We start from the raw sequence: 57,671 nt of genomic DNA, 5'->3' as shown, positions 1-57,671 counted from the left end.
AAAGCGTCTTTAAAGGAGTTATAGTTTAAGTAAAGTAGCATAAATATTAAGAGTATAACGATAGGGATGATTATTGAAAGTTTTTTCATTGCCCTTTCTTGATTTTCAAACTGCCCAGAAAACTGTATAAAGTACCCTTGAGGAAGTTTTACTTCTTTTTCAATTTTTTGTTTAAGCTCTTGAATAAATCCTCCAAGATCTCTTCCTTCAAGGTTTGACTGAACTAAAGCACACCTTAAACCGTTTTCGTGTCTTATCTTGAAAAAACCTTCTGTTATCTCTATATCAGCTGCTTCTGATAAAGTTAAAAGATAGCCATCTTTTGTTGTTATAGGGATTTGGGATAGCTTTTCAATACTGTTTATAGTGTCTTGAGGAAGTCTAAGGACGATAGGGAAAGTTATTAAACCTTGCTTTAAGTAGTTTGCTTCATAACCTGCAAAGTATCTACCAACTATAGATAACAGCTCCTCTGGTTTAATGTTGTACTTGGCCAAAACCTCCTGTTTAGGGGTTATCTTTAACTGTAGTTTTCCAGATTGGGCTTCTGTTTCTACGTCAACAGCCCCTTTCGTACTTTTTACAATCTCTTCTATTTTGTGTCCAATTTGATTTACCTTGTCAAGGTCATCTCCAAAAACTTTTATAGCAACTGTTGACTTTACACCTGATAAAAGTTCGTCTATCCTCATCTGAATAGGTTGTGTAAATCCAAAACTAACTCCTGGAACATCTTTTAACTTTTCCCTTAGTATATTTTCAAACTCTTCTCTCTTTTTGAAGTTTTTCCAATCTTTGTAAGGTTTTAGAATGATAAACGTCTCTATGTAGTTTACTTCTTCTGGCTCTCCTTTTTCAGCTCTACCTATGTTAGAAAAAGCATTTTCTACTTCTGGAAACTCTTTTGCAGTTTGTTCAACTATACTTGCAACTTTTTTTGCCTCTTCAAGGCTTACGTTTGGATTTAGAAAACTTTTTACCAAAACGGACCCTTCGTTTAAAGTTGGTGCAAACTCTGTACCTATCCGTGTAAAAAGCCACACTGAAAATAAAAAGACAACAACTACAAACGTAAGTACTACTTTACCATGTTTTAAAGCTTTGTTTAATATTTTGTGGTAAACTTCGTTTAAAACTTCCATTATTTTTGTTTCTTCTGATTTTGGTTTATTTAAAAAGTAGTAGGACAAAGCAGGCATAAAAATAAAAGCAACTATTAATGAAGAGATAAGAGCAAATATAATGGTAAGGGCAAGAGGCTTATAATACTTACCTTCAACTGACTCAAAACTGAATATAGGTATGAAAACGGCTGTTATGATTAGTATTGCAAAGACAACAGGTTTAAAAACTTCTTTAACAGAGTTTCTTATAACTTCTAACTTTGAAGCTTCCTTACCGTGGAACATATGTCTAAAAATGTTTTCTACTACTACAACTGTTGCGTCTGCGAAAAGTCCTATCCCTATTGCAAGTCCTGATAGAGACATAAGGTTTCCTGAAAGACCAACTTCTTTCATAAAAATAAAAGCCATCAAAAGAGTGATAGGAATAGACAGAACAACTAATATAGCTGACCTTACATTTCCAAGGTAGAAAATCATAGCAATAAAAACTAAAACAATCCCTTCAATTAAGGCTTTTTCTACTGTTGAAACGGCTTTTTGGGTGAGGTAAGACTGGTCATAGAGAATTTTTATGTCAACATCTTTAGGAAGTATCTTCTTTATCTCTTCAAACTGTTTGTAAAGTCTGTCAACAAGGTCTTTTGTGTTTACGTTAACTCTTTTTAAGACTATATTACCTTGGACTTCTTCACCGTTTAAAGTTAAAGCTCCCCTTCTGTTTGGAACTTCTCCTTCTTCAACGTCTGCAACGTCAGAGAGTTTAATATAAGAGCCGTTTTCAGTTTTAACAGGTATATTTTTTATATCTTCTATAGAAGTGATGTAATTTACCGCCCTTACTATCAAATCTCCTTGTGAAGTTTTTGAAAAACCTCCAGGGACTACTATACCGTATTTTTCTACTGCATCGCTTACATCGTTAAAAGAAAGTCCATAAGCAAGAAGTTTTTCAGGGTATATCTTTACTAAAAAGGCCTTCTCAGGACCCCACTGGCTTATCTCTTCAACTCCATCAACAGATTTTATAAGAGGTTTTATCTTCCATTCTTGGATAGTCCTTAAATCTGTTAAAGGTCTATCTTTCGAAGTTAAAGCGTATATAAGAACGTTTCCAAGTCCGGAGCTGTTTGGTCCCATAACAGGGTTATACTGGGAAGGTATCTGGGATTTGGCATCAGAGAGTTTCTCCATAACCAACCTTCTTGCAAAGTAGATATCTGTCCCATCTTTAAAAAATACAGATATGTAAGACAGCCCGGGTAGTGAAACACTTCTAACTGTACTTACATCTTTAATACCTGACATAACTGTTTCTATTTTCTTTGTTATAAGTGATTCTACTTCTTCTGCAGATAGTCCCGGAGCTTCTGTGTAAATGTTTACTTGAACAGGTGTAGGGTCTGGGAATGTATCTATAGGAAGAGTTTTATAAGAGTAAATTCCGAAAGAAATTACTAAAGCAAGTAAAAACAAAACAAACAGTCTATACCTTAACACTAAATCTATCATTCTCCACCACCTCCAAAAACAGAAGACCTTAGGAAAATAACCCTACTGTAAACAACCTCCTCACCTTCTTTTATTCCGGATAAAACAACCGCCTCTTTATCATCTCTACTACCTACTTGAACCTCCCTTAAAACGAATTTATTCCCTGTTTTTACAAAACAGTAATCTTTACCATTTTCTCTAAAAACAGAAGATGAAGGTACAACTAAACCTTTCATAGAAGAAACAGGAATTTCTACATCTACAAAGAGGTTTGGTTTTAATAAATCTCCTACGTTGTTAACCACTATTCTAACATCGTTTCTTTTTGTTTTAGGGTCTATATCATGGCTTATGTAAGTAAGAATTCCTTCAACTTTTTTTCCAAGGGGTGTTTTTATATAGACTTTTTGCCCTATTTTTAAGTTTTGAGCATCTTGGAAAGGAAGTTGAGCTATAACCCAAAGTCTTTCATGGGAATGTATGTACATAATTTCCTGACCTAAACTTACAGGACTTCCTTTTATAGCTTTTAAATCAGCTACAAAACCATTTACTTTACTCCTTAAAACGACAGAGTTCCCTTTAATTTCTCCATAAGAAGAAAGTATTCTTCTTAAAGCGTTTAACTCACCAACTGCTTTTTGATACTCTATCTTTGCATTGTAATACCTAACGTATGGAATAACTTCCTCTTTATAAAGCATCTCTTCTCTCTCTAAAACTTGTCTTGCAGTATCCACTTTAACTTTTGCCATTTCTATGTTTGCTTGAATATCTGCTATTTTAGGAGAGTATACAGTGAGTAAAACTTGACCTTTTTTAACAGTATCCCCTTGTTTTACATACAGATTTTCAACAATACCATCTACACTTGAAGAGACACTGTAAGAAAGTGTAGGGTTTTCGTTTACCACAGCTGGATAGGTTTTTGTTATAAAAATCTCTTTGTACTTTACAGCTGTAGTTTTTATACCAAGTTTTTCAGCTTTATCTTTACTTACAACAACTTCTTGAGAAAAGCTAAAAGAAAATAGAAAAGCAATTAATAAAAGTACATTTTTCATAATGAACCTCCTATTTCTAAGTATTTGCTATAAAGCTGATGTAAGTGTTTGTAAATCTCCAGTTTGTATTTCAAAGTCTCAAAATAAAGGGCTTTTATATTGAAAAATTCAAAAAGAGAGATTGTTTTTAACTTATAACTTTTTTCTGCTAAGTTTAACTCGTTTTTAGCAGTCTCAATACTCTCGTTAAGTTGGGAGATTAAATCAAGGTCAGATTTGTAGCTTTCTAAAATAGATGAATACTTAATTTTTAGACTGTTTACTGTGTAATCTTTTAAAGAAGTATAGCTTGCTTTTTGATTTTTTACAGACACTATCTCACCAAGGTTTCTGTAAAAGACAGGTAATGTAAAGTTAACTACTAAGCCACTTTCATACTTGTCATTAGAGTATTCTTTAGCTATTACTCCTACGCTAATCTGTGGATAAGACAATGCTTTATAATACTTTTCTAAAGCTTGTAGGGATTTTATCTTCTCATCAAAGCTTTTAATTTCTGGAAGGGATAAAAAATCTATTGTTTTAATGTCTCTAACATGATAAAAATCTCCTTCTACGTCTTTAATTTCATACCCGACCAAAGAAGACAAACTTTTAAGACTTTCAAGATAAAGTAATTTTTGCTGATTTAACTTTGAAATTGAAAGCTGGTATTCTCTTTGGGCTTTAAGAAAGTCAAGTTTAGAAGCTTCTCCTAACTTATAAACTTTTTCTGTAAAGTTAAAAAACTCTTTAGACAAGTTAGCCTCATTTTCGGCTATTTTTAAAAGCTCTTTGTTATAGAGTGCTTCATAGAATGATTGATATAATACTGATAAATACTTTCTTTTAAAAGAATCAAACTGTAAAGACTGATACAGCTTCTCACTTACAGCAGATTCTATGTTATACTTTCTCTGATTGTAAAGTTTTAGTGGTTGTGATATGTAAAACTCTGTAATTGTAGCAGAAGAGTTTCCTCCTACAAGTCTTCCAAACTGTATGTATCCGTCTGGATTAGAAAAAGATTTGGCTTTTATGATTTTTCCTTCGTAAGACTCAACTAAACTTTTGTTGCTTAAGATGTAAGGATTGTTATCAATTCTGCTTACAATTTCATCAAAAGTCTCTGCTTTGGCAAATACAAAAAATATTAGTATAAAAATAACGTAATGCATTTTAAACCTCCTGATTTATTTGAGATTGAGACTAAAATTGATTAGTTATATAGAAAAATTGGGGGTTTAAAGATTTCTTTCACAGAAGGTTTGAGAGTTAAAGTTGGAGAGTATATATTTTTTGACAATTCTTTATCAAAATCTATTTTAATCTGGTTATTTAAAACTAAAAATGGAGAGTGTAAAACTTTATGAATATCTACATTTTTATCACAGCTGTGATGCACATCTTCAAGAAGTACTACATCTATTTTTTTATCATCTAATGCCTGAAGAAAATAGTCATGAAAAGCGTTAAATACGATAGCAAACAGAAAAACAACCAAAATTTTTCTTTTATTTTTAACCATCGTCTGGAAGAGATTCATCATAACCCCATTTTTCATTTATTTCAGTTTTTTCTCTCTCTTCCCAGCACACAGCACAAAAGTAAATATCGGGGATATTAGGGTCTTCTTTCAAATCTATTTTACTACCACACTTTAAACATTCTTTTTCTTCCATCTCAATCCTCATAATAATATATTTGTAAATATATGCTTACAAAAATTTAAATTCAAGTGATATAATTTTATAAAAAAGGGAGCTGTGCTATGATTGAAGAGTTTTCCCAGATAAAAAAGGATTTTCAATTTACAGAGGAAGATGTAAGGAATATAGTAAAACTTAAACCTATATTTGAAAGGTACGTTGACGATTTTATAGAAAAATTCTACGACTTTATATTAAGATTTCCTCAAGCAAAAAATTTTTTAAAAAATGAAGAAGTTATAAAAAGACATAGAGAAAAAGTAAAAAAGTGGTTTTTAGACCTTTTCAGTGGAAATTACGATTTAGAGTACTTTTTAAAATTAAGGAAAATAGGGGAGACACATGTTAAGATAGGACTCCCTACTCATTATGTAAACGCCAGTATGAACTTTATAAGAAGATACATAATCGATGTTATTGATAAAGAGGTAGAAGATAGGAAAGAAAGGAACGCTTACGTAGCTTCTGTAGGAAAACTCCTTGATATTAACCTCGATATTTTAACTGTTTCTTACAGAGAAGAAGAACTTTCAAAGTATGCTGAAATGACAAAAATGGAAAAAAAGATATATGGGTTTGCTAAAAAGTTTTCCGATGTTATAGACCTTTTTATTTTGATAGCTTTAGTTATAGTAGCTCTGTCAGTATTTTTCCTTTTTGGATACGATTTATATAAACTTACTTTTAACATTGTTGAACTGGAAGAAGGTATTTTAGCTATTTTAGGTAGTTTACTAATCCTTTGGGCTGTTGGAGAACTTATGACAGAAGAATTAAGGCACCTTAAAGGTGGTAGATTTGCTATAACTGTGTTTGTAGGTATTGCTTTAGCTGCAATAATAAGAAAACTGTTTATAGCATCTTTAGGAAGTGATTCAGAAAAGAAAGCTATAGACCTATTGTCTTACAGTGCTGTAATACTTTCTCTTGGAGTTGTATTTTGGCTTATATCTAAACGGGAATCAAAAGAGTAAGTGTGATAAAATTTTTTTATAATTTAAATCAGGAGCCGCTACCTATGAGTTTAAAGATATACAACACTCTAACAGGAAAAAAAGAGGATTTTGCACCCATAAAGCCACCACAAGTAAAGATATACACCTGTGGCGTTACAGTTTACGATTATAACCACGTAGGACATGGAAGAAGTCTTATAGTCTTTGATATGATTAGAAGATATCTAAGATACTTAGGATACAATGTAATCTTTGTAAGAAACTTTACAGACGTTGATGATAAGATTATAAATAGAGCAAAAAACGAATGTGTTCCCTTTACAGTAATATCAGACAAATATATAAAAGAGTACTTTGACGATGCAGAAAAGTTTAGAATAGAACCTGCAGACATAGAGCCAAGAGTAACAACCCACATTCCCGATATTATTAAGTTTATTCAAGAACTTATAGACAAAGGCTATGCCTACGAAGTTGATGGGGATGTGTACTTTTCTGTTAGGAAGTTTAAAGATTACGGAAAGTTATCGAAAAGAAGTATAGATGAACTTTTGGCAGGTGCAAGAATAGAACCGGGAGAAAAGAAAAAAGACCCTCTTGATTTTGCTCTGTGGAAGTCAGCAAAGGCAGGAGAACCATACTGGGAGTCTCCATGGGGAAAAGGTAGACCAGGATGGCATACAGAATGTTGTGCAATGATATTTAAACATTTAGGAGAAACAATAGACATACACGGCGGTGGTCTTGATTTAACTTTCCCACACCACGAAAACGAGATAGCTCAAGCTGAAAGCTTAACAGGAAAACCATTTGCAAGGTACTGGATACACAACGGACTTGTCACTGTAAATGGTCAAAAAATGTCAAAGTCTTTAGGAAACTACGTTACTCTAAAAGAGATTTACTCAAAGTACGAACCGGATATATTAAGACTCCTTGTATTATCAGTACATTACAGAAGTCCCCTTGACTTTTCTTGGGATAAGATGGAAGAAACAAAAAAAGCCTATGAAAGATTAAAAAACGCTATACAGGAATATGAGATACTACAAAAACTCCCTACTGACGAAAACTTTGAAGAGGATTTATACACTGAAATCCAGAAAGCCCAGTCTGGGTTTTACTCTGCAATGAGTGATGACTTTAACACACCAGAAGCTCTGGCATCTTTATTTGGACTTGTAAGACAGATGAATATACTGAAAGATAAAGCTATAAAACAAGGAGGAATATCAAAAAAAGCCCTTCAATCATACAAAGAAGCTGCAGACACACTTCACAATATATGTAGAGATATTTTTGGACTTTTTGACAGCTTACAACCTTGTGTAAAAACTGAAGAAATAAAAGTAGAAAAACAAGAAGAAAAGTTAGATGAAGACCTAATAAACATACTTATAGAAGTAAGGGACAAAGCAAGAAAAGAAAAACAGTTTTCCATTGCAGACACAATAAGAGATAAATTAGCTGAAAAAGGGATAGTAATAGAAGACACCCCATTTGGAACAAAATGGAAAAAAGTGTAGCAGAAAAAATATTTGATAGTGTACACAGATCTTACGATAAATTTTTAAACTTTGCTACATTTAGTAAGATAAATAAATGGCAAGAAACATTAATAAATGCCACACCTAACGGCAAGTACATTCTAGATATAGGCACAGGAACAGGTGAGATAGTAAAAAAGATAAATCAAAAGATAGATAAAAATTCTTACATATACGCTCTTGATATCTCTTTTAATATGCTGAAAGTAGCAAAATCAAAAATAGGCGGTGAAAACATTCTCTTTTTAAAATCAGATGCATTAAAACTCCCCTTTAAAGAAAAATCTTTAGACAACGTTTACTTTTCTCTTGTTTTTAGACATCTTCCAGCTTTAGAGATTACAAACCAGTTAAAATATGTCCTAAAAAAAGATGGATACGTATCAATATTAGAAATTGCAAAACCAAGAAGTAAGATTTTATACAACCTTATACTTTTATTTACAGACAAGATGTTTAGACCTATAGGCAGATTAATATTTTCAAAACAAGAGTGGGATTACTTTGTAGAGTCTATTAAAAACAGTATAACAAAACAAGAGTTATTAGAGTTTTTCAAATCAAATGGATTTACTACACATTTTTACCAATCAAAATTATTAGGACTTATTCATATAGCAGTTCTTAAAAAACAGACGGAGGAGTAGATTGATAGAAAAAGCAAGTAAATACCTTTTTCAAAACTACGGAAGATTACCCTATTTTTTTGAGAAGGGAGAAGGTTGCTACCTTTACGACGATAAAGGAAAAAAATACTTAGATATGTTGTCAGGAATAGCTGTAAATGCCCTTGGCTATAACCACCCTAAACTTACAAAAGCCATCTGTGAACAAGCAAGTAAAATAATACACATATCAAACTTATTCTACATAAAACCCCAAATAGAAGTTGCAAAGATACTATCTGAAAATAGCTTTGGAGGGAAGGTATTTTTCTGCAACTCTGGAGCAGAAAGCAACGAAGCCCTTATTAAACTTGTAAGAAGATACTTCTACGATAAAAAACAAGAAAGATACGAAATAATAACCTTTGAAGGAAGCTTCCACGGAAGAACACTTGCAACAGTTACAGCAACAGCCCAGCCTAAGTATCATGAAGGTTTTTATCCACTTGTAGAAGGGTTTAAATACGCAAAATTTAACGATATAGATTCAGTTAAAAATCTTATAACAGACAAAACAGCTGCCATTTTAATAGAGTTGGTTCAAGGAGAAGGTGGTGTAAACCCAGCTAATAAGGAGTTTATAAAGGAACTTTACAAACTTTGTAAAGAAAATGATATACTCTTTACAGTCGATGAAGTTCAAACAGGAATAGGAAGAACAGGAAAACTATTCGCATATCAGCATTTTGATATACAACCTGATATTATTTCTCTGGCTAAAGGACTTGGTGGAGGAGTACCTATAGGAGCTATTATAGCAAAAGATGATATAGCTAAATCCTTTGTTCCCGGGACTCACGCATCTACATTTGGAGGAAACTACCTGTCAACAGTTGCAGCAAAAGTAGTTTTAGAAGAAGTACTATCAGAAGGATTTTTAGATAGAGTACAAAAGGTAGGAGAGTATCTAAAAGAGGCTTTAAAAATATTTGGATATCCTGTAAAAGGTTTAGGTCTTATGGTAGGTATGGACTTACCACAAAGTATATCCGCCAAAGAAGTTATGAAAAAAACCTTGGAAAAAGGTTTAATAGTGGGAACTGCAGGAGAAAACACCCTCAGATTCGTCCCACCACTAATAATAACTGAAAAAGAGGTAGATGAAGCTGTAGATATACTAAAAGAGGTTTTGAATGTCAATTGAAAAATCCCCTCACGACTGGTTTTTTAAAACAATCTTCTCTAAGGAAGAAAACACAGAAAGATTTTTAAAAGGTTTTCTACCCAACCTTTACAAGATAATAAAACCAAACTCTTTAAAACTTTTACCTACTGAAAAACAAAGCGTTAAAAGAGAAAAATTTTTCTTAGATTTATCCTTTGAGTGTAAACTAAATACAAAATCACCGAATAACAACGCTATACTTTACTTCGTTTTTGAACATAAATCTTACCCAGATAAAAGAACACCTTCACAGATAGTATACTATAAAGCGTCAATAATGGAAGAAGATGAAAAAATAATAGACTATATACACCAGTAATCCCTATAGTCTTTTATCATGGAAGTAAAGACTGGAACATTCCTAAATCTATACCAGATTTAAAACCTTATCCACCCAATACAAGATTATTAATCCATTCATTGGATTACATTTTGGTGGACTTAAATAAGATAAGCTCTAAGAGAATAGTTAAAGAATTTTACGACGATATTTGTCTATTATCAGCTATATTAACATTAAAGAATATTTTTAAGGATTTCAACGACCTGAAACCTATTCTAAGAAATTTACTTGTTGCAGAAACAAAAGATTGTATTTATATTATTATTAACTATATTGCACTTGCAAAGAAAGATCTAAAAACTGTTGAAAACATCCTTGAAGAAGTAGGAGGGAAAGAAAAAATGATGACCTTAACAGAAAAATGGAGAATAGAAGGATTACAGCAAGGAATAGAAGAAGGTATTAAAAAGCAGCTTAAAGATGATATAAAGGAAGCTATAGAAATAAAATTTGGAGAAGTTATGGAAGATATCAATACAAAAATAGAAAGTATAAAATCTGTTGAAGTACTAAAAAACATCTACAGAACTGTTATAAAAGTGTCTACTTTAGAAGAATTAAAAAATTACATAAATAACCTATAAGAGGGGGAAGTATTGGAATTAACACAAGAAAAGGTTTTAGAATTATTAAAAAGAAATAAAAAAGGTTTATTTTTCAAACAAATATCTAAAAGTTTTAATTTAGAAAAAAAAGAAGAAAAGCAACTGAAAAAGATACTAAAAAAACTACAGAAAAACAAAACTGTAGTTTACTCAAAAGGTCTCTACAAACTAAAACCTCAGCTACAAGAAGAGAAAAATTTAATAAAAGGTAAAGTAGAAGCTCACGAAAGTGGATTTGGATTTTTAATAAGAGAAGACGGAGAGCCAGACCTATTTATTCCTCCTATTGAAATGGATTATCTTTTTGACGGAGACATAGTTTTAGCAGAAGAAAAGATATATAAAGGAAAAAAAGAAGCTAAAATAGTAAAGGTCTTAGAAAGAAGAGTCAAAACAGCTGTCGGTAAACTTAAAAAAGAAAAAAATAGATACTTTGTTCACCTTTTAGATTTTGTAATACCACATAAAATCTATATAAATAAAAAAGAAGCTAAAAAGTATCCACTGGATAACTACGTAGTTGTTGAGATAACCCAGTATCCTGCCAGAAAAGTAGAAGCGAAAGGAAGAATAATTAAAGACCTTGGAAATGTTAAAAATACCCAGACAGTTGCAGAGATAGTAGCGAGAAAATACGATTTACCTTTAACCCACAGTGAAGAAGCAATAAAAGAAGCTGAAAGCTTACCTTCAACTGTCAAAATAACAAAAAATAGAAAAGATTTAACAAAACAGATATGTTTCACAATAGACCCTGAAAGTGCAAGAGACCATGACGATGCAGTAGCGATAGAAAAAGAGGGAGAAAACTACAGACTCTACGTTCACATAGCAGACGTTTCTTACTATGTAAAAGAAGGTTCTGCAATAGATAGGGAAGCATTCCAAAGAGGAAATACTTACTACCTTCCAGAAAGAGCATTACACATGCTACCTGAAAGGCTTGCATCTAACCTTTGTAGTCTTAGACCTTTTGAGAGAAAATACGCATTTACCTGTGAAATGTTAATAAACAAAAAAGGAGAAGTTATAGATTATAAAATCTATGAAAGCGTTATAGAAAGTAAAGCAAAGTTAACTTATGACCAAGCACTAGCAATAATACTTGGAGAGCCAGAACATGTAAAAGCTTTTCCAGATTTAGTAGAACCGCTAAAACATATGGAAGAACTTGCTAAAATACTCATGAAAGCAAAAGAAGAAAGAGGAAGTATAGATTTTGATATGCCTGAATCTCAAATACTATTTGACGAAAAGGGAGACCCATACGACGTAGTCCCTTACGAAAGACATTTAGCTCATAGAATAATAGAAGAGTTTATGATTATAGCAAACGAAACAGTAGCAAGACATATGGAAAAACTCAACCTTCCATTCATCTACAGAGTCCATGAAAAGCCAAAGATTGAAAAAGTAAACGCTTTTGTAGATATAATGGCAGGATTAGGTTATAAAGTAGAATATCCAAAAGGAGAAGTAGAGCCAAAATTTATACAAAAGCTTATAGAGATGGCAGTCGGTACTCCAGAAGAGTCTTTAGTGAGATTTTTAGCTTTAAGAACGATGAAACAAGCAAAATACTCCCCTTATAATATCGGACACTTTGGACTTGCTTCGGAGTGTTATACTCACTTTACCTCTCCAATAAGAAGGTATGCAGACGTTTGGGTTCATAGACTGCTTAAAAAAGCTATCAAGAAAAAATTTACAAAAAAAGATTTAGAAGAATTACCTAAAAAACTAGAGATTATAGCACAGCAATGTTCACAAGCCGAAAGAGTTGCAGATGATGCAGAGAGAGATGCCCTTGATATACTAAAACTTAGAATACTAAAAGAAAAAATTGGAGAAAAATTTGAAGGAATAATAACTGGTGTAATGCCTTTTGGTTTGTTTGTAGAGATAGAAAGATACATAATAGAAGGCCTTATACCTATATCTGACCTACCAGAAAAGATGAAATACGATGAAAAAAATCACCAAATGATTGGAGAAAAAATGAGATTTAGACTTGGAGATAAAGTAAAAGTTAAAATAGTAAAAGTAGATGAAGATAGTAAAAAAATAGACTTAAAATTTGTCAGTAAGGAGGAATAAAAGATGGCTTTAACATACTCTATAGATATTCCTCTTGGAAGTAAAATGCCGGATTTTGAGCTGAAAGACCCTTTTGGAAATTTATACAAAAGTGATGAGCTTTACGGAGAGAAAGGACTGTTAGTAGTGTTTACCTGTAATCACTGCCCATACGCTATTGCAGTATGGCCAAGACTCATAAGACTATCTCAATACGCTAAACAACTTGGAATAAATACTGTTGCAATAAATCCAAACATCCATCCAAACTATCCTGACGATGCTCCAGAAAAGATGATAGAAAAGATTAAAGAATGGGGAATACCTTTTCCCTACCTTGTAGATGAAACTCAAGAAGTTGCAAAATTATTCAAAGCTCAATGTACTCCTGATATATACCTATTTGATAAACAACATAAACTTGTATACCATGGAAGAATAGACGATAACTGGCAAGATGAAACAAAAGTAACAAGAGAGGAGTTAAAAGAAGCCATAACAAACTTAGCAGAAGGAAAACCCATAGACCCAGTTCAATATCCTTCTATGGGCTGTTCCATAAAGTGGAGAGAATGATTTTATTCGTATACGATTTTTGGAGATAGGAAAATAAGTAACTCTGTTGAAGTATCTTGTTTAAAGTTTTCTTTAAATAGATTTCCAAGAATTGGGATATTCATTAATCCAGGCACACCAGATGTTTGAGTATCTTCTGTTTTTTCTAAAATACCACCTATCACTACAACTGAACCATCTTTTGCAACAACTTTACTAGTTACAGTCTTTGTTTGTATAGGTGGATTACCAAGTAATAGGTTTTTAAAATCTGGTATATCCTGAGTTATAATTAAATCCATAATAATGTTTCCATCCGCTGTAGTTCTTGGAGTTACATTTAATTTTAAGACTGCTTTTTTAAATGACACTGATGAAACAGTTCCACCACCCGCAGCTACAGCTGTTGTATAAGGTATTTCATAACCTTGTGAAATTTCTGCTGTTTCCCCATCTATTGTTATAACTGATGGTTTTGATAAAATTTTAGATTTTCCAATACTTTGTAAAGCTGAAAGTCTAATATCCAAAAAGTTTTGAGTTCCTCCCAAAATAAAGCCTAATGAAAAACCACCAGGAATTTTTGATTGCACTGCTGGAAAATCAACTGCATAAGCACTACCAGGTCTATAGTTAGCTAAATAACTTGTAGAGTTAGTCCCAGCTATTATTTTAGTATTATTATTATCAATATTAGATGCTAATCCACCCCATTGAATACCTAAATCTTTTACATTTTTACTACTTATTTGAACAATTCTTGCTTCAATAGATATTTGATATGGTCTATCTAAAAGATAGTCAGAGAATCTATATTTTATCTTCTCTATAATATCTGGTTTATCGGTAATACATATCTTAGGTAATGATGTTATTATTGTTGCTGGTTGAGAAGTTGATTTAGTTAAACCTGCTATACCTGTCTGAGTCCCGCCTGTTGTAGATAATTGTCTTGTTTCTGTTCCCCCAATTTCCAAAGCTTCTTTAGATTTAAATATTACAGTTCCATTTTCTGATAAATAATTTTCTTTAATATTCATAATAATTTCTCCAGGCTCAAGCCCTCTAGCATAAAAACATTTTGTCTCAATTTTTTCTTTTGTTGCCTTCCCAATGACTCTCGTGATATTAAGAATGTTATCCTTTGTATCTAAAATAGTTAAGATCCCTTTTTCCTTGTCATAATTATATCTACCAAAAGGACCAATATTTTCAATAATTTTATCTTCAATTAATTTGTAATTTTCATAAGATATATTAAACTCTTTTTTTACAAATTGACCTTGCTCTTTTTGTAATTTTGCAATTTCTTCAGTTTGTTTTTTCAAAGTATCTAAATACGCTGAAACTATATTCTTTATTTTATAAACGTTATCTTTTTTATCTTTTAAATAAACTGTGTAAGTATTTCTATCTGCCTCTATTAAAGCAGATGAAGAAGCGTTCTTTTTTATCGTTAAAACAATCTCATCAAAAATATCTTTTCCTAATGTTTTTATAACTTCTGGAGGAATAGATACAAAATATTCATCAGATAACCTAATTTTATAAACATCTCCTTCTCTAACTGCAATAAGTCCATTTTCTACTAAAATTAAATTTAAAAGTTTTTCTGCATCGTAAGGTTTTTTTATAGATACGTACACTAACTTATCTTTTTGTGCTATAGCATCTTTATCCCAAATTATATTTATACTAGAAACTTGTGAAATAGCATCTACAACGGTTGATAACTTAGCATTGTTAAGTTCTATAGAGACTTTTTCTGCAAAAGATAAAGACAATGGTGTTACTGAACCTATTACTAATGCTAATAAAGAATTTTTCACTTTCTTCATGACTCTCTCCATTTTACTTTATTTCTGATTTTTCTATTAACTTTTTCGGATTTGCTTTTACTTTAATTAACTTTGTTCCTTCTGGAGTCTCTACTACAATAAATTTTTCTCCATTCTCTTTTTGAATATAACCAACAGCATTTTCCAAACCAACAAAAGGAGTTACATCTTGAATTGGTGGCAAATTCAGATTTTCAGCTTTTGCAATTAAAAAGGAAAAAGCCGTTATAGACAGAATAAACTTTAATTTCATTGATTTACCTCCTCAGGCATATAGTAAATAACATAGCTTAAATTAAAATTTAACAATTTGGAACTCTCTTTTTTAATAGATAATGATTCAACTATGATAAGTCTTTCAGATTTTGATAAATAATTTAAAAGGTTTTTAAGTTGATCTATTCCTCCACTAAAACTTGATGAAAGATAGATTTTTTTTACATTTAAAGCTTCTTTCGGAATTTGATTAGTAGACTCCTTATTTTTTTCTTTTTCTTGATTTTTTGGTATTGTCTTTAAAGTATCACTTTCTTTATCATAAAATAAATAAACATCTTCTTCTTTTTCTACTTTAAATCCATTAATTATCAAACCAGATGATAACGCGTAGTTTGTAATTATTTTTAGGATTTCTTCTATTTTAGGGTCAGAAGGTATTATTTTTGATAAAACCTCTAATTTCCCATTATTTTCATCTATTTCATTTTTTATATTCTTTATCTTTAATTTGAGAACTTTTTCTTTTTGTGGATTAGCAATAGCTTTTAGAGTATTAAGATTACTTTCTAAAGTTTCTACTTCTTGCTGCAAGTTCGAGTATTCTTCTAATTTTTGAGATATGAAGGATATAAAAATTAAATACGCTATAGCTCCAAATATTACTAATATCAAGAATATTTTTTGCCATTTTGGAGTCATTTCCCATTGTTGTTTTATATCCATACGTATGCTCCTTATTTTTGTTTAAAGCCTTTTAAGTTAAATTCAAAGCTATAATAAAAATTATTCATAGAGGATACTTTTTTTTCAGTTCCATTAAAAGTAATAGTATCATAAAAGATTTTTAGATTTTTATAATAAGTAGCTATATTTTCTGGATTTAGACTATAACCATTTACTTTTGCTTCTACAAAACTCAACTCTAAATTGTCTAACCAAACTCCATCTGGTAAATTCTTAACTATTAAATCTAATTTAGGAGTTAAAGGTTTTTTATATTGAGATAAATATTCGAAGGTTTTTACTTTCAATAGAAGTTTTTCTTTTTGCTGTTCTAACAAAGAAATAGTTTTTTCTAATTCTTTTAATTTTTCTTCATATTTCTTTAATTTACTAATTTCTAATTCTATTTTTATTTTTTTTTCTTTTAAAAGAGATATTCTACTATTTAAATAAAATAAATATGCAAATTCTGCTAATATAAAAAACATCCCCGCAATAGTTATAATTAAAAAACTATCTTTTCCAATCTCTGGTAGTTTCAGAGTAGGTACTGATATCTTTTTAAAAGAAGTTACTTTCTTCTTTTTTTTCGGGTTTAAATCAATTTTTATCATGGCATACCTCTATAAGCTAAACTTAATACGTTATTGTAAATCCCTAAGGGGAATGAGCCTTGATAATTGATACCTAAAGCTAAAACCGGGTCTAAATCTTCTAATACAAATCTTGTAGAAAATTTAAGTTGCATGTACGCCTTTATTTCGGGGTACTTTGCAAAGTATCCGGATGTGTATATTATTCTTGGTTCGTTAATTGTTAAGAAAAAGTAATTAATCTCGTTTATTAGTCTTATAACCTCTTGCTCCTTTTCATCTGGACTGAAGTTTTCATATACTTTAGGATTAAAGTCTAAAGGCTGGAGAACAACATTTTCATTAGAAAAGATCATAAATGAGTCATTTTTATCAAGATGGATAACACATATATTTTTTTCTTCTCTATTCTTTTCAATCTTCTGTTTTTGCAACAATGCTAAATTTAATAAAGAAGTACCTACAGTATCAATAACATCTACATCAACACCAGAAACTTGTGAAATTTCGATAATTCTTTCTACAGCTTCCTTTTTAGTAATAACTACTAAAATATTTAGAAATTCATTATCTGATGAAATAATATCCCAATCATAATGAGTTTCTGCTCTAAAATTTTCTATGTCTTCTTTTATATTCCATTCTATAGCATCTACCAACTCTTTCTCGTTCACTCTGGGAAGGTGTAAAGTTTTATACAAAACAGAAGACATAGGTATGCTAAAAGATGCGGATTTTATCTTCAAACCTCTTCTTTCTAACTCATCTTTTAAGATTCTACCATCTTGGCTATTGTCTCCGGTTACTTCAAACTCAAAAGGCATTATAGGGATTTCTATAATCTCATTTTCTTTTTTTAAGATCCCTACTCTTATATAATCGGTATCAACTTCTATACCACTGTAAAGTTTACTAGATTTTTTCAAATTAAAAGCTGGTAATTTTAAAGTAGGCATACTAAGTTTAATTTTAGGCAAAGTTATCATACCTTAACTTCCTCTTAATCATTAATTCACTGTTAATATTATTTCGACATAAAGTATAGAAACTTTAATTTTACAATCTATTAAAGTTTACATATTTTGTAAGAAGAAGGGGAGACTTAACTCCCCGTTGAAAATTTGCTAGATTTATTTTCCTAACTTTTGTTCTATTTCATATATTGCAATTGTTGTTTTTACTATTGAGTCAGGGTTTATAGAGATAGTGTCTATTCCTTGCTCTACTAAAAATTGTGCAAACTCTGGATAGTCAGATGGTCCTTGTCCACATATTCCTATCTTTTTACCTTTTTCTTTTGCCACTTTTATAACCTGTGCTATCATCCTTTTGACAGCTTCGTTTCTCTCATCGTATAAGTGAGCAACCAGCGATGAATCTCTATCTAATCCAAGAGTTAACTGGGTTAAGTCATTTGATCCTATAGAAAATCCATCAAAGTACTCTGCAAATTGGTCTGCAAGTATAACGTTAGATGGAAGTTCACACATTACGTAAACTTGTAATCCATTTTCTCCTTTTTTAAGACCATACTCTTCCATTACTTCTAAAACTTTCTTTGCTTCTTCAGGGGTTCTACAGAATGGAACCATAACTATAACGTTTTTAAGTCCCATTTTATTTCTTACTCTTAGTATAGCTTTACACTCTAAACCAAATGCAGGTTTGAAGAAGTCTGAGTAGTATCTTGAAGCTCCTCTGAAACCTATCATTGGGTTTTCTTCTTCTGGTTCAAAGTATTTTCCTCCCAGTAGGTTTGCATACTCGTTTGATTTAAAGTCAGAGAATCTTACTATTACAGGTTTTGGATAGAAGGCAGCTGCTATCTTTGCTATACCGTAGGATAGTTTTTTAACGTAATACTCTTCTTTGTTTTCATATCCAAATGTTAAATCTTCTATCTTTTCTGCCAACTGAGGGTCTTTTTGTTTTATTTCATCAAATTTAATAAGTGCAAGTGGGTGTATGGATATATAGTTATTTATTATAAACTCTTCCCTTGCAAGTCCAACACCAGCATTAGGTAAAAAGGTAAGGTCAAAAGCTCCTTCTGGAGATGCAACATTCATCATAATAGGAGTTTTTGTTTTTGGGAGATTTCTTAAATCAAACTCTTCTACCTCATATTCAATTTTTCCTCTATACACATATCCTCTTTCACCTTCAGCACATGATACAGTTACTTCATCACCGTTTTCTAGGACCTCAGTTGCATTACCAGTCCCTACAACTGCTGGAACACCTAACTCTCTTGCAACAATTGCTGCATGACAAGTTCTCCCACCTTTGTTAGTCACTATTGCAGCTGCTTTTTTCATTATAGGTTCCCAGTCAGGGTCTGTCATATCTGTAACTAATACTTCGCCAGGTTGAAAGTCTTTTGCATCTTCTAAATCGTGGAGTATTCTAACTTTACCAAAGGCTACTTTATCTCCAACAGCTATTCCTTCTACTATTCTTTTATTTATCCTTGATTCGTAAGGTTCTGTTATTTTATAAGTAATTATTTTAGAATGGTCTTTTTGAGAGTGGACTGTTTCTGGTCTTGCTTGGACTATAAACAGCTCGTTTAATTCTCCATCCTTTGCCCATTCTACGTCCATTGGAGTCCACTTACCATACTTATTTGAGTAATACTCTTCAATTGCCATAACCCATCTTGCAAGTTTTAAAACTTCTTCGTCAGTAAGAGAAAATTTCATCTGTTCTTCTTTTGAAACAGCTACTATCTTTGTTCTTTCATCTGGAGTTGTTCCGTAAACCATCTTGTGGGTTTTCCTACCTAACTTTTTCTCTATAATAGCTTCATAACCTTCTTTTAAAGTTGGTTTGAATACTAAAAACTCATCAGGAGTAACAGCTCCTTGAACGACCATCTCACCAAGTCCGTAAGATGCGTTTATAAGAACTACATCTTTAAATCCACTATCAGAGTCTATTGAGAAAGATACACCAGAAGAAGCAAGGTCTGACCTAACCATCTTTTGAACGCCAACTGCAAGACCTATTGCAAAGTGGTCAAACTTAAAAGCCTCTCTGTAAGAGATAGCTCTATCTGTAAATAAAGATGCAAAACAGCTTTTTATAGCAGAAAGTAAAGTCTCGTCTCCTTTTATGTTAAGGTATGTATCCTGCTGACCTGCAAAAGATGCGTTTGGTAAGTCCTCGGCTGTAGCAGAAGACCTTACAGCAACATCTACTCTAAATTGGTTGTACATCTTACTTAAATCTTCATAAGCTTTTAAAATCTCATTTTTTAGATCTTCAGGAAATGTTCCACCTTTTATAAGCTCTCTTATTGTGAGACCTCTTTTAGATAAGTCTTCAATATTATTTGGGTCTAAGCCTGTTAAAATTTCTTTAATTTTGTCTCTAAGGTTGTTGTAATCAACAAAATACCAGTAAGCCGCCGACGTAACAACAAAACCCATAGGAACTTTGATTCCGATGGAAGAAAGACCTTTGATCATCTCACCTAAAGAAGCATTCTTACCACCAACAAGTTCTATATCTTCCATACCTACTTCGTTAAGCCACATAACTAACTTTTTCATAATCAACCTCCTACTATTTTTGTAAAGTCTCCTAAGTATCTAAATAAATCGTTTATCTGTTTTAAAAGGGATAACCTATTTTGTTTTATCTTTTCATCTTCTACCATTATCATAACGTTATCAAAAAATTTATCTATATATGGCTTTAATTCTATCAGCTTTCCAAGAGCCCCTTCGTAGTCTTTACTTTCAATTAACTTTAAATATTCATCTTTTACAACTGACACTTTATCGTAAAGCTGCTTTTCATAAGGATTTTCCAGTAGTGTTTGATCTACGCATCCAGTAAAACCTTCTGGAATTATATTACCAACTCGTTTAAACACTTGGATAACACTTTCATAATCAGGTAAGTTTATTATTTTAGTTAGAGCTTTAACTTTTAGGTAGTTTCTATAAAGATTCGCATCCTTTAAAGAAAGGACAGCGTTTATAATATCTGTTCTATAACCTTTACTTTGCAGATAGCTTTCAAGTCTTCCAAGGAGAAAGTCTAAAACTTTTTCATCTTTTATAATTTTTGACAAGTCTATATCTATCTCTTTTTCAACTAACAATCTAACAATGCCTATTGCGTTTCTTCTAACTGCAAATGGGTCTGCTGAAGCTTTTGGTATTTCACCTATACTAAAGAATGATACAACTGTATCTATTTTATCTGCAAGGGCTAGGATCGTTCCAAGTGTTGTTTGTGGAAGGTCATCATCTGCTGTTTTTGGCAGGTAATGTTCGTATATAGCTTTTGCAACTTCTCGGTCTTCCCCCTGTTTTAATGCATAGTACATTCCCATTATTCCTTGTAATTCATCAAACTCTTTAACCATATTTGTAAGTAAGTCTGCTTTAGAAAGTAAAACAGCTCTCTCTATTTTAGTCTCATCTGTGTATCCTATCTCTTTAGCTATAATTTTTGCAAGATCTAAGTTTCTTATCACTTTATCGTAGAGAGATCCTAACTTTTCGTGGAATTGAATACCTTTTAACTTTTCTACGTTATCTTCAAGTTTTTGTTTTAAATCTTCTTTGTAGAAAAATAGTGCATCTTCAAGTCTTGCTTTTAAAACTTTTTCGTAGCCGTTTTTTATAACGTCCCTATCTTTCACGGCCACGTTTGAGAAGGCTAAGAATTTTGGAATTAGTTTTCCATCTTTTTTAAAGTTTAAGTATCTTTGGTGATGTTTACAAACTGTTATAATAACTTCATCTGGCAAGATAAGATACTCTGGAGAAAAATCTCCTACTATCCCTACTGGGAATTCTGTTAAACAGGTTATCTCATCTAAAAGGTCTTGGTCTTCTATGATTTGAGCGTCTAAAGACCTTGCAAAACCTTCATACTGGGTTTTTATTGCATTTTTCCTGTCTTCAAAGTTTGCTATTATAAATCCAAGTTTTGTTATCTCTTCATACTCATTGCTATGGTTTATCTGTTTTTTCTCTCCTCTTCCAACGGGAGCTGTCATAAATCTGTGAAGATGGGTATATCTGTCTGCATTCACACCTGCTACAGAAAATGGAATAACCTCATCATCTAAGAGGGAGACTACCCATCTTATTGGTCTTGGGAATCTATATCCTGAGTCGTTCCAAACCATAGATTTTAGCTGTGGAAAACTTTTAAATAAAGTAGGAATAACTTCCATTATGTGGTGTTTTAAATCTTTACCTTCTTGTAGTATTACAGCTCCTAAGTATTCCCCTTTTTCGTTTTGGATTTTTTGAAGATTTTCAAGGGGAATGTTGTTCTTTTGGGCAAAGGATAGAGCCGCTTTTGTAAATTTACCTTCTTGGTCAACTGCTACTTTGTAAGGAGGCCCGAGTATCACTTGCTGTTTTGGTGGTTGCTTTTCTCTTAGGTTTTTAATTAAAACTGCCAATCTTCTTGGAGTTGCAAAAACTTTTATGTTATCTGGAGAGTCGTACTCAAAAAACTCTTTAAAAGACTCTTCCACATACTGTTTTAAAAAGTCTTTATATGTTAGAATTACCTTTGGAGGTAATTCTTCACAGCCAATTTCAAGTAGATACGTTTTCATTACTACTCCTTGACTTTTTTATTAAAGGGTATCCAAGTTCTTCTCTGTGGGATACAAAGGCTTTTGCACACTCTTTTGCAAGGTTTCTGACCCTTGCTATGTACCTTGCCCTTTCGTTTACAGATAGAGCTCCCCTTGCATCAAGAAGGTTGAAAGTGTGGGAACATTTTAAAGCATAGTCGTAAGCTGGTATTGGAAGGTTTTTCTCTATTAGTTTATAGCCTTGGTCTTCATACATATCAAAAGTTTTATATAAAAAGTCAATATCTACAACTTCAAAGTTATGGATAGACCACTGTCTTTCTGCTTCTTTATAGATATCTCCGTAAGTAAGTCCTTCACTCCAGATTATATCGTAAACACTGTCAACTTTTTGAAGGTAGGTTGCTATCCTTTCAAGACCATAGGTTATCTCTACACTAATTTGGGGGAGGTCTAAACTGCCTGCCTGTTGAAAGTAAGTAAACTGGGTTATCTCCATTCCATCGAGCCAAACTTCCCATCCAAGCCCCCAAGCTCCAAGAGTTGGACTTTCCCAGTCATCTTCTACAAATCTAATATCGTGTTTTGTAAGGTCTATTCCAAGATGGGTTAAACTTTCTAAGTACAACTCTTGAGGGTTTTCTGGAGCTGGCTTTAAGATAACTTGAAACTGGTAGTAATGTTGTAATCTATTTGGATTTTCTCCGTATCTTCCGTCTTTAGGTCTTCTTGAAGGCTCTACATAACAAACATTCCAAGGCTCTGGTCCTAATACCCTTAAGAAAGTAGCCGGGTTCATCGTTCCAGCTCCAACTTCTATATCGTAAGGTTGCCATAAGATACATCCCTTCTCTACCCAGAACCTTTGTAATGACAGTATAATATCTTGAAATGTCATAATATTTCTCCAAGATTTTTAAAATACTTTTAAAATATTTTAACACATTTAGATTTTGTCTTTTTAAGATGTTATTATGCTTTGATAAATTTTAGATTAGCTACGGTGTAGAATTTAAGCTGATTTTGGGACAGTAAATCTAATATATTTTTCTTTGTTTCATCGTCAAACAATGTTTCTATATCGCTTTCAGTGTATGCTCTATTTTTAAATGTTTTTATGATATCTTCTTTATCTAAGTGAACTTTTTGAACCGATCCCCCTGATTTTCTTGTTGCAACGTTTACGTTTAAACCTTCAAACATTTTAGCAATCTCGTAAAGGGTTTGATTGTCTACTGGAAAAACTCTGTAAGCAGGAGGTCTATCCACCGTAGATATATCTATCCTATCTGGATTTATCTTTTTTGCAGCTTCTACTATCTTTTCTATTACTTCTTTTTTATCGTTAATATGTTTTACTACAAGAACTTCTAAAACAAGACTTCCTTTGTACTCTTTTCTAAAAGATATCATTCCTTTAATAATATCATCTATCTTTATTCCTTTTAATGGTCTGTCTATTTTCTCAAAAGTTTTTTGGTCTGCTGCATCTAAAGACAGCTTTACTATATCAAACTTTTTAAGAGCTTCTCTTACTGTAGGGTTATTTATTGTGCTACCGTTTGATAAAATTAAAGTTTTTGACGAACCTTTTATCTTATTTAACTTATCTATAAGCTCGTTTAATCTGGTGTAAAGAGTAGGCTCTCCGTTTGCTGTTGTTGTAATAACGTCAGGATAGTGATTTTTGGAAAGATAGTCGTGAACTTCTTTTACAATATCATCTGGGTCTGGCTGGTTTTCTATCTTATCAATAGGTCTTGCTTTTTCAAGTTCACAGTAGAGACAGTCAAAGTTGCAACTTTTTTTCTCGGGAGAAAGGTCTATCCCGAGAGATAAACCAAACCTTCTTGATAAAACAGGTCCAAATATGTACTTATACATAGTATCCATCTTAAAACTTTTGTTCTCCTTTTAATATATGCTAATTTTAAATTAAACGCTAAAGTATGTTGCTTCAGGGTGGTAAACTACTATAGCATCTGTGGACTGTTCTGGGACTATAAGGTGATTCTCTGTAAGTGTTATTCCGTATTCCTGTGGTTTTAGTATATCAAAGATTATATCGTTAATAGCTAAATCAGGACATGCAGGATAACCAGGAGAATACCTCGCTCCTTGATAGTTTCGTATCTGCCAGTTTACATCGTACAAGGATTCTCCTTCTGCTTTTGCTATACCAAGTTCTATTCTGATTTTTTTGTGTACTATTTCAGCTAAAGCTTCTGCCAGTTCAACTCCAAGACCGTGTATAAGATGATAGTCTTTATATTTACCTTGTTTAAAAAGTTCATTTTCATATTCTGATAGTTTTTTACCTGCAGATACCACTGTAAATGCAACTACATCGTGTCTATCATGGTGGAAGTAATCGGATAAGGACCTGTAAGGAGGTTTTGAAGACCTTGGAAAATCTATTTTTTTGTAAACTCTATCTAAAATATTCTCTAATGGTTCTCTGTTTACATCTTCCTCACTTTTCCAACCTTCTGAAGGAGGAAAGATAAGTAGAGATGACTCTCTATTGTCATTGTTTTTTAATCTTATAGGAAAATCTGACCTACAAGGATAATATCCGTATATAATTATCGGGTTAAATAAATCGTTTTCTATTAAGAGTTTTTTTAATCTTTCAAAGTTCGGCAGTATTTCCTCTTTTTTTAATTTTTCGTACTCTTCTCTCGATTTATCGCCTCTTGTGTATCCCCAAGCTCTCTTAAAAAGGGCTCCCTTATTTATCCACCTAAAAGCAAGTTCTCTTATTTCTTCATATTCAGGACTGTCTGGATGTATCCATACTTTTCTTCCCCAAAAAGGAGGAGTTGGTACTACAACATCCATAGAGGGCATTTTTATATCTTTTAAAGGAGGTATCTCTAACTTTTCTTCTATTTTTACTTGAGTTTCTTCCTCTTCTTTATAGCCTAAGTCTGTATCAAAGATACCTTTTTCTATTCTGGTCATTGCCTCTATTCCATCAAAGGCATCTCTACAGTAAAATATAGGACCATCGTAAACAGGTCTACAGTATTCATCTACAAACTTTTTGTTTAAAGCGGCTCCTCCCAGTAAAACAGGTATTTTTATTCCTCTTTTCTGCATTTCTTCAAGGTTGTTTTTCATCTCAAGGGTTGATTTTACAAGTAAACCACTCATTCCTATAGCATCTGCTTTATGCTCTTCAGCTGCTTTTAAAAACTGTTCAAGTTCTACCTTTATTCCAAGGTTTACAACGTTAAAGCCGTTATTTGTAAGTATTATATCAACAAGATTTTTTCCTACATCGTGAACGTCTCCTTTTACTGTACCAAGTACAAGTGTAGTTTTTTTCTTTTTGGTTGTTTTTGGTAAAAATTGATTTAGGTAATCTACTGCAGCTTTCATACTCTCTGCTGATTGAAGAACAAAAGGAAGTTGCATCTTTCCTTCACCAAAAAGATCTCCTACAATTTTCATAGCGTCTATTAGTATTTCATTGATAATCTTCTCTGGTGGTATCTTGTGCCGTGCTTCTTCTACGGCTTTTATAAGTTTTTCTTTCTCTCCATCTATTAGAAGTTTTTTTATTTTTTCTTCTATCGGAAGATTTTTAAAGTCTTTACTTTCTTCACTTAATATACTTTCTTTCTTTTTTGAAAAATAATGAATAAACTCAAAAAGTGGGTCTTTTCCATTTTCCCAAACATTAAATAAAAGATTTTCACATACTTTCCTATCTTCTTCTGATATTTTATGAAATGGAATAAGATGTTTTGGGTTTACTATAGCCATTGTTAATCCAGCTTCTACACAATGGTGCAGAAAAACAGAGTTAAGATACTTTCTTGCATGCATATCAAGACCAAAAGACACGTTGGATATACCAAGAACAGCTCCAACTTCTGGATGTCTTTTCCTTAATTCTCTAATAGCTTCTATTGTTTGAACTGCTGCATCCCTATACTCTTGATCTCCACTTCCAACTGTAAATGTAAGTAAGTCGAAAACTAAATCTTCTGGATCTAAACCATGGACTTTTGTTGCCCGTTCATACATTCTTTCTGCTACTTCTAACTTTCTCTCTTTTGTTTTTGCCATACCTTGTTCATCTATTGCCAAAAGGACTAAAGAAGTTCCAAATCTCTTTGCAAGTTGACAGATTTTGTCAAACTTTTCTTCAGAGTCTTCTAAGTTAGCTGAGTTTATAATTGGTTTTCCACCTATGTGTTTTAGGCCAGCTTCTATAGCTTTTGGTTGGGTAGAGTCAACCATTAAAGGTATAGGAATTTTTTCATTAAAACGCCTTATTACTTCTTTCATATCCTTTATCTCGTCTCTACCTGCATAGTTAACAGAAACATCAAGGGCATGAGAACCTGATTTTACTTGGTCTTGGGCTATTGCCAAAATTCCGTCATAATCTTCTTTCAATAGAAGCTCTCTAAATTGTTTAGAACCTGTTGCGTTTGTCCTCTCTCCAACTAAAAATGGTGGTGGATCTTGCTTTAAAGGTTGTGTCATAAACAGTGAAGCAAGGGATTTTGGTTGTTTTCCTACTGGTTTTTTTGGCTTTTTACCTTTTACTTTTTCATAAAGTGCTTTTATGTGTGAAGGAGTTGTTCCACAACATCCTCCTACTATTGCAACTCCATCAATGTCTAAAAATTTACTTTCTTTTTCTGCAAACTCTTCAGCGTTCATTGGATAGTAAGTCTGTCCTCCTCTGTTTTCTGGAAGTCCAGCGTTTGCATGTACTGATATATACCCTTTCCATACTTGAGATAATTTTCTCAGATGTTGTTCTACTTGATCTGGCCCTGTTCCACAGTTAAAACCAAGAGTAAGGATATCAAAAGGTTCCATTATGGCTGCAAGTGTTTGTGCGTCTGTACCTATAAGCATCGTTCCTGTAAGTTCTATAGTTGCAGAAACCATAATAGGAATATCTTTTCGTCTTTCTTTTGAAGCATCGTTAAGAGCGTGGAGTGCGACTTTTATCTGAAGTGGGTCTTGACAGGTTTCAACAAGAAAAACATCTACACCACCGTCAATTAACCCGTAAGCTGCAACTTTGTAACCTTCATACATAGTATCATAATCTATATGACCAAGGGAAGGAAGTTTTGTTCCAGGTCCCAAAGACCCTGCTACAAATCTTGGTTTTTCTGCTGTTGAGTATTTATCACATAACTGTTTAACAAGTAAAGCACCTGCCTTTGCCAATTCGTAAGCTTTGTCTGGGATACCGTATTCTTCAAGTACCCAAGGTAATGCTCCAAAAGTGTTTGTTTTTATAATATCAGCTCCGGCTTGTAAGTATTTCTCATGAATATTTTGTATAATTTGAGGTGCAGTTATATTCAGAATTTCATTACAGCCCACTTTTCCATCCCAAGCAGACATAGGGATAATGGTGGACTGTATCATTGTTCCCATTGCACCGTCTATAACTAAAACTCTCTCTTTTATTAAACTTCTTAAATCCATTTACACTCCTATAATCTTTATTATTACTCTTTTAGGCCTTTGTCCATCATACTCTGCATAAAATATTTCCTGCCAAGGACCAAGGTCAAGTCTTCCCTTTGTTATAGGCAAAACTACTTGAAGATGTGTAAGAAGATTTTTTAAGTGAGCATCTGCGTTGTCTTCGCCAGTTTTATGATGGTTGTAATCTGGTTTAAAGGGTGCAAGATTCTCTAACCACTTCCATATATCTTCGTGGAGTCCTTCTTCATCGTCTTGAATAATTATAGATGCAGTAAGATGCATAGCAGAAACTAAGCATAAACCCTCCTGAACTCCAGATTCTTCTACAGCTTGTGAAACATCTTTAGTTATTTTTATCAACTCTCTTCTATTTTTTGTGTTGAAAGTTAAATACTTTGTATAGGTTTTCAAATAAAACCTCCTAAAAGAAATGTATAATATATTTTAAACTTTTGCCGAAAAAATATATAAAAAATTTAGGAGTTAGAGAAATGGCTAAAAAAGTAATTGCAATTTTAATGGTGATGTTTGGGTTTAGCTTTGCCTTAGAGAAAAATATAACCATGTCTGAGTACTTAGATGAAGCTCAGAAGGCTTTAAAGATAGCATACGAATCAGGAGCCCACATTAAAGCTCAGTATGAATATGGAAAAGCACTTGGATTTTATAACATAGCAAAAGAACAAGCATCAGACTTCCAAACAGAAAATGCAATAGAAGCTGCTAAAAAATCAATTGAGTGGTCGTTAAAAGCCTTGGAAAAAACAAACACAGGAGAGACAAAATGAGAAAAGGAATTTTAATTACAGGACTGTTAACTTGTTTAGCTTTTCCTTCTTTTGCTGATGTTGAGTTAAACCTTGAAGAAATAGAAAAAAAGTTAGAGATATTAAAAGAGAAACATGCTCTTGAGTGTTCACCTACAGAAGTAGGTATAGTTGAAAGTTATATTGAGAGTTTAAAAGATGAAAAAAGGATGGAAAATGGAAAAGTAGAAACCTATTTACTTAAATCAGAAACTAAAAAGAGTATGAAAATAGAAGGTGTGAGTACTGTAAATTATCCAGTAAAGATAAAATACTTACTGTCTGTTATCGAGAAAAATATAAATAGTGATAAAGATGGGGATGGTATTCCTTGCTATAAAGAGATAGAGCTTGGTTTAAACCCTAATATACCTGATAAAGCACAAAAAGAAGTTAAAGTAGCAACAGAACCTCAAGAAATGAAACCATCAGATGTTATTACAAAAAACGAGATTAAAGAAGTCAAAGAAAAGCAAGCCTTAGAAGAGCCTGTAAGAGTTCACTTTTATCTTAACAGTGTATCTATTAAAAAAGAGTACCTTCCTTATTTAAATGTAGTAGCAAGATATCTAAAAACACATCCTGATGTTAAAGTTAAAATTGTAGGATATACAGATAACATAGGGTCTAAAGCCTACAACGATAAATTGGCTTTAAAAAGGGCAGAAACTGTTAAAAAGTATTTAGTTAAGATGGGTATAGACCCAAACAGAATATTAATAGAAGGTGTAGGAAAGGATAAATACATAGTCTCAAATAAAAATGAGATAGACAGATTTACAAACAGAAGAGCAGAGTTTTATGTTATAAACTTAGCGGAGTGATATTTGGCAAGCGGGAGAACTCATGACATAGTAAACCTTTTAGTCCTACCTCCCGCTGTTTACTTCCTTCAACCTACAGACTTCTTTGGATTTACGACAGGATACTTGGTAGGTACATTTTTTTTAACACCAGATAACGATATATACCTATCAAAACCAAATAAAAGATGGAACATTTTAAGGATAGTATGGTATCCCTACACAAAGATTTTCAAACATAGAGGTGTTTCTCATATTCCAATATACGGTACAGTTTTCAAAATTATTTATTTAACAGCTATTTTTCTGTTGATTTTTATTAGTTTTAAATATTTAATGAAATATCTTTATCCAGAAAAGCAGATTACTTTTGAGCTAAAAGACTTTAAAACTTTAATTTTAAATCAGTTTACTTTATCTTTCTTTATTGGTATAGTTTTGGCAGAGATTGTTCATATATTTACTGATATAATTTACTCTACTTTTAAAAAGCTAATACCAAAAAGAAGGAAAAGGAAAAGATGAGTTTTAGTGGAATAAGACTTTTCAAGGTTTTTGGAATAGAAGTTAACTTAGATTACAGCTGGTTCATTGCTTTTTTTCTCATAACTATAACGTTAGCCGAAGGATTTTATCCTTCATTTTACCCTGAATTGCCAAAGATAAACTACTACTTAGTTTCAATAGTATCTGCCATAACCCTTTTTATATCTGTCCTTCTTCATGAGCTTTCCCACTCATTGGTGGCAATGAGGTATGGAATACCAGTAAAGGATATATACCTTTTTATATTTGGCGGAGTAGCTTTGTTTCAAGATGAGCCTAAAACTCCTTCCCAAGAGTTTAAAATAGCTATTGCAGGACCTTTAATGAGTTTTTTCTTAGCTTCTTTGTTTTTTACAGCTGTATATTTCTATCCTAAAGATGACCTATTTAATGGATTTTTAAACTACGTGTTTATGGTTAACTTCTTTTTAGGAGCTTTTAACCTTATTCCTGCATTTCCATTAGACGGTGGAAGGATATTCAGGTCTATCTTGTGGAGTAAGTACGGTATATTAAAAGCTACAGAAATAGCATCAAAGTTAGGAAACATTTTTGGAATAATTCTTATTTTACTTGGAATTTTTAGCCTGTTTACAGGAAGTATAGTAAACGGTATCTGGCTTTCATTTTTAGGATTTTTTATAAAGAGAGCTTCTAAAGAAGCTTTACTATCAACAAAGTTAAACTACATACTGTCAAGGTTTAGAGTAGAAAACGTAATGAACGTTATGAACCCTGTACCAGCTGATTTACCATTACTAGAGTTTATAACTTACGAAAGACCAATTACAAGACTTTATCCAGTTTTGTTAAAAGACGGAAGAATACTTTTTTTAGATACAAGAGATTTAAGTAAAATACCTTACTACAAACAAGAAGAGCTAATTTTAAATGATGTTGTAAAACCGATAGATATTTATGTCTTACCAGATGAAAAACTATCAAGAGCTTACAGTTATATGAGAAAGAATAACCTTGAAGAAATCCCTGTTAAGTACAATAATACCTTTTTAGGAATATTAAGAAGGTCAGATATAGAAGATATTATATCAAGGTACTTGAGGGAGATAAATGAAAGTACTAATCATAGAAGATGATAAAGAGCTTTCCCACCTTATAGCAAAAAGACTTAAAGAAGAAGGTTTTGCCGTTCAGCAGGCATTTGATGCAGAAGAAGGAATGAGTTATGCTACCTATGAAGAGTACGACGTTATCGTTTTAGATATAATGCTTCCTAAAATGTCAGGCTACGAAGTAATACGACAATTAAGAGAAAAGAAGGTTAAAACTCCTATCTTAGTTTTAAGTGCAAAAGGAGAAATAGAAGACAAAGTGAAAGGACTACAACTTGGAGCTGATGATTACCTTACAAAACCCTTTAGCTTTCCTGAACTTATAGCAAGGATAAACGCCCTTATCCGTAGAACAAAAACCATAGAAGAGATATCTAAACTTAAGTATGCAGACCTTACAATAGATTTACTAAAAAAAGAAGTGTATCGTAATGGAAAAAAGATAAACCTTACAGCAAAAGAGTTTGAACTTCTAAAGTACTTAGTTGAAAATTCAGAAAGAATAATTACTAGAAATATGATTTTAGAAAATGTTTTCGATATAGACTTTGATATAGACAGCAACGTAGTAGATGTCCACATTCATAGGTTGAGAGAAAAGATAGACAAAAGATTTGAGAAAAAACTTATTCATACAGTTCGTGGCTTTGGTTATGTTCTCAAATCTGATTAAATTTTTTAATAAAATTTCTATAAAAGTAATTCTCTTATACTCTTTTACTTTACTTATCTCACTCTTAATATCTTTTTTCATGGTTTACTCTTTTTTTGAACTTTACTTAGAAAACAAGACAAAGGAAGAGCTTATAGAAAAAGCTAAATCTTACAAAATCTTATACAAACAAGAAGGATTAAATGGACTGAAAAATCAAATAACCAAAGAAGCTGAAATAATAAAAAGTGTAGAACTATTTTTTAAAATGTACGATAAAAAAGGAGAAATTATTTTAAACACAAACACAGGAATACATACGAAAGACTTAGTTATAAACTTAGAAAACTACGGAAAACTAAAACCAGATACATACATTTTAACTACTATAGAGTATTTTGATGTAATAATATATAAACTATCTAACAAACATATACTTGTAATAGGAAAATCAAAGTTAGAAAACAACAAACTACTAAACCGTCTTATGGAAATCTTCTATATATCAGGTATTATTGTATTTTTCTTATCCCTTACAGGAGGTATTTTAATAACAAATTCAATAACAAAAAAAATAAAAAATATATCCAACACAGCAAAAGATATAACAACCAGTATGAAACTTGATAAAAGGGTAGCAATCACAGGTAGTAAAGATGAGTTAGACGATTTGGCTTTACTTATAAATGATTTGTTAGATAGAATAGAAACTCTTATAAGAACGCTAAAAGAGACTACAGAAAGTATAGCCCACGACTTAAAAACACCTATAACAAGAATAAGAAGCTCAGCAGAAAACCTTTTAATGAAAGGTAATTTATCCAATGATTGTGGAAATTTGCTCGTTTACATCATAGAAGAGACAGACTCATTAACTCAGATGATAGAAGATTTACTTACACTATCAAAGCTAGAATCAGGAACTTTTCAACTTCAAAAAGAGAAGATAAATCTATCTAACATAGTAAAAAAGATATACAACCTTTTTAAAGATTACGCCCAGACAAAAAAAATAGATATAATCCTAAACATTCAAGAAGATGTCTACATCTACGGAAATGAAAAGTATATCTCACGAGCAATAGCTAACTTAATAGATAACGCAATTAAATTCAATAAAGAAAACGGGTATATAAAGATCGATTTACTGGAAAACGATAATAAAGAAATTATCCTAAAAATAGAAGACTCAGGGATAGGGATACCTCAAGAAAAAATAGACAAAATCTTTGAAAAATTTTACAGAGTTGATGAAAGTAGAGGAATATACACTGGAAGCGGTCTTGGACTTAGTTTAGTTAAAGCAATACTTACTCAGCACGATACAAAAATAGAAGTTCTCAGTGAGGAAAACATTGGTACAACCTTCATAATTACTTTTCAAAAGATTACAAATTTGTAATTTTCTTTTAATTGATTTGTAATTTTCTTAATGTAAAGTATTTAATGTAAATCAAAGTAAGGAGGTAATACTAAATGAAAAAATTAGTACTCGGTTCTGTGGCAGCTGTATTATCAGCATCTTTACTTTTCAGCTGCCAAAAGAAAGAAGAACAACCAGCTGAGCAACAACAACCTGCTCAACAAGCAGCTCCTGCACCAGCTCCAGCTGAGCAACAACCTGCTCAACAAGCAGCACCAGCAGGACAAGAGCAGCAACAACCTGCACAACCAGCTGGAGAACAAAAACCAGCTGAACAACCTGCACAACAACCAGCAGGCAAATAACTTAAATCTTTTATAGGAGGTAGTAGTATGAAGAAGTTAGTATTATCAGCACTCTCAGTAGCAGTTTTAGGTCTAGGATTCGCATCTATCGCTGAAGAAAAAGCAGCAGCTCCAGCAGCAGAAGGAGCAAAACAAGAAGCTCCAGCTAAAGAAGAGAAAAAAGCTGAAAAGAAACAAGTAAAGAAACAAGTAAAGAAACATGTAAAGAAAGAAGAGAAAAAAGAAGAAAAACAAGAAGAGAAAAAAGAAGAAAAACAAGAAGAGAAGAAGTAATCTAAGACAGGGGCTTTATGCCCCTGTTTTCAAATCATCTAATTCATCTCATTCTCCAATAATCGATATCAAAAAATCGACGAAAATCCTTGATAATTCTTAAAAATCGTTATATTATCTTTATAACTAAATCTTAGGTTATTAAAAATGGAAACTACCCAAATAAAAGAAGCAAAAGAGCTTATTGATAAGATTAACTACTTACCTGAAAAAGAAAGAGAGGAAGTAGTAGAAGCTATAGACTTTATAGTAGAAAAACACAAAGATCAATACAGAAAATCAGGTGAGCCATACTACATTCATCCAATAGAAGCTGCTAAAATATTAGCAGACTTGAAATTAGATAAGGTATCAATAATATCTGCTCTCTTACACGATATACTTGAAGATACAAATACAACTACTACTGAGATAGAAGAAAAGTTTGGGAAAAAAGTTTCACAGATAGTTGACGGTGTTACTAAAATAGGAAAGTATAACTTTGAAAACTTAGAAGATGCAAAAGTAGAGAATTTTCGTAAACTTATAATATCAACATCAAATGATATTAGAGTAATCCTTGTTAAACTTGCAGATAGACTACACAATCTAAGAACGCTACATTACCTTAGAGAAGATAAGCAAAAAAGGATAGCAAAAGAAAGCCTTGAAATATACTCACCTTTAGCAGGAAGACTAGGTCTATGGAATATAAAAAGGGAAATTGATGACCTTTCTTTTATGTACCTTTATCCAGAAGAGTATAAAAAAGTAGTTTCTTACTTTGCTACATCAAAAGAAAAAAGTGAAAAGTATCTAAAAGAGAAAGTAATCCCTGAGATAGAAAAAATACTAAAAGAGCATAACATAAATGCAACAATCCAGTACAGGTCAAAACACATATATAGTATATACGAAAAAACATTAAGAAAAAACCTTAAACTTAGTGACATTTATGACATTTTTGGAGTAAGAATACTAGTAGAGGATATAAAAGATTGTTATTTAACTCTTGGACTTATACACTCCATTTGGACACCTGTTCCAGGAAAGTTTAAAGATTACATCTCACTTCCAAAATCAAACTTCTATCAAGCTCTTCACACAACTGTAGTAGGTCCTGAAGGTAAGTTTGTAGAAATACAGATAAAAACTCATCAAATGCACAAAATTGCAGAAGAAGGTATTGCAGCTCACTGGAGATACAAAGGTGGAAATCATTTAACTGAAAAAGACGTAGAAGCATTCAACTGGTTGAAAAACATAGTAGAAACATTAAAAGAAACAAAAGACTCTAAAGTTTTAGAAGACATTAGTACAGATTTATCTTCAGAAGAAATATACGTTTTTACCCCGAAAGGAGATTTGGTAAAGCTACCTTCGGGTTCTACAGTTGTAGATTTTGCTTACGCTATTCATACAATGGTAGGTCATAAAGCAGTTGGAGGAAAGGTAAACGGTAAGTTTGTTCCCCTTGATACTAAACTAAAAAGTGGAGATTTAGTTGAAGTAATAACAAAAGAGGGACATTATCCCTCAAGAGACTGGTTAAAGTTTGTGGTAACCTCAAAAGCAAAGACAAATATAAAACAGTTTTTATCAAAGATAGAAAGAGAAAAAAGTCTAAAGTTTGGAGAAAAACTTTTAGACAAATTCCTAAAAAAGGTTAATCTAAAAATAACTTCTTTAACAGAAGAAGATAAACAAAAGATACTATCAAAATACAACTATAAAAGTTTTGAAGACCTTTTAATTGCAGTAGGAGATGGAAAAATATCCCCTTTAAAAATTGTTAATCTATTTAAAGAAGAAAAACAGGGACAGTTTTTAGAAAAATCACTAACACAAGAAAAAAAGAAAGAGATATTTATAGAAGTAGATGGAATAAACAATGTCCTAAGCTTTATAGCAAAATGTTGTAATCCTATACCGGGTGACGATATTATAGGAGTAATAACAAAAGGAAAAGGAATAGCAATACATAATAGAGAATGTAAGAATGCTAAAATTGTTGAAAATACAGAACCAGAGAGATTAGTAAATGTTATATGGAAACAAAACGAAAAGATAAAATATTTAACAAATATAAAAGTGATAGCTGAAGATAAACCCGGTGTTTTAGCAAACATATCTAATGTGATAGCATCTACAGGGTCAAACATAAAAAATGTTAAAGTCTCAGAACTGAAAGATAAAAAAGCATTAATAAAATTTTCATTAGAAGTAAAAGACAAGAACCATTTAAACACTATATTAAACTCAATAAAAAATTTCTCCGATGTTGTTAAAGTAGAAAGAATTTAATAAAAAGTCCCCTTTTTGGGGACTTTTAGATTTATGCAACTTCTGCTTTCTTTTTAGGTGGTGGCGGTAAAAAAGATTCAAGACCTTGAGATTTTGCCCACTCTGCTGCAAGCTCATAAGCAGCTTTAGCTGTGTTTAAGTTTTTCTCTATTAATTCTAACTTTTTCTTAAACTTTCTTTCAAGAGCTGAGTCTAACGATGCTGTACCACCAGATGCAACGAATTTTTTAAGGAATCTTGCTTTAATACCTTCTTCTATAGCCTCAAGCCCTACAGATCCGATACATCCAAATAGAGCTCCAACCATTGCCATATTTGTAGCAAGTTCCGTTCCCGCTTGTTCAATAGCAAACTTTGTCGCAGGGAAGTTGTAAACTTTAACATTTAAAGAATCAAGGTAAGCTTTATCACCAGGAGTTAAAAGATCTTCTTCTGAGTTAATTATAATAAGTCCATTTTTCTTTATTCCAGAGTAGAAAGGCATTGTGTAGGATTTACCCATAGTTATAACATGGTTATGAAAAACCATAATAACATCTGGATATACAACCTCTCCTCTGTCATAAATCGGCTCTACACCTATTCTTGCATAACTTTCAGCAGGAGCCATTCTTTTTTCAGCCCCAAAGAATGGATTAGAAACTGCATAGTAACCTTCATAGTCTGCAGCTGTAGCTATTATATGAGCTGCCGTGACAGCCCCTTGTCCACCAAGACCAGGCATTCTAATATTGACTCTTTTTCTTTTCATAGTAAGCCCTCCGCTTTTTTCCTGTTAATTACTTCCTCTGCTTCAGGAGATATATACTCAAAGAAAGCGAATCTTTCTTTATCCTTTGATCTCATCTCTTCTAGACCTTGGTCAGAGTTGAGACCTATTTCAAGTATACAAGGAGTGTAAAGATGAACATATGTTGGTCCTACTTCTCTAGCTACATATACAGCTTTTTTAATTACGGATTCTACTCTCTTTGGAGAAGAAACTGTCAACCTTGCTACATATTTACAACCAGAGTCTATAGCCAGTTGCCACATTGGAACTTTTTCAAACTGCTTACCTTTAGGAGCCATTTTAAACACGTGGCCTTTAGGTGTAGCTCCACTCTCTTGTCCACCTGTGTTTGCATAAACCTCGTTATCAAAGCAGATAGTTGTAATTTTCTCTTGTCTAAAGAAAGATTGCAATGTACAGTCCAATCCTATATCTATAGTAGCTCCATCACCTGCCAATACTATAACATCTTTAACTTTATCAGGGTATCTATACTCTAAAACCCTCTTTATTCCAGATGCTACAGCATTTTGGTTTCCGAAAAGAGAGTGAACTGTATGCATTGCAATGTGAGGGAATACCAAAGAAGTACATCCTGTTGAGTTAACTATAACAGTATCTTCAGGATTGGGTATAGATGCCATAATATACCTTAAAGCAGCTGCTTCGGGGCAACCAGCACACAAAGAGTGTTCTTCAATTAACTCCTTGTGGAAAGGAAGATCCATTACTCCCCTTTTAGGATTTCCCCAAGTTGCATTCTCTTGAAGATCAACTATCTCTTTTGGCATTACATCTAAAAATTCTTCATTTATTTGAAACACTTTAAAAGACATACCGTATACCTCCTACTTAAATTATCTAACTTTTAAATAGTCTAAAACTTCTTCTACAATTACCTCAGCTGGCATTGTCATACCACCTGCCACTCTTGGAGCTCCTATTATTTCTGCATCTGAATGCTTGTATAAGTATCTTCTTACCTCTCTTTCCATCCAACCTACAACATTAAACTCAGGAACAAAAATGTACTTAGCATTTTTAACAGCTGATCTTAACTCTTCATATGGAAAAGGTCTTATAGTTTTTAATTTAACTACTTTAGCATCTATACCATGCTCATCTTTTAATAATCTAACTGCTTCTTTCGATTGAGATGCCGCAGTACCTGCTGCAACGAATACAATATCAGCATCAGGGTTTCCAAACTCTTCTATTAAACCTCTTAAGTAATGTTTTGCATAAGGTCTTGACCTTTCTATAGCAGCTCTAACTTCAAACTGCCAGCTTGCATGGGTTGCGTAAGATATATAGTTAGATTTCATAACAAATGGGTCTCTTAAAAATCTTCCAGGAGGAACTTCTAGATCTATAACAGGCATAGGAGCTTTTTTAGGGTCGTAAGGAGGTAAAGCTATGTCATCTGGTGGAAGCATTACAGCTTCTCTTGTGTGAGACACAAAGAAACCGTCAACTACTGTTATTACAGGTACATGTACAGCTGGTTTTTCAGCTACAACAAATCCTGCTAATATCATATCAAATAAATCTTGAGCGTTCTCTGCATACCATATCATACATCCTGTATCTAATAAAAATCCTACTTCAAGGTTATCTGGCTGAATAGACAAAGGAGAATTAACACCTCTTGCCATAAGTACTAACTGAACAGGTATTCTTGTTCCTGCCCACATTGGGAAGTTTTCAAAGGCTCTTAATGTTCCAGGACCTGATGTTGTAGTAATTGTTCTTGCACCTGCTAAAGCACAACCTGCAACCTCTGACATAACACCAAACTCAGATTCACCTCTGAAGTATACTCCAACGTATCCTTCAACCCATAACTCACCTATTAGGTGTGCAGCTTCTGACTGTGGGGTTATAGGGTACGATACTGATGCATCTACAGATGCTCTTTTAACGGCTTCTTTAACAGCTTCTGAACCTGTCATAAAGAACTTTTCCCTTGGAGCTTCAAATAGAAGGTAATCTGGTGATACTATTTTTTGACCTGACTTATTATATTGAACTTCTGTTGTTAATGGGTTAATCATGATAAAACCTCCTGATATTTGTAAAAATAATCTACTTATAAAATAATTTATTCAATGACTATTATCATAAATAAAATAATTATAATTAAACTTATTTTCCTAATTCGGCTCTAACTTGCTTAGCTATTTCAATAAATTTCTCTAATTCTTCCGGATGTTGGTCTCTTAGTGTTATCATTGCATCTTCGTGTCCTTCCATACTACACATAGCTATAGTGAAACAATCTGTTTCAGCTCTAATTATTTTCAATGCAACGTTAGCATAATGACAATGTACTCCTATAAATATGCAAGCTTTTATATTATTATGCCAGATAGTCAAATTTGGATGGTTTGGATTTATTTCCACTTCAGGGTTAATTTTAGGATATTTAGGTCTGTAATCATACATAGGGATTATCTTAGCACCTAGCACATTAGCTAACTCTTTTATAAGTTTTGCTTTTTTCTTTGCATCTTCACTCCAAGCATATAAAACTTGAGGTCCTGGAAATATAGTAGGGTTTTCTCTTGTCAACATAGCTTTTGCAGCTTCTTTCATTGCAATTTCTTCATCTACTATCTCATCAAAAAGTAAAGCTTTTCCTGGTGGTGGATTAAGAACAAATTCTTTAACAGCTGCTGGATATGGTGAAAATCCCATAGGTCCTAATTTTGCCATAGTAATACCTCCTATATAAAAAAAATATTTTAAGTTGCTGAATGTACTTCTGGCATTATCATATGTATAGCATTTCTTTTTAAAAGATTGCTACACACATATACACACAGAGCACATCCTTTACATCTGTTAGCATAAACAAAAGCATGTCTTTCTTCAGGAGTATCAACATACATCAAAGTGTTTGGTTCTGGGCAAAATAAAGTACATTGATTACACTTGTACTTGGTACATTCATCATTTATAACTTCTGCAACATAATACATTAGATAAACCTCCTATTAAGTTTGTTAAAATTATATCACAATTCTACAAAATTACCATTTGAAAATAAAAAAACTTTATTTTTCTCTTTGTCTATAACAACAAGCCTTATCCACTCATTTTTTACAAGCATCATGGGATGATCTGTTTGAGATGCAGCCTCTACTACTTTCTCTAAGGGAGCTTCTACAAAAGCGATTAATCTTATGGGTTCATGGAAAGGACGGTCTTCAACATAAACAGTTTGGTAAGGTAGACCTATCTTTAAATCAGAGTAATTACCACTAAAAACCCCTATCCTTGATACAACGTTGTGGTAAACTTTAGACCCTGAACCAAATTTTTCATTATCTACTGTAGAAAAGTAATGTTCTGCGTTTATCCATTGGGCAATTAAAAGAGGTCCATTAAGAATTCTTTTCAAAATAGAGTTGTCTACATCTATCTTATAATCATAAGAATGTAAGAAGAATCTATTTTTTAGGACACTATTTATACGACTCTCACTTTTACCTACAAACACACCAAGGTTTTTAGAAAGACCCCACTCTGGCCTCATTTCTGACCAGTCTATTGATCTAACAATTACATCTTCTGGATTATCAGCGTAAGGAAGGGATGATAATCTTTCTATTCTAGTTTTTTCGCCTGCTTTTTTAAAATCCTTTTTAATCTCTTCCCATTTATCTAAACTATTTTCTGGTACTAAATCTTCATCATAAAACTCAATTTCATCTGTAGTGGTATTGTGTAATCCTGGAATAAAAATAGTACCATCAGGGATTCTTATACTAAGTTTTTCTCTTACTTCTTTTTTATTTAAAATCATACACATAGCTCTAACATTATGATATCCGGAATTACCGCCACAGGCACCACAATCTAAAGCAGACTCGTAAGGATTATTATCAGAAACACTTCCATGACCTACAAGTAAAACAAACTCAGGAAAATCCTCCACCATACCTATCAATCTTAAAAAGTTTTCTGCCAGTATAACTTGCTCATCTAATGTATAACCTATATTGGAAAATCTATTATATATATAATCGTAATACTGTTTTGTTATTCTATACCTGTTTAGAACTTTTTGATAGTTTTGAGAAATATTTTCATTATTTTTTAGTTTGGATAGTATATCCTTCACTTCACAATCTTTAATTTTTATACCCTCCTTTTCAAAAGCTTGATATATCTTTTCGTAAAAGAATTTATCTGTATATGTATCTACTTCTTTTTCAGATAATTTATCAATCATGTAAAAAGTTTTAGGGGGTTTAGGTTTAATTTTTTTATCTATCTTGGCTACAACACTTGGAAACAATGTTTTACCGAAAAGTTTATAACCAAACAACCAACCAAAAGACTCAACTGCAAAAAAAGGAGTATATGGGTTATTCTTCAATCCTTCTAAAATCTTTTTTAGTGATATAAGTAATTTTTTTCTCTTTTCATAATCTTGTGTTTTTTGTGTAGGTACTTCAAGAACTACTTTGTCTGGTATCTCCATAGCAGGGCAGAGAAGGAGTTCATGGGCTTTATCAAACTCTATTAAAGCCATCTTAACACCAAAAAAACCAGCAACTCCAAAAGTTTTGTAATTATCTACCCTCTCTAGATTCCTTCTAAGAGCTTCTGACCTAACATCTACACAAAAAACAGCAAAAGCTTTAGGTTTTTCATCTATTTGGTATTCTTTAATAAACTCTCTACCAAAATTTAAGGCATAAGAATCTTCTAATGATTTTATCCACAGATAACACTCTTCATCTTCTTTCAAAGTTTTTACAAGATTGTATGTTTGTAGATAGTCACTTTTATCAAACACTTTTGTAGAAAGGTTTACTATAGCTTTTGCTTCACTTTCAATTTCTTCATTTATAAACTTATTAAAGATGTTATCATAATCCTTAGATGTGTAAAGTTTAGATATATACTTTGGTGTTAATATTTTTCTATGTTCAAATAATTTAAGTATTACATAGTATTTGTTTTCTTTGTAAAAAGCCATAAGATCAAAATAGTTTTTAATTTTAGATTTATTCAATTCTTGTATATATTGATTTTCAAGGTAAAGTAAACTTGATCCAAAGTCTTCTAAATTAATAGGAAACTCTTCTTGGTAAGGATAGAAAGGAGTAGATTCTCTAAATTTTATGAAACTACTCCAACCGAAAAATCTGATATACAACTGCCTTGCATAATCTTGTAATGAAGGTGGTTGAAAAGTATTTTCAAACTCCTCTATAATATCTTCTGGATGTTTATCTAATTTATAAAACTGTCTAAAACAGTTCCAGTATCCCTGTTCCCTAAATGGCAGAGTTATACTTGTCTGCCCTTCATCTAAAAATCTTGATATAAACTCAACAGCATCATTAAAAAATACGTTATAGATATTTTGGTCAAATAAAATATCAAGTATTTCACTAAACAAGTACTTTTTTATGTACGTATAGAAAAGATTGTCTAAATTATCGTAGCCCTTATCTTTTTTAATATATTCTAAAAGGTAATCAGGTACTTTAATACTCGGATTGTTAAAACTTTCTTCTTTATACTCTTTCCAACTAGGACTTATATCTGTTAAAAATTTTCTAACTTTGTATTTATTAAAGTTAAAATTATTTTCTCTTAAAAATTCTTCTATATTTTTTTCTAAAGAGTCTTTTCTAACCTTACCTTTTCTGTATAAATCTACATAGTAAGATGGATCCATATAAACTTTGGCATCAAATAGGTCTTTTGCTATTTTAAGAGCTTGTTTAAAATGCAAACTCTCCAACTCGTGCAGAGGATTGTGGTGTACAAACATAGTCAAAGGCCAGTATTTAGGTAAAATAGAAGAAGCTTCTTTTAAGGCTACAGTTTTCATAAAAACCCCCTAAATAATTAGTGTATAAGCCAGTCTACATCAGAGACTATACAAACTCCTCCATACTTTTTTAACATTTTTCTTAAATCTTCTATAACATCGTTTAGTTGTTGTTCTTCACAAATTGTAAAAAGGTAGCTATTTTGAAAAACACCTGTTACCTCATCACCAATCATCAACCCTCTCTCTCCTTTACCATAAACATCTTTAATTACTGTATAACCTGTAAATCCTCTGTTTTCTAATAGACTTATCAAATGTTCTAAATGGATAGTATCAATCACAACCTCAATTTTCTTCATCCTTTTCATGATTTATCCCCCTAAAATTTTATTTGCTAACCAATAGTATAGAGGAATACCTACAGATATATTAAATGGAAAGGTTAATGCAAGTGCCATAGTTACGTATATACTTGGATTTGCTTCAGGAACGGATAATCTCATAGCAGCAGGAACAGCTATGTAAGACGCACTTGCACACAAGACCGCAAAAACAAAAGCATCTCCTTTCGTCATTCCTACACTACTAGCTATCAAAATAGCTATAGTAGCATTAATTATAGGAATAATTATTGCAAAAGCAACTAAAAACATACCAACCTTTTTCAGCTCACTTAAACGTCTTGCAGCAACTATTCCCATATCTAGTAAGAAAAATGCTAACATAGGTTTAAAAAGTTGTCCAAATAGAGGGTCTACAACCTTCCAACCCTTTTCTCCTGTTATAAAACCTATTAACAATGAACCTGTAAGTATATATACGGAAGGGTTAAAAAAAGACTCCCTTAAAAGTTCTTTTACATCTAGATTTCCATTGTCCGACTTTTTAGCAAAAATATTAAGTAATATTAAACCTATTATAATCGCGGGAGATTCCATTAAGGTCATAGCAGCTACCATAAAACCACTATAACTATCTCCTATAGACTGTAGAAAGTTTACAGCTGTTATAAATGTAACTGCACTTATAGAACCATAGGTAGCAGCTATAGCTACAGCATTATAGATGTCCACTTTTAATCTTAAAATAAAGAAAGAGTATATAGGTACCACTATAGCCATAAGTAAAGCCAAACCTAAAACTTTAAAGACATAAAAGTCCAAACCACTTTTAGAAAGCTCATAACCACCGTGTAAGCCTATAGACATAAGTAAATACAAAGAAATAAATTTAGGGATGGGCTGAGGTATCTCCAATCCTGTCCGTAAAAAAATAGATAGTACTCCAAGGAAGAAAAATAATATTACAGGGTTTAATACATTTTGTATCAGTAAATCTAAACTCATGAGTAATCTCCTACTATAGATTTAAGATGTAGTATATTCCAAGACAAAAATTTAGAAAAATAATGGCAAATACAATTAGACCAAATTTCTTAGATATATCTTTATAAAGAATGCGTTCTGTTGGTTTTCCAAACAAAATATTAACTGTTATTCTCATAAATAGAGTAAAGTTAAAAATAAGCAGCAGTATAAGGCTAACAATTGAATACAAATTTACATTAGGGTCAAGAAGGTTGTAGTATATTACATTAGAAGATAAAAATGGGGGAAAACTACCTACCATAAGTAAGACTAACCTTAAAATAAAAGCAAACAAAGGTGTTTTAAATACTAAGCCTTCTAAACCTACTATAGTTTCAAGATTGTAAGTATTCTTTAAAAACTTTATAACTAAAAAAAATAGCACTAAAGTTGAGACTGTACCTAAAATGTACTCTTGTAAGTGTTTATAAAGAAAAGTAATTACAAACAAGTTTAGAAAACTATACAGAATAAAAAAATTTACAAGCTTTTTATTTTTTATTACATACCAAACTCCAAATATAGTAGCTAACCAATAAGATATATGCAAAATCTCCATTATTAGTAGCTCCCTTTTAGCTAAATTTTAAATTTTTTTAAGAAAAGCTTTCTAAAGAACATCTCTTCATAAAAGAATTTGTAAATTGAAAGAGTTTTGATAAAGGATAGTTTACCGTTTGAACTTTCACTGTTTATTGAATAATAGGATAAAAGCCATACTACTACTCCTGAGAGTATCAAAAACAATACAGCTATACTGATTAACCCAAAAGATAAGTTAGCCGCTTCAAATAATCGTTTATAGTTATCCCCGTAAAGATAACTTTCAAAAGCAAGGCCTACAAAAGAGTAAACTATAACTATAAGCAAAAAAGAAACTATTAAAGATACTATTAAACCTAAAGACTGTTCTCTTGAAACTTTAAAAAAAGAGTTAAAAAGTTGAAAACTTGTAAACCATCCAAAAGCCAAAAACACAAGAGCTGCATAGTAATTAGAAAGATCTTTTTTAACTAAAAACTCTACCACTGTATAGAGTAAAAGGACAAGAATTACAATACCAATAAATAACTGAAAATTTTTGTTGAATTTCCTCTCTTCTTCTAAAAATACCTTATAAGAAAAAGATTTAGTGATATTAGGCTCTCTTCTTGCTTGATGTATAACATTTCCAGACTCTAAAAATAAAGTTGCTTTAAAAATACCATGAACTATCAAGTGATATATAGCCAAACTAAATGCTCCTACTCCTACTTCCATAATCATATAACCCATCTGTCCTACAGTAGAATAACCTAGAGCTCTCTTAATATCCGGCATAGTTAACATTACTATCGAAGCAACAATAGCCGTTATTAATCCAAATATAAATGCCACATTTAAAGCATACTGGGTATGTAAAAATATATAGGCAAACTTGTTTAAAATTATTCCTCCTATGTTGACTATACCTGCATGCATTAGAGCTGATACCGGTGTAGGACCCTCTGAAGTATATGGTAGCCAGAAGTGAAAAGGAATAATAGAGGATTTACATAATGCTGCAAAAATTAAAAAGATAGCAGCTATCTCTAAATCATAGCCCGTTGAATTAAGCCACATATCTTTTAAATCAGAAAGATAGAAACTATTCATATTCCTAACTACTAATACCATTGATATAATAAAGAAAAGATCTCCCAATCTATGGAACCAAAAAGCAACACTCCCAAAGTAGACAGCTGTTTTAGAATCAGCTCTAAATGATAAAAGATAAAAAAGAGATAAACTTAGTAAAATCCATGCTAAAACAACTATAAAAATATGATTTGCCATTAGTAGAAAGTAAATAGAACTAAATATAAAGTTAAGCAAAATAAAAAACCTTTTATATCCAGGTTCATCCCACATATATTTGTAAGAGTACCTTCTTATTATAACTCCCAGAATTGATACATACAAAGTTAAAATAGATGCTAATCTGTCAAAACTAAGTATCTTGTTTTCAGACACGATTACTTGGTTGTATTTAAATTGTTGATAAGTACCATATATACTTAAAATTGCCACACCGAGAGAGAAAAATATACTTACTCTATGAATGACTTTTTTCGAATCAATAAACAGTATTAATAAAGCTATAATTAGAGGAATAAACGGTATAAGAAAAACAATCCCATTCATATACAACCTCTTTATAATTTGAGATTAAGTGTAAAGATAGCTTTCTATCTCACTTAGACCTTCAACCTCAAAAGAAGATTTATAACTAGGGTTTATTAGTTCTAAAAATTCATTCTTGAGTCCTATAACATTAACATTTTTACTACCTATAAATTCTTCAATACTTTTATAACCTTTTTTAGAAATTAGGTCATAGACATACTGATTTAGTAAATCAATTACCTTTTCTTCATCCATAGAAGAAGGATAAACCATACTAGAGCCAAGGGAAAGCAGAGTAGCTACTTCAAAAGGATTTTTAATTTCAGAAGACTGCACTATAAATTTTAGATTCCTTACATCGATACCTTTTTCTTTTAAAAAATTTTCTAAATACATCAATAAAAACGTAATAGGTAAAGGAATTCTATACTGAGATATATTAAAGTCAGAAAGCAAAATATTATAGTATCCTGATTTTATTACATCTAAAATACGAAGACCAACTATTTCAAGTCCAATTTTAAGGTCAGAAATAGGAATACCTTCATAAACCGCATCATAAAGAAGATTCGTAATCCTTTTTTCACTCGTTAAATCTTGAAGCTCTACAATAGAATAACTTCTCTCAAATGGAACAGTATATGGTACCAATGCTATCTTTTCTTGATTTAAAATAGTATCTAAATCTTTTCCAGATATTACAACTTTTTTTCCAACTGAAGGAGAAGGGCTAACATCTAAACCATGTTTAAAGTATCTAAATGGAGTAAACTTACCATCTAAAGATGGAATTAAACTATCTTCTTGTAATTTTTCTTTAGATAAAATCAAACTTTTTTGATTTTCAATTTCTTCTTTTGTTGGATAGTAGTACATAGCCACCTTATTACCTCTGATTTTAAATTTGATGATAAATTTTATTCAAAGTATCTACAGAAAAGTATAATCCTAATCATAAACGTTAAGTAGAAATACTTAACCTTTCAATGTAAATATTTACTAATTTTCCTTCTTCTATGTTTCCTTTATAATCATAAAAGCTATAATTTCCATAAGAATAATTAAAAATCAAAGGATTATTAATATCTTTTAATTTTATAATCCCTTTAGACCTTATTAAATTCGGTGGAAAATTTTCAACTATCTTTACAAATTGCTGATAAGTTAAAGTGTCATTAGGGTAAACTACTACGTCTTGTTTATAACTGCCGTGAAAATGCCTGTCTTCAAACAAACTTGGGTCAAAACGGTTAAATATGTACTCATTTAAAGATTTAAAAACATATTCAGGAAGCTGTCCATAAGTAGTTTTTATTATCTCATACTTTGGAATTAGCTCCTGTCCGGTTAAAAAGTTTCTTAAGTTATACTGTCTTTTTAGTTGACTAATCTCTTTCTCTATCTCAGGAATTTGGTCTGGTTCTACAAGGTCAATCTTATTTAAAGCAATAATGTTAGAGCTACCAATTTGATACTTAAACACATCTTCAGTCAAATGTTTTTTATAGTTTTTTGAATCTATAATACATATAATAGATTCAACAATATATCCCATAGAATCTAATGCTGAGTATATAGGAAATGGCTCAGATAAGCCAGAAGTTTCTATAAAGAGATACTCAAAATCGTAAGATTGGGATAAATCAGAAAGAACTTTATTAAGCTCATCATAAAGTACACAGCATATACAACCTTCACTTAGCTCTAAAACATCCTTTCCTAAGGAAGAAGATAAGATTTTACCGTCTATACTTACCTCTCCAAACTCATTAACTATAACGGCAACTTTCTTGTCCTGAAAATATTGATTAACCGTATTAATCATTGAGGTAGTTTTACCGGACCCAAGGAATCCTGTAAAAATGTAAGCTTTTTTACTCTCCTCCAAATTCAACACTGTCAATCTCACTTTCAAAGTTTTCTATTTGAAAAGTTATAAACCCTACTATATTATCAACATCTTCGTTTAGAAGACTTTGAGATAACTCAATTTTACTCTCCCTTACATCTGTTTCAGTTGGATAATACTTTACTAAGATATAAGGTTTAGTTAAAGGATTTGAATTTTCATCGAAAAAGAAGAACTCTAAATCAATATCTGGATTAATATTTGCATTTTCTAATTTTTCTTGAACTTTTTGTAGTTTTTCCTTTAATTCCATTTTACTTCCCCCTTTTTAAGTTAAAAAAAAGTAAATAAGTCGCTCCTCTTTTTCAGAGGAGCTAGTGATCAAAATTAATTATGCAGCTTCACTTACTGTCGCCATTACCATTTCTATACAGTTTCTTTTTAATAGATCACCGCAAACATATACACAGATAGCACAACCTTTACATCTTGCTTGATTAACATAAGCAAAGTTCTTAGCATCTAAAAACATTAAAGTATTTGGCTCAGGGCAGAAAAGTACACACTGGTTACACTTGTAAGTAGAACACTTATCTATTTTAGTTTCTGCAACATAGTACATTGTAAAATCCTCCTGTTTAAATTTTTAAATGGTAACAGTTTCTTCTACCCAGCCTTCTCTTTCAGCCATTTTGAATGCTTCTTTAATAACCATCATATTTTTCTCTAAAAGTTCTGCTTTCTTTTTAAACTTTTTCTCTATTGTACTATCTAATGCAGCTGTACCACCTGAAGCAACAAACGTATTACCTAAGAATCTCTCTCTAACAGCCTTTTCTATATCTTCTTCTGTCACTAATCTTGTAATACCAAAGAATAAACCTATCATAGCCATATTCGTAGCAAGTTCTGTTCCAGCAAGTTCTAACGCTATAGTTGTAGCTGGGAACATTATTACCTTTGTATCTAACTCTTCTAAATGTTTCCAATCTTCATCTGTAAGTATATCCCTATCAGTGTTTATTATTACCATACCATTTTCTTTTAGGCCTGAGTAAAATGGCATTGTGTAAGATTTACCGTGAGTTATAACTTGTGGGTGGTATATCATAATAACGTTAGGAAATATAACCTCTCCTACTTCGTATATAGGCTGATCTGAAGCTCTTACGTAAGCTTCAACTGGAGCCATCCTTTTTTCTGAACCAAAGAAAGGTACTAAGGAAGCAAACTTCCCTGCGTTTGACATTGCATTACCTATTATGTGGGCAGATGTTACTACTCCTTGACCTCCAACACCTGCAAGCCTTATGTTATAACGCTTCATGATTTCCTCCTTTAATAAATTTTAAAGGGTGGTCTAAAAACCACCCTTAAAACATTAAGCTTTTACTTCTGAAGGTTGTTGTTTCCCTTTGTTTTCTATTTGTTCAAAATATTCTTTAACTTCATCCGTCATATATTCATAGAATGCAAAGTCTTCTTTTTCTCTTTTTCTTGCATCTTCAAGTACTTTTTCAGTAGGTATAGAGTATTCAATATTACAAGATGTGTAAGCGTGAATGAAAGTTGGACCAAAATGTCTCGCCGCTAATATAGCTCTTTTAATTGTTTTTGCAATTCTCTTTGGATTTGTAGGTGATATTCTTGCTACGTACACACAACCAGCTGCTTTAGCAAGCTCTACAACATTTATTTTATCAAATTTCTTACCCTTTGGAGCCATCTTTAACTGGATACCTTTTCTGGTCATACCACTTTCTTGTCCACCTGTGTTTCCGTATACCTCGTTATCTACCATTATTGTTGTAAAGTTCTCTCTTCTAAACCATGAATGCATCGTCATACCAAAACCAATATCCATTAAACCACCATCACCAGCTACTACAACAACATCTTTTTCTTTGTCAGGAAATCTTATTTTTAATGCTCTTTTCAATCCTGAAGCAACTGCGTTAGTATCTCCATAATTTCCGTAAATAAATGGTACTGCTGCTTGAGACAATGCTAATCTTGCACAACCTGCAGTACCTATAACTATAGTATCTTCTGGATTAGGTAAAGATGCGTAAAACACTCTTACAAAATATGCCATAAAGCAACCTGCACACATTGGGTGCTCTTCAAGAAGCTCTTTGAATGTACCAAGTTCTTGAATATCATACTCTTTTCCGAACTGGCCATACTTTACCAAATCTACATAGTCTTTTGGCATATAATCTTCAAATCCTGTTGTTATTCTGACGTATTCTAAACCCATGATTGATACCTCCTTTAAAAAGTATTAAACTAAAACTTTTCTATCTTTCTTAATACCAAGTATCTTATAAATTTCATCAAGTATTAACTCTGTTGGTAAAGTCATTCCACCGTAAACTCTTGGCCCGTTTACTACTCTGTCATTATTTGGTATTACAGATCTAACTTCTCTAGCTAACCAACCTACAATGTTATGCTCTGGTATAACTATTCCTTTAGCATTCTTTAAAACTTCTCTAATTTCTTTTTCAGGGAATGGTCTTATAGACTTAACTTTAACAAGACCAACATTTAGACCTTCTAACTGTGAATATCTAACTGCTTCTCTTGCTTGAGCAGCTGCACATCCTGAAGCTACAACAAACACTTCTGCATCCGGGTTTATAACTTCTATTGGACCTTTGAGGTATTTGTATATATATTTCATAGCTCTTGCATTAGATGACCATATTTCTTGCTGCCATACTGCGTGTATAAGGTAGCTCATAAAGTTAGATTTTTGAACAGGAGCATCTCTTTGAATTCTTGCAGGAGGAATTTCACAATCTGTAGGAGGAACTGGAGATTTATATGGATTTTTATCTGGAAGTTTCATATCTTCAGGTGGTAAGTCTACGTATCCTTTTGCGTGTGTAACGAAGAAACCTTCTGTTGCAACAGCTACAGGAATGTAAACATCTACCATTTCAGCTATCGCAAAAGCTGCTAATGTAAAATCAAATACATCCTGTTGGTTTTCTGCATGAAGTACAACTGCTCCACAGTTTAATAAGTAGGATATTTCAATGTTATCTGGCTGTATTGACAGCGGAGCGTTTACTACCCTAGTTAATACCCCTAAAACGGCTGGAACTCTATGTCCTGGCCATGAAACTATAGCCTCTAAACCTCTGAGCAATCCCGGACCTGATGTGGCTGTAAATACTCTTGCTCCACCTCTTGCAGCTCCTGCAATGGCAGAGAAAGCTCCATACTCTTCTTCTGCTCTATAGTAATCTTTAAGATATCCTTGAGCCCAAAGGTCCCCAACCAAGTGCATAACTTCTGATTGTGGAGTAATTGGATATGCTATAGCCATATCAACATTGGCTCTTTTTACAGCTTCTGCCATAGCTTGAGCACCAGTTATGAATTTACGCTCTCTTGGAGCTTCTAGTAAAAGATAATCCGTATCTACGACTTTTTGTTCTGGCATGGTCATACCTCCAATATAAAATAAAATAATTTTTAAAAAACTACTTTTTATTCAGAATCAGTTATAATTTCACCTTTTTTAGGTAAAAGTAAAAATGTATACTCTCCATAGTCTGCAAATGATACAGTTTCCCAATTTTCTTTTGGTAAAGATGGGTTTGGTGGTGGTAATTTTGGTTCCCATTTAATTCCAAGTTCATTTCTAACTTCTATTAAGATGTCCTTAAACTTCCTTATTTTTTCACCGTGAGCATCTCTTATAGTTGCATGAGCTTCTTCGTGACCTAATTCACCACAAATTGCAATGGTAAAACAGTTAGTACCTGCTCTTATCATTCTTAAAGATAAGTTAGCGTAATGACAGTGAACTCCCACGAATATACAAGCTTCAATTCTGTTGTGTAAGATAGTTAAGTTTGGATGGTTTGGGTTAATTTCAGCTTCTGGGTCTATCTTAGGATATTTTGGTCTGTAGTCTGGCATAGGAATAATTCTACAATTAGGTATCTCTTTTGCAAGCTCTAAAATAGCGTCTGCTTCTTCAAATGCAGAAGGACTCCATCCCCAAAGAATTTTAGGACCTGGGAATATAGTAGGATTTTGTCTTGTTAGCATAGCTTTTGCAGCTTCTCTCATAGCTACTTCTTCGTCTACTTCTTCACCGTAAAGAAGACCTTTGTTAGGTGCAGATGGTAAAGCCACCCCTTCCATTGCGGCTGCTTTAGGTATATAACCTTCTGGACCGATGTTGACTCTCATAATGTAGACCTCCTATTTAAAATTTCAAATAATATAACAGTGTTTTATTTTTTAGTCAAGTTAGTAAATATAATAATGTTTTTTCCGCATTAATCTATGACCATATTCATATAATATTATTTATTTTTTAAAACTTTTTCAACTGTTTCACCTATTATAGATGGGTTTTTAACAGTAACAACTCCTGCTGATTCTAAGGCTTTGTACTTTTCTGCAGCTGTTCCTTTTCCTCCGGCTATGATAGCTCCTGCATGTCCCATCCTTTTTCCCGGAGGTGCTGTTACTCCTGCTATGTAAGCAACAACTGGTTTTTTAACGTAGGACTTTATAAACTCGGCAGCTTCTTCTTCAGCTGTTCCACCTATCTCTCCAATCATAACGATGGCTTCAGTTTCTGGGTCGTCTTGGAACCATTTTAGTACGTCTGCAAAAACTGTTCCCGGTATAGGGTCTCCTCCTATTCCCACTGCAGTTGACTGTCCTATACCTCTTGTTGTAAGTTGGTAAGCAGCTTCGTAGGTAAGTGTTCCACTTCTTGATACTATTCCTACATTTCCTTTTTTGAATATATGTCCGGGCATTATACCTATCTTAGCTTCTTCTGGTGTGATGACACCGGGACAGTTTGGTCCTATTAAAACTGTGTCTGGATAGTACTTTTTAATATACTGTTTAACCGGAAGCATATCGTTTACTGGTATTCCTTCTGTTATACATATTACAGTTTTTATTCCTGCATCTACGGCTTCTAATATTGCGTCTGCTGCAAATGGTGGTGGTACAAAAATTAAAGAACAGTCAGCTCCGGTCTCCTCTACTGCTTCCTTTACTGTGTCAAAAACAGGTATACCTTCAACATTTTCTCCCTTTTTTCCGGGTGTAACTCCTGCTACAACTTGAGTTCCATAGGCTTTACACTGTATAGCATGGAAAGAGCCTTCTCTTCCTGTTATTCCTTGTACTACAACTTTTGTATTTTTATTTACTAAAACGCTCATACAAACCTCCTTGTTTAAATTATTTTTGATACATCTAAGTTAATCTTACAATGAACAACAGAAGAAGAGGTAAGGGCGTAAGGAATACCTTCTACAAGCTCCCAGTCTCCTTCCCATCTGTCTCTTTCTTCAATCGTATAGTAAGGAAGGTATTTATCTGTAAAGTATCCCATTTTTTAACCTTTGTTTGCAGCCTCTACTGCTTTTAGGGCTCCTTCCCACATTGTATCAGCAGTTATAAGTGGTAAACCAGACTCTTGAAGCATCTTTTTACCTAATTCTACATTTGTTCCTTCCATTCTTACTATAACAGGTACGTTTATAGATACTTCTTTTGCAGCTGTAATGATACCTTCTGCAAGTCTATCACATCTTAAAATTCCACCAAATATGTTTATAAATATAGCCTTTACGTTAGGGTCAGAGAGTATTATTTTAAATGCGTTCGCTATCTGTGTTGCGTTTGCAGACCCACCAACATCAAGGAAGTTAGCCGGTTCTCCTCCTGCCAACTTTATAGTATCCATAGTTGACATTGCAAGTCCTGCACCATTAACCATACAAGCGATGTTTCCATCAAGTTTTATGTAGTTAAGGTTAAACTTTTTAGCTTCTACTTCTAACGGAGATATTTGGGTTGGGTCATCCATCTCCATTATTTCTGGATGTCTAAACAATCCGTTATCATCAAAGTCTATTTTTGCGTCTAAAATTACTAAATTACCGTCTTTTGTTAATACTAACGGGTTAATTTCTACCATAGAAGCATCAAGTTCTATGTAAATTTTGTATAAAGTCATAAATAAGTTTGCTGCTTTGTTTAAAAGGTTCTTAGGAAGTCCTAACTTTAATGCTAACTCTCTTGCATGATAACTTCTAAGTCCTATAAATGGCTCTATTGTATGGGTTATTATAGCTTCTGGGTTTGTTGCTGCAACTTCTTCAATTTCCATTCCACCGGCAGCTGAAACCATTATTATAGGTTTTGATTTACTTCTATCTAACGTGATAGCTACGTAATACTCTTTATCAATAGCTGTTCCTTCCTCTATGTATAGTCTGCTTACTGGTAAACCTTCAGGACCTGTCTGGAATGTAACTAACTTTTTCCCTAAAAGCTCAGCTGCTATTTGTTGTACTTCTTCTATGGATTTAGCAAGTTTTACACCGCCAGCTTTACCTCTTCCACCTGCGTGGATTTGAGCTTTTACAACTACAGGCCAAGTTCCAAGCTCTTCAGCTGCCTCTACTGCTTCTTTTACATCAAAAGCTGGATAACCTCTTGGTACTGGAAGGCCATACTTTCTAAAGATTTCTTTTGCCTGATGTTCATGTACTTTCATCTGTTAACCTCCTGCTGTTATATTACCAGTTTTCTGTATTTTTTCTGTCCTTCTTCAAAAACATCACCACCGTATATATCGTTTGCTACTATAACTGGAAAGTTTTCAAAGTAAAGTTTTCTAATAGCTTCTGGTCCTAAGTCTTCATAAGCTACCATCTCAACTTTTGTAATATGTTTTGACAGTAGAGCTGCAGTTCCACCGTACGCAGCAAAGTAAACTGCTTTATACTTTTTTAGAGCTTCTTTTACTTCAGGACCTCTCCATCCTTTTCCTATTGTTCCTTTTAATCCTAGTTCTAAAAGTTTAGGTGTGTACTTATCCATTCTGTAGGCTGTAGTAGGTCCGGCTGAACCTATAACTTGTCCTGGTTTTGCGGGAGTAGGTCCAACGTAGTAAATAACTTGACCTTTAATGTCAAAAGGTAGTTTTCCTGTTTTTTCATACTCTTCAAGCATTCTTTTATGAGCTGCATCCCTTGCGGTGTAAACCCATCCAGTTATTAAAACTTTCTCTCCAGCTCTTAAACTTTCTATTACATCATCTGTTAAAGGGGTAGTTATTATTTTTGCATCACTCATTTTCTTCTTCCTCTTTTATTAGTTTTTCTATATTCATTTTCAAGTCATCTAAAACTGGAATATCGTAATTCCAGTCAACAATAAGCCATGGTTTACTTGGCTGAGCTATCCATACTTTTTTATCTTGAGTAAATATCCATATAACTTTTTTAATTCCTGCATTTAATAAATCTTGAGTTTTTTTATGAAAATAGTCTTGGGGATTTTCAAACTTTCTCAAGTCTGCTTTTGTATCTACTTCTATCACTAATTCAGGAGGGACAGGAATAAGTTTATTTTCTTTTAAATACGGTTTTATCTTTTCTTTTTCCCAGATTGCTATATCGAGGTTATACCAGCTTTTTTTAGCAAACTTAAATCCTACTTCATTTGAAAGGATTTCATACTTCTTATTTAAAACTTTAAGTAAGAACTTTAAAATAATCTTTATTAACCATGCCTGTAATCCACTGCTTCCCTTAACCGCCTCTAAAGGAATTTCTCCTTTAAGCACTTTATCGTAGTCCCTATAATAAATAGGGGAACCATAACGCATCTCGTATATAAGAGCTCTGGGAATTCCTGTTTTTTTCTTATTTAAAAGTTTCTCTTTTGTAGAAACTTTCATTAAATCTCAATCTCCTTATGTCTTGCTGCGTGGCATTGAATATTAACAGCAACAGGTAAAGATGCTATATGACAAGGTGCTATCTCTATCTTAACATCCACAGCTGTAGTAGTTCCTCCAAATCCAAGAGGTCCTACACCAAGTTGATTTGCAAGGTTTAATAGCTCTTCTTCTAAGGCTGCTATTCTTGGGTCAGGATGTCTTTCTCCTATATGTCTAAAGAGTGCTTTTTTTGCAAGTACTGCAGAGTAATCAAAAGTTCCACCTATACCAACTCCTACAGTGAAAGGTGGACAAGCATTTGGTCCAGCGTTTGCTATTGTTTGTAAAACAAATTTTTTTACACCTTCAATGCCATCAGCAGGTTTTAACATGGCTTGTTTACTTTGATTTTCAGACCCACCACCTTTTGCTGCAAATTTTATCTTTATTTTATCTCCTTCTATAATATCAAAGTATATCAAAGCAGGTGTGTTATCTTGAGTATTCTTCCTATCAAAGATAGGGTCGTATGCTAAAGATGCTCTTAGATAACCTTCTTTAGTTGCCCTTCTCACTCCCTCGTTTATAGCTTCCCTTAGACTTCCTCCTACTATTTTTACATCTTGACCTACTTCCACAAAGAAAACTGGGTATCCTGTATCCTGACAGTAAGCAACCTGCTCTTTTTCTGCTACTTCTGCATTTTTTAGTATCTCTTGGAGAATCTCTTTACCAAGAGGTGATTCTTCTTTGTTTACTGCTACCTTTATGGCTTGGATAAAATCTTGAGGAAGCCTATACTCACTATCCATCACTAAATTTTTTACTTTTTCTACTATTTCATTAAAATGTACTTCTCTCATATTTTACCTCAGTTTTTTTATATTAATTTTAACTCTTTTATTCTTTCAATGCCTTCTTTTACAGACTTTACAGACTTTTGCCACATCTGTTTTTCCTCTTCTGAGAGGTTGATTTTAATAATTTCTTCCCAACCGTGAGCTCCTACTTTTACTGGTAGTCCTACGCAAACGTCGTAAGCTTCATAAAATCTTGCATCTTCTCCTTCAAGGTACACGGAGCAAGGCATAATAGCTTTTTTGTCTTTTAAAATTGCTTCAACCATTTGAACTACAGATGCACCGGGAGCATGGTAAGCAGAAGTACCCATTAGATTTACAATTTCCCCTCCCCCGAATTTTGTTCTATTTATTAACTCTTCTAACTTCTCTTTTGTAAACAACTCTTTTAAAGGAGTTCCTCCTACATTTGATACAGAAAGAAGTGGAACCATATCATCACCATGTCCACCTATAACAAAACAGTTGATGTTAGAAATAGATACTTTCAACTCTTGAGATATAAACGTTTTAAACCTTGCAGTGTCTAAAACCCCAGCCATTCCAATCACTTTATTTTTTTGAAATCCGGTTATTTTTAAAGCTGCATAAGTCAAAACGTCAACCGGGTTAGAAACTACAATAACAACAGCGTTAGGAGCGTAAAGAGCTACTCTCTCTGCTATTACTCTTATAATGTTAACATTTGCAGTTAAAAGGTCATCTCTACTCATTCCCGGTCTTCTGGGAAATCCAGCTGTAATAACAACTATATCAGAGTCTTTTAAAGGTTCGTATCCTTGCCCATCAGCTGTTACATTATAACCCCTAATATCTACATCTACACCAATTGCTGCAGCCATCTGTTTTATATCTAAAGCTTTTCCTTTTACTACTTCAAAAGTTTTATCATCTAATTTTTTTGGTAAATCAAAAAGTCTAACGTTTGCAAGTTCTTTTATGGCTATTAGGTTTGCTACGTGTTCTCCTACATTCCCCGCTCCTACTATTGATACTGTAGGTCTTTTATAGTCTGCCATAAACATTTCCTCCTTTATAATTTTTGCATACATTAGAATATAACGACATTATAAATTTGTCAATCAAACAGTGTTTGATTTTCACTTGAAAAAAAATAAAAAAAAGGGAGCAACAGCTCCCTTGAAACAGATTAGGAGGTTATTAGCCGCAGCAGGCTAAAACCTGTATGAAACGTTTGCGTATATAAATCTTCCCGGTTCTGGTATTTTAACAGGTACTCCAGATTGAGATATTCCTCTAAATGGGTCTCTTACGTAAGAGAGGTAGTTGTAGTAAAA

59 protein-coding genes (2 of these 59 only partly in view) are annotated in these 57,671 nt (G+C 32.5%); 17 read left to right on the top strand and 42 right to left on the bottom strand.

Annotated features, from left to right (window positions below; genetic code table 11):
- The 5 genes in view from SULAZ_RS03360 to SULAZ_RS09010 are tightly spaced (at most 41 nt apart) and all read right to left on the bottom strand, a layout consistent with a single transcriptional unit that may run on beyond the window.
- Nucleotides 1-2,636 carry the 5' portion of an efflux RND transporter permease subunit gene (locus SULAZ_RS03360; RefSeq protein ID WP_012674014.1) on the bottom strand. 400 nt of this gene lie to the left of the window's left edge, so the window shows 2,636 of its 3,036 coding nt (coding positions 1-2,636); the start codon lies at nt 2,634-2,636; its stop codon lies off the left edge, out of view.
- On the bottom strand, nt 2,633-3,682 hold the full coding sequence (locus SULAZ_RS03355; RefSeq protein ID WP_012674459.1) for an efflux RND transporter periplasmic adaptor subunit: 1,050 nt from the start codon (nt 3,680-3,682) through the stop codon (nt 2,633-2,635). The genes SULAZ_RS03360 and SULAZ_RS03355 overlap by 4 nt, the downstream gene beginning before the upstream one ends.
- Nucleotides 3,679-4,839: a TolC family protein gene (locus tag SULAZ_RS03350; protein WP_012674136.1), complete on the bottom strand. Its 1,161-nt coding sequence runs from the start codon at nt 4,837-4,839 to the stop codon at nt 3,679-3,681. Before SULAZ_RS03350 ends, SULAZ_RS03355 begins: the two co-directional genes overlap by 4 nt.
- Before the next feature lie 41 nt (nt 4,840-4,880).
- Entirely contained in the window at nt 4,881-5,189 is a 309-nt protein-coding gene (locus SULAZ_RS03345; RefSeq protein WP_012673540.1) for a hypothetical protein, read from the bottom strand.
- Entirely contained in the window at nt 5,182-5,343 is a 162-nt protein-coding gene (locus SULAZ_RS09010) for a hypothetical protein (protein WP_012674454.1), read from the bottom strand. Before SULAZ_RS09010 ends, SULAZ_RS03345 begins: the two co-directional genes overlap by 8 nt.
- Before the next feature lie 89 nt (nt 5,344-5,432).
- Here SULAZ_RS09010 and SULAZ_RS03340 point away from each other — a divergent pair, with 89 nt between their 5' ends.
- Genes SULAZ_RS03340 through SULAZ_RS03310 form a run of 8 tightly spaced genes read left to right on the top strand, consistent with a single transcriptional unit; the run spans nt 5,433 to nt 13,303 of the window.
- Nucleotides 5,433-6,344, top strand: a complete 912-nt coding sequence (locus SULAZ_RS03340; protein ID WP_012673733.1) for a protoglobin domain-containing protein — start codon at nt 5,433-5,435, stop codon at nt 6,342-6,344.
- Nucleotides 6,345-6,388: 44 nt separating this feature from the next.
- On the top strand, nt 6,389-7,852 hold the full coding sequence (gene cysS / locus SULAZ_RS03335) for a cysteine--tRNA ligase (protein WP_012674686.1): 1,464 nt from the start codon (nt 6,389-6,391) through the stop codon (nt 7,850-7,852).
- On the top strand, nt 7,837-8,520 hold the full coding sequence (locus tag SULAZ_RS03330; RefSeq protein ID WP_012673887.1) for a class I SAM-dependent methyltransferase: 684 nt from the start codon (nt 7,837-7,839) through the stop codon (nt 8,518-8,520). Before cysS ends, SULAZ_RS03330 begins: the two co-directional genes overlap by 16 nt.
- Nucleotide 8,521: 1 nt before the next feature.
- Nucleotides 8,522-9,682 (top strand): aspartate aminotransferase family protein, encoded by a 1,161-nt coding sequence (locus SULAZ_RS03325; RefSeq protein WP_012674835.1) that lies wholly within the window; start codon nt 8,522-8,524, stop codon nt 9,680-9,682.
- On the top strand, nt 9,672-10,022 hold the full coding sequence (locus SULAZ_RS09175) for an Rpn family recombination-promoting nuclease/putative transposase (RefSeq protein ID WP_012674212.1): 351 nt from the start codon (nt 9,672-9,674) through the stop codon (nt 10,020-10,022). Before SULAZ_RS03325 ends, SULAZ_RS09175 begins: the two co-directional genes overlap by 11 nt.
- Nucleotides 10,022-10,630, top strand: coding sequence for an Rpn family recombination-promoting nuclease/putative transposase (locus SULAZ_RS09170; RefSeq protein ID WP_323145362.1), 609 nt, complete (start codon nt 10,022-10,024; stop codon nt 10,628-10,630). The genes SULAZ_RS09175 and SULAZ_RS09170 overlap by 1 nt, the downstream gene beginning before the upstream one ends.
- A 12-nt stretch (nt 10,631-10,642) precedes the next feature.
- Nucleotides 10,643-12,748, top strand: a complete 2,106-nt coding sequence (gene rnr / locus SULAZ_RS03315) for a ribonuclease R (protein ID WP_012675072.1) — start codon at nt 10,643-10,645, stop codon at nt 12,746-12,748.
- Nucleotides 12,749-12,751: 3 nt separating this feature from the next.
- Nucleotides 12,752-13,303 (top strand): thioredoxin family protein, encoded by a 552-nt coding sequence (locus tag SULAZ_RS03310; protein ID WP_012674123.1) that lies wholly within the window; start codon nt 12,752-12,754, stop codon nt 13,301-13,303.
- 2 nt (nt 13,304-13,305) lie between these two features.
- On the opposite strand, the gene SULAZ_RS03305 is transcribed toward SULAZ_RS03310, so the two are convergent.
- The 11 genes from SULAZ_RS03305 to SULAZ_RS03255 all read right to left on the bottom strand — a co-directional run bounded on the left by SULAZ_RS03305 (nt 13,306) and on the right by SULAZ_RS03255 (nt 28,107).
- Nucleotides 13,306-15,120, bottom strand: a complete 1,815-nt coding sequence (locus SULAZ_RS03305) for a PilQ (RefSeq protein WP_012673748.1) — start codon at nt 15,118-15,120, stop codon at nt 13,306-13,308.
- Between the two features lie 13 nt (nt 15,121-15,133).
- Entirely contained in the window at nt 15,134-15,373 is a 240-nt protein-coding gene (locus SULAZ_RS03300) for a hypothetical protein (protein ID WP_012674046.1), read from the bottom strand.
- Nucleotides 15,370-16,062, bottom strand: coding sequence for a type 4a pilus biogenesis protein PilO (gene pilO / locus SULAZ_RS03295; protein ID WP_012673526.1), 693 nt, complete (start codon nt 16,060-16,062; stop codon nt 15,370-15,372). Before pilO ends, SULAZ_RS03300 begins: the two co-directional genes overlap by 4 nt.
- An 11-nt stretch (nt 16,063-16,073) precedes the next feature.
- Complete coding sequence (locus SULAZ_RS03290) at nt 16,074-16,676, bottom strand: PilN domain-containing protein (RefSeq protein WP_012674706.1); 603 nt, start codon at nt 16,674-16,676, stop codon at nt 16,074-16,076.
- Nucleotides 16,673-17,641, bottom strand: coding sequence for a type IV pilus biogenesis protein PilM (locus SULAZ_RS03285; protein ID WP_012673427.1), 969 nt, complete (start codon nt 17,639-17,641; stop codon nt 16,673-16,675). Before SULAZ_RS03285 ends, SULAZ_RS03290 begins: the two co-directional genes overlap by 4 nt.
- Before the next feature lie 144 nt (nt 17,642-17,785).
- Nucleotides 17,786-20,209, bottom strand: coding sequence for a phosphoenolpyruvate synthase (gene ppsA / locus SULAZ_RS03280; RefSeq protein WP_012674435.1), 2,424 nt, complete (start codon nt 20,207-20,209; stop codon nt 17,786-17,788).
- A 2-nt stretch (nt 20,210-20,211) separates the two neighbouring features.
- Entirely contained in the window at nt 20,212-22,245 is a 2,034-nt protein-coding gene (gene glyS, locus SULAZ_RS03275) for a glycine--tRNA ligase subunit beta (RefSeq protein WP_012674233.1), read from the bottom strand.
- Complete coding sequence (locus SULAZ_RS03270; protein WP_012674557.1) at nt 22,226-23,125, bottom strand: glycine--tRNA ligase subunit alpha; 900 nt, start codon at nt 23,123-23,125, stop codon at nt 22,226-22,228. The genes glyS and SULAZ_RS03270 overlap by 20 nt, the downstream gene beginning before the upstream one ends.
- A gap of 74 nt (nt 23,126-23,199) precedes the next feature.
- Nucleotides 23,200-24,111: a radical SAM protein gene (locus SULAZ_RS03265; protein ID WP_041675996.1), complete on the bottom strand. Its 912-nt coding sequence runs from the start codon at nt 24,109-24,111 to the stop codon at nt 23,200-23,202.
- Nucleotides 24,112-24,162: 51 nt separating this feature from the next.
- Nucleotides 24,163-27,693 (bottom strand): methionine synthase, encoded by a 3,531-nt coding sequence (metH, locus tag SULAZ_RS03260; RefSeq protein ID WP_012674314.1) that lies wholly within the window; start codon nt 27,691-27,693, stop codon nt 24,163-24,165.
- A complete protein-coding gene (locus SULAZ_RS03255) occupies nt 27,694-28,107 on the bottom strand; it encodes a secondary thiamine-phosphate synthase enzyme YjbQ (RefSeq protein WP_012673596.1) in 414 nt (137 codons plus the stop codon).
- An 80-nt stretch (nt 28,108-28,187) separates the two neighbouring features.
- Between SULAZ_RS03255 and SULAZ_RS03250 the strand changes: the two genes are divergently transcribed.
- From SULAZ_RS03250 to SULAZ_RS03210, 9 genes are all read left to right on the top strand, one after another.
- A complete protein-coding gene (locus SULAZ_RS03250; RefSeq protein WP_012674295.1) occupies nt 28,188-28,484 on the top strand; it encodes a hypothetical protein in 297 nt (98 codons plus the stop codon).
- Complete coding sequence (locus tag SULAZ_RS03245; protein ID WP_012673799.1) at nt 28,481-29,326, top strand: OmpA family protein; 846 nt, start codon at nt 28,481-28,483, stop codon at nt 29,324-29,326. Before SULAZ_RS03250 ends, SULAZ_RS03245 begins: the two co-directional genes overlap by 4 nt.
- Before the next feature lie 3 nt (nt 29,327-29,329).
- Complete coding sequence (locus SULAZ_RS03240; RefSeq protein ID WP_012674652.1) at nt 29,330-29,830, top strand: metal-binding protein; 501 nt, start codon at nt 29,330-29,332, stop codon at nt 29,828-29,830.
- Nucleotides 29,827-30,948 (top strand): site-2 protease family protein, encoded by a 1,122-nt coding sequence (locus tag SULAZ_RS03235; protein ID WP_012674140.1) that lies wholly within the window; start codon nt 29,827-29,829, stop codon nt 30,946-30,948. The genes SULAZ_RS03240 and SULAZ_RS03235 overlap by 4 nt, the downstream gene beginning before the upstream one ends.
- The gene (locus SULAZ_RS03230; protein ID WP_012673727.1) at nt 30,923-31,597 is read left to right on the top strand and encodes a response regulator transcription factor; all 675 of its coding nucleotides are present in this window, start codon (nt 30,923-30,925) and stop codon (nt 31,595-31,597) included. The genes SULAZ_RS03235 and SULAZ_RS03230 overlap by 26 nt, the downstream gene beginning before the upstream one ends.
- Nucleotides 31,598-31,676: 79 nt before the next feature.
- The gene (locus SULAZ_RS03225) at nt 31,677-32,978 is read left to right on the top strand and encodes a sensor histidine kinase (protein ID WP_228357463.1); all 1,302 of its coding nucleotides are present in this window, start codon (nt 31,677-31,679) and stop codon (nt 32,976-32,978) included.
- Nucleotides 32,979-33,052: 74 nt separating this feature from the next.
- Nucleotides 33,053-33,304, top strand: a complete 252-nt coding sequence (locus SULAZ_RS03220; RefSeq protein ID WP_012674524.1) for a hypothetical protein — start codon at nt 33,053-33,055, stop codon at nt 33,302-33,304.
- 27 nt (nt 33,305-33,331) lie between these two features.
- Nucleotides 33,332-33,577: a hypothetical protein gene (locus SULAZ_RS03215; RefSeq protein ID WP_012673822.1), complete on the top strand. Its 246-nt coding sequence runs from the start codon at nt 33,332-33,334 to the stop codon at nt 33,575-33,577.
- Between the two features lie 147 nt (nt 33,578-33,724).
- Nucleotides 33,725-35,860 (top strand): RelA/SpoT family protein, encoded by a 2,136-nt coding sequence (locus SULAZ_RS03210; protein WP_012674577.1) that lies wholly within the window; start codon nt 33,725-33,727, stop codon nt 35,858-35,860.
- A 31-nt stretch (nt 35,861-35,891) separates the two neighbouring features.
- On the opposite strand, the gene SULAZ_RS03205 is transcribed toward SULAZ_RS03210, so the two are convergent.
- From SULAZ_RS03205 to SULAZ_RS03085, 26 genes are all read right to left on the bottom strand, one after another.
- Entirely contained in the window at nt 35,892-36,611 is a 720-nt protein-coding gene (locus SULAZ_RS03205; protein WP_012674038.1) for a 2-oxoacid:ferredoxin oxidoreductase subunit gamma family protein, read from the bottom strand.
- Nucleotides 36,608-37,468: a thiamine pyrophosphate-dependent enzyme gene (locus tag SULAZ_RS03200; RefSeq protein ID WP_012674762.1), complete on the bottom strand. Its 861-nt coding sequence runs from the start codon at nt 37,466-37,468 to the stop codon at nt 36,608-36,610. Before SULAZ_RS03200 ends, SULAZ_RS03205 begins: the two co-directional genes overlap by 4 nt.
- 21 nt (nt 37,469-37,489) lie before the next feature.
- Entirely contained in the window at nt 37,490-38,686 is a 1,197-nt protein-coding gene (locus SULAZ_RS03195) for a transketolase C-terminal domain-containing protein (protein WP_012674199.1), read from the bottom strand.
- A gap of 91 nt (nt 38,687-38,777) precedes the next feature.
- Complete coding sequence (locus tag SULAZ_RS03190; RefSeq protein ID WP_012674940.1) at nt 38,778-39,347, bottom strand: carbon monoxide dehydrogenase beta subunit family protein; 570 nt, start codon at nt 39,345-39,347, stop codon at nt 38,778-38,780.
- A 29-nt stretch (nt 39,348-39,376) separates the two neighbouring features.
- On the bottom strand, nt 39,377-39,613 hold the full coding sequence (locus SULAZ_RS03185) for a ferredoxin oxidoreductase (RefSeq protein ID WP_041675799.1): 237 nt from the start codon (nt 39,611-39,613) through the stop codon (nt 39,377-39,379).
- A 35-nt stretch (nt 39,614-39,648) separates the two neighbouring features.
- A complete protein-coding gene (locus SULAZ_RS03180) occupies nt 39,649-42,486 on the bottom strand; it encodes a putative inorganic carbon transporter subunit DabA (RefSeq protein ID WP_012674284.1) in 2,838 nt (945 codons plus the stop codon).
- A 17-nt stretch (nt 42,487-42,503) separates the two neighbouring features.
- On the bottom strand, nt 42,504-42,797 hold the full coding sequence (locus SULAZ_RS03175; protein WP_012673781.1) for a P-II family nitrogen regulator: 294 nt from the start codon (nt 42,795-42,797) through the stop codon (nt 42,504-42,506).
- Between the two features lie 3 nt (nt 42,798-42,800).
- Entirely contained in the window at nt 42,801-43,775 is a 975-nt protein-coding gene (locus SULAZ_RS03170) for a sodium-dependent bicarbonate transport family permease (RefSeq protein ID WP_012674721.1), read from the bottom strand.
- A 13-nt stretch (nt 43,776-43,788) separates the two neighbouring features.
- The gene (locus SULAZ_RS03165) at nt 43,789-44,355 is read right to left on the bottom strand and encodes a hypothetical protein (protein WP_012674031.1); all 567 of its coding nucleotides are present in this window, start codon (nt 44,353-44,355) and stop codon (nt 43,789-43,791) included.
- 20 nt (nt 44,356-44,375) lie between these two features.
- On the bottom strand, nt 44,376-45,959 hold the full coding sequence (locus SULAZ_RS03160) for a proton-conducting transporter transmembrane domain-containing protein (RefSeq protein ID WP_012674957.1): 1,584 nt from the start codon (nt 45,957-45,959) through the stop codon (nt 44,376-44,378).
- Between the two features lie 24 nt (nt 45,960-45,983).
- Complete coding sequence (locus tag SULAZ_RS03155; protein WP_228357489.1) at nt 45,984-46,817, bottom strand: glutamate synthase central domain-containing protein; 834 nt, start codon at nt 46,815-46,817, stop codon at nt 45,984-45,986.
- A gap of 85 nt (nt 46,818-46,902) precedes the next feature.
- Complete coding sequence (locus SULAZ_RS03150; protein ID WP_266105191.1) at nt 46,903-47,766, bottom strand: CobW family GTP-binding protein; 864 nt, start codon at nt 47,764-47,766, stop codon at nt 46,903-46,905.
- Between the two features lie 49 nt (nt 47,767-47,815).
- On the bottom strand, nt 47,816-48,103 hold the full coding sequence (locus SULAZ_RS03145) for a hypothetical protein (protein WP_012673492.1): 288 nt from the start codon (nt 48,101-48,103) through the stop codon (nt 47,816-47,818).
- A 78-nt stretch (nt 48,104-48,181) separates the two neighbouring features.
- A complete protein-coding gene (locus SULAZ_RS03140) occupies nt 48,182-48,412 on the bottom strand; it encodes a ferredoxin oxidoreductase (protein WP_012674405.1) in 231 nt (76 codons plus the stop codon).
- Nucleotides 48,413-48,436: 24 nt separating this feature from the next.
- Nucleotides 48,437-49,117, bottom strand: a complete 681-nt coding sequence (locus SULAZ_RS03135; RefSeq protein ID WP_012673682.1) for a 2-oxoacid:ferredoxin oxidoreductase subunit gamma family protein — start codon at nt 49,115-49,117, stop codon at nt 48,437-48,439.
- A 54-nt stretch (nt 49,118-49,171) separates the two neighbouring features.
- A complete protein-coding gene (locus SULAZ_RS03130) occupies nt 49,172-50,050 on the bottom strand; it encodes a thiamine pyrophosphate-dependent enzyme (protein WP_012674628.1) in 879 nt (292 codons plus the stop codon).
- A gap of 24 nt (nt 50,051-50,074) precedes the next feature.
- Nucleotides 50,075-51,244, bottom strand: coding sequence for a transketolase C-terminal domain-containing protein (locus SULAZ_RS03125; RefSeq protein WP_012673825.1), 1,170 nt, complete (start codon nt 51,242-51,244; stop codon nt 50,075-50,077).
- A gap of 47 nt (nt 51,245-51,291) precedes the next feature.
- Nucleotides 51,292-52,002 (bottom strand): carbon monoxide dehydrogenase beta subunit family protein, encoded by a 711-nt coding sequence (locus SULAZ_RS03120; RefSeq protein ID WP_012674026.1) that lies wholly within the window; start codon nt 52,000-52,002, stop codon nt 51,292-51,294.
- Nucleotides 52,003-52,118: 116 nt separating this feature from the next.
- Nucleotides 52,119-53,000, bottom strand: coding sequence for a succinate--CoA ligase subunit alpha (sucD, locus tag SULAZ_RS03115; protein ID WP_012673606.1), 882 nt, complete (start codon nt 52,998-53,000; stop codon nt 52,119-52,121).
- A gap of 14 nt (nt 53,001-53,014) precedes the next feature.
- Entirely contained in the window at nt 53,015-53,173 is a 159-nt protein-coding gene (locus SULAZ_RS09005; protein WP_012674276.1) for a hypothetical protein, read from the bottom strand.
- A gap of 3 nt (nt 53,174-53,176) precedes the next feature.
- On the bottom strand, nt 53,177-54,343 hold the full coding sequence (sucC, locus tag SULAZ_RS03110; RefSeq protein ID WP_012675009.1) for an ADP-forming succinate--CoA ligase subunit beta: 1,167 nt from the start codon (nt 54,341-54,343) through the stop codon (nt 53,177-53,179).
- Nucleotides 54,344-54,360: 17 nt separating this feature from the next.
- Entirely contained in the window at nt 54,361-54,924 is a 564-nt protein-coding gene (locus SULAZ_RS03105; protein ID WP_012673680.1) for a Fe-S-containing hydro-lyase, read from the bottom strand.
- Nucleotides 54,917-55,531 (bottom strand): PDDEXK family nuclease, encoded by a 615-nt coding sequence (locus SULAZ_RS03100; RefSeq protein WP_012674808.1) that lies wholly within the window; start codon nt 55,529-55,531, stop codon nt 54,917-54,919. Before SULAZ_RS03100 ends, SULAZ_RS03105 begins: the two co-directional genes overlap by 8 nt.
- On the bottom strand, nt 55,531-56,376 hold the full coding sequence (locus SULAZ_RS03095; RefSeq protein ID WP_012673503.1) for a fumarate hydratase: 846 nt from the start codon (nt 56,374-56,376) through the stop codon (nt 55,531-55,533). The genes SULAZ_RS03100 and SULAZ_RS03095 overlap by 1 nt, the downstream gene beginning before the upstream one ends.
- A gap of 17 nt (nt 56,377-56,393) precedes the next feature.
- Nucleotides 56,394-57,392, bottom strand: coding sequence for a malate dehydrogenase (locus tag SULAZ_RS03090; protein ID WP_012674698.1), 999 nt, complete (start codon nt 57,390-57,392; stop codon nt 56,394-56,396).
- A gap of 156 nt (nt 57,393-57,548) precedes the next feature.
- A protein-coding gene (locus SULAZ_RS03085) for a TonB-dependent receptor domain-containing protein (protein ID WP_012674990.1) crosses the window boundary here: on the bottom strand, nt 57,549-57,671 show its final stretch. 1,980 nt of this gene lie beyond the right edge of the window; the window shows 123 of its 2,103 coding nt (coding positions 1,981-2,103); its start codon lies off the right edge, out of view — the gene reads right to left on this strand; the stop codon is at nt 57,549-57,551.

It is taken from the genome of Sulfurihydrogenibium azorense Az-Fu1 (assembly GCF_000021545.1).
Taxonomy (GTDB): Bacteria; Aquificota; Aquificia; order Aquificales; family Hydrogenothermaceae; genus Sulfurihydrogenibium; species Sulfurihydrogenibium azorense.
Note: the sequence above shows the minus strand (reverse complement) of the source record. Positions and strands in the feature narration are given on the sequence as shown.

Bases quoted from the DNA above. Each gene is read 5' to 3' on its own strand.
- SULAZ_RS03145 (WP_012673492.1), bottom strand. From the start codon at position 48,103: ATGGAATTAAAGGAAAAACTACAAAAAGTTCAAGAAAAATTAGAAAAT.
- sucD (WP_012673606.1), bottom strand. From the start codon at position 53,000: ATGAGCGTTTTAGTAAATAAAAATACAAAAGTTGTAGTACAAGGAATA.
- SULAZ_RS03180 (WP_012674284.1), bottom strand. From the start codon at position 42,486: ATGAAAACTGTAGCCTTAAAAGAAGCTTCTTCTATTTTACCTAAATAC.
- SULAZ_RS03170 (WP_012674721.1), bottom strand. From the start codon at position 43,775: ATGAGTTTAGATTTACTGATACAAAATGTATTAAACCCTGTAATATTA.
- SULAZ_RS03100 (WP_012674808.1), bottom strand. From the start codon at position 55,531: ATGAAAGTTTCTACAAAAGAGAAACTTTTAAATAAGAAAAAAACAGGA.
- SULAZ_RS03095 (WP_012673503.1), bottom strand. From the start codon at position 56,376: ATGAGAGAAGTACATTTTAATGAAATAGTAGAAAAAGTAAAAAATTTA.
- SULAZ_RS03160 (WP_012674957.1), bottom strand. From the start codon at position 45,959: ATGAATGGGATTGTTTTTCTTATACCGTTTATTCCTCTAATTATAGCT.
- SULAZ_RS03340 (WP_012673733.1), top strand. From the start codon at position 5,433: ATGATTGAAGAGTTTTCCCAGATAAAAAAGGATTTTCAATTTACAGAG.
- SULAZ_RS03345 (WP_012673540.1), bottom strand. From the start codon at position 5,189: ATGGTTAAAAATAAAAGAAAAATTTTGGTTGTTTTTCTGTTTGCTATC.
- glyS (WP_012674233.1), bottom strand. From the start codon at position 22,245: ATGAAAACGTATCTACTTGAAATTGGCTGTGAAGAATTACCTCCAAAG.
- SULAZ_RS09010 (WP_012674454.1), bottom strand. From the start codon at position 5,343: ATGGAAGAAAAAGAATGTTTAAAGTGTGGTAGTAAAATAGATTTGAAA.
- SULAZ_RS03220 (WP_012674524.1), top strand. From the start codon at position 33,053: ATGAAAAAATTAGTACTCGGTTCTGTGGCAGCTGTATTATCAGCATCT.
- SULAZ_RS03190 (WP_012674940.1), bottom strand. From the start codon at position 39,347: ATGGCAAAATTAGGACCTATGGGATTTTCACCATATCCAGCAGCTGTT.
- SULAZ_RS03200 (WP_012674762.1), bottom strand. From the start codon at position 37,468: ATGTCTTTTAAAGTGTTTCAAATAAATGAAGAATTTTTAGATGTAATG.
- SULAZ_RS03150 (WP_266105191.1), bottom strand. From the start codon at position 47,766: ATGATTAATACGGTTAATCAATATTTTCAGGACAAGAAAGTTGCCGTT.
- SULAZ_RS09005 (WP_012674276.1), bottom strand. From the start codon at position 53,173: ATGGGATACTTTACAGATAAATACCTTCCTTACTATACGATTGAAGAA.
- SULAZ_RS03195 (WP_012674199.1), bottom strand. From the start codon at position 38,686: ATGATTAACCCATTAACAACAGAAGTTCAATATAATAAGTCAGGTCAA.
- SULAZ_RS03225 (WP_228357463.1), top strand. From the start codon at position 31,677: ATGGTTTACTCTTTTTTTGAACTTTACTTAGAAAACAAGACAAAGGAA.
- SULAZ_RS03290 (WP_012674706.1), bottom strand. From the start codon at position 16,676: ATGATAAAAATTGATTTAAACCCGAAAAAAAAGAAGAAAGTAACTTCT.
- SULAZ_RS03330 (WP_012673887.1), top strand. From the start codon at position 7,837: ATGGAAAAAAGTGTAGCAGAAAAAATATTTGATAGTGTACACAGATCT.
- SULAZ_RS03350 (WP_012674136.1), bottom strand. From the start codon at position 4,839: ATGCATTACGTTATTTTTATACTAATATTTTTTGTATTTGCCAAAGCA.
- SULAZ_RS03175 (WP_012673781.1), bottom strand. From the start codon at position 42,797: ATGAAAAGGATGAAGAAAATTGAGGTTGTGATTGATACTATCCATTTA.
- cysS (WP_012674686.1), top strand. From the start codon at position 6,389: ATGAGTTTAAAGATATACAACACTCTAACAGGAAAAAAAGAGGATTTT.
- pilO (WP_012673526.1), bottom strand. From the start codon at position 16,062: ATGGATATAAAACAACAATGGGAAATGACTCCAAAATGGCAAAAAATA.
- SULAZ_RS09175 (WP_012674212.1), top strand. From the start codon at position 9,672: ATGTCAATTGAAAAATCCCCTCACGACTGGTTTTTTAAAACAATCTTC.
- SULAZ_RS03285 (WP_012673427.1), bottom strand. From the start codon at position 17,641: ATGATAACTTTGCCTAAAATTAAACTTAGTATGCCTACTTTAAAATTA.
- ppsA (WP_012674435.1), bottom strand. From the start codon at position 20,209: ATGAAAAAGTTAGTTATGTGGCTTAACGAAGTAGGTATGGAAGATATA.
- SULAZ_RS03090 (WP_012674698.1), bottom strand. From the start codon at position 57,392: ATGGCAGACTATAAAAGACCTACAGTATCAATAGTAGGAGCGGGGAAT.
- SULAZ_RS03355 (WP_012674459.1), bottom strand. From the start codon at position 3,682: ATGAAAAATGTACTTTTATTAATTGCTTTTCTATTTTCTTTTAGCTTT.
- SULAZ_RS03235 (WP_012674140.1), top strand. From the start codon at position 29,827: ATGAGTTTTAGTGGAATAAGACTTTTCAAGGTTTTTGGAATAGAAGTT.
- SULAZ_RS03300 (WP_012674046.1), bottom strand. From the start codon at position 15,373: ATGAAATTAAAGTTTATTCTGTCTATAACGGCTTTTTCCTTTTTAATT.
- SULAZ_RS03270 (WP_012674557.1), bottom strand. From the start codon at position 23,125: ATGACATTTCAAGATATTATACTGTCATTACAAAGGTTCTGGGTAGAG.
- SULAZ_RS03185 (WP_041675799.1), bottom strand. From the start codon at position 39,613: ATGTATTATGTTGCAGAAGTTATAAATGATGAATGTACCAAGTACAAG.
- SULAZ_RS03250 (WP_012674295.1), top strand. From the start codon at position 28,188: ATGGCTAAAAAAGTAATTGCAATTTTAATGGTGATGTTTGGGTTTAGC.
- SULAZ_RS03155 (WP_228357489.1), bottom strand. From the start codon at position 46,817: ATGTACTACTATCCAACAAAAGAAGAAATTGAAAATCAAAAAAGTTTG.
- SULAZ_RS03265 (WP_041675996.1), bottom strand. From the start codon at position 24,111: ATGTATAAGTACATATTTGGACCTGTTTTATCAAGAAGGTTTGGTTTA.
- SULAZ_RS03140 (WP_012674405.1), bottom strand. From the start codon at position 48,412: ATGTACTATGTTGCAGAAACTAAAATAGATAAGTGTTCTACTTACAAG.
- SULAZ_RS03205 (WP_012674038.1), bottom strand. From the start codon at position 36,611: ATGAAAAGAAAAAGAGTCAATATTAGAATGCCTGGTCTTGGTGGACAA.
- SULAZ_RS03125 (WP_012673825.1), bottom strand. From the start codon at position 51,244: ATGCCAGAACAAAAAGTCGTAGATACGGATTATCTTTTACTAGAAGCT.
- SULAZ_RS03210 (WP_012674577.1), top strand. From the start codon at position 33,725: ATGGAAACTACCCAAATAAAAGAAGCAAAAGAGCTTATTGATAAGATT.
- SULAZ_RS03305 (WP_012673748.1), bottom strand. From the start codon at position 15,120: ATGAAGAAAGTGAAAAATTCTTTATTAGCATTAGTAATAGGTTCAGTA.
- sucC (WP_012675009.1), bottom strand. From the start codon at position 54,343: ATGAAAGTACATGAACATCAGGCAAAAGAAATCTTTAGAAAGTATGGC.
- SULAZ_RS03130 (WP_012674628.1), bottom strand. From the start codon at position 50,050: ATGGGTTTAGAATACGTCAGAATAACAACAGGATTTGAAGATTATATG.
- SULAZ_RS03230 (WP_012673727.1), top strand. From the start codon at position 30,923: ATGAAAGTACTAATCATAGAAGATGATAAAGAGCTTTCCCACCTTATA.
- SULAZ_RS03135 (WP_012673682.1), bottom strand. From the start codon at position 49,117: ATGAAGCGTTATAACATAAGGCTTGCAGGTGTTGGAGGTCAAGGAGTA.
- SULAZ_RS03215 (WP_012673822.1), top strand. From the start codon at position 33,332: ATGAAGAAGTTAGTATTATCAGCACTCTCAGTAGCAGTTTTAGGTCTA.
- SULAZ_RS03165 (WP_012674031.1), bottom strand. From the start codon at position 44,355: ATGGAGATTTTGCATATATCTTATTGGTTAGCTACTATATTTGGAGTT.
- metH (WP_012674314.1), bottom strand. From the start codon at position 27,693: ATGGATTTAAGAAGTTTAATAAAAGAGAGAGTTTTAGTTATAGACGGT.
- SULAZ_RS03120 (WP_012674026.1), bottom strand. From the start codon at position 52,002: ATGAGAGTCAACATCGGTCCAGAAGGTTATATACCTAAAGCAGCCGCA.
- SULAZ_RS03105 (WP_012673680.1), bottom strand. From the start codon at position 54,924: ATGAGTGATGCAAAAATAATAACTACCCCTTTAACAGATGATGTAATA.
- SULAZ_RS03245 (WP_012673799.1), top strand. From the start codon at position 28,481: ATGAGAAAAGGAATTTTAATTACAGGACTGTTAACTTGTTTAGCTTTT.
- SULAZ_RS03310 (WP_012674123.1), top strand. From the start codon at position 12,752: ATGGCTTTAACATACTCTATAGATATTCCTCTTGGAAGTAAAATGCCG.